The organism is Aureispira sp. CCB-E (assembly GCF_031326345.1).
Taxonomy (GTDB): domain Bacteria; phylum Bacteroidota; class Bacteroidia; order Chitinophagales; family Saprospiraceae; genus Aureispira.
This window is the reverse complement of sequence record NZ_CP133671.1, coordinates 403,700-461,370: the sequence shown is the minus strand read 5'-3', so window position 1 is coordinate 461,370 and position 57,671 is coordinate 403,700. Positions and strand designations below refer to the sequence as shown.

37 protein-coding genes (1 of these 37 cut by a window edge) are annotated in these 57,671 nt (G+C 36.0%); 20 read left to right on the top strand and 17 right to left on the bottom strand.

Annotated features, from left to right (window positions below; translation table 11 throughout):
• The 3 genes from QP953_RS01775 to QP953_RS01765 form a co-directional block, all read left to right on the top strand.
• Positions 1–974: the 3' portion of an AI-2E family transporter gene (locus QP953_RS01775; protein WP_309553771.1), read on the top strand. 424 nt of this gene lie to the left of the window's left edge; only the last 974 of its 1,398 coding nucleotides appear in the window; the start codon falls outside the window, past its left edge; it ends in the stop codon at positions 972–974.
• A 187-nt stretch (positions 975–1,161) separates the two neighbouring features.
• Positions 1,162–1,803, top strand: a complete 642-nt coding sequence (locus QP953_RS01770; protein ID WP_063833137.1) for a rhomboid family intramembrane serine protease — start codon at positions 1,162–1,164, stop codon at positions 1,801–1,803.
• A gap of 204 nt (positions 1,804–2,007) precedes the next feature.
• The gene (locus tag QP953_RS01765; protein WP_309553770.1) at positions 2,008–2,616 is read left to right on the top strand and encodes a class I SAM-dependent methyltransferase; all 609 of its coding nucleotides are present in this window, start codon (positions 2,008–2,010) and stop codon (positions 2,614–2,616) included.
• 54 nt (positions 2,617–2,670) lie between these two features.
• Here the strand turns inward: QP953_RS01765 and QP953_RS01760 are convergent, their stop codons facing one another.
• A complete protein-coding gene (locus QP953_RS01760) occupies positions 2,671–4,782 on the bottom strand; it encodes an OmpA family protein (protein WP_309553769.1) in 2,112 nt (703 codons plus the stop codon).
• Between the two features lie 294 nt (positions 4,783–5,076).
• On the opposite strand from QP953_RS01760, the gene mnmG reads away from it, so the two are divergent.
• Positions 5,077–6,936: a tRNA uridine-5-carboxymethylaminomethyl(34) synthesis enzyme MnmG gene (gene mnmG / locus QP953_RS01755; RefSeq protein ID WP_052598166.1), complete on the top strand. Its 1,860-nt coding sequence runs from the start codon at positions 5,077–5,079 to the stop codon at positions 6,934–6,936.
• A gap of 709 nt (positions 6,937–7,645) precedes the next feature.
• Positions 7,646–8,311, top strand: coding sequence for an ankyrin repeat domain-containing protein (locus QP953_RS01750; protein ID WP_052598071.1), 666 nt, complete (start codon positions 7,646–7,648; stop codon positions 8,309–8,311).
• 161 nt (positions 8,312–8,472) lie between these two features.
• On the opposite strand, the gene QP953_RS01745 is transcribed toward QP953_RS01750, so the two are convergent.
• From QP953_RS01745 to QP953_RS01725, 5 genes are all read right to left on the bottom strand, one after another.
• Positions 8,473–9,288 (bottom strand): hypothetical protein, encoded by an 816-nt coding sequence (locus tag QP953_RS01745; RefSeq protein ID WP_309553768.1) that lies wholly within the window; start codon positions 9,286–9,288, stop codon positions 8,473–8,475.
• A 3-nt stretch (positions 9,289–9,291) separates the two neighbouring features.
• Positions 9,292–9,918 carry a hypothetical protein gene (locus tag QP953_RS01740; protein WP_309553767.1) on the bottom strand — a complete coding sequence of 209 codons (627 nt, stop codon included), beginning with the start codon at positions 9,916–9,918 and terminating at the stop codon, positions 9,292–9,294.
• Positions 9,918–11,291, bottom strand: a complete 1,374-nt coding sequence (locus QP953_RS01735) for a nucleotidyltransferase family protein (protein ID WP_309553766.1) — start codon at positions 11,289–11,291, stop codon at positions 9,918–9,920. The genes QP953_RS01740 and QP953_RS01735 overlap by 1 nt, the downstream gene beginning before the upstream one ends.
• 11 nt (positions 11,292–11,302) lie before the next feature.
• The gene (locus tag QP953_RS01730) at positions 11,303–14,023 is read right to left on the bottom strand and encodes a phosphotransferase (protein WP_309553765.1); all 2,721 of its coding nucleotides are present in this window, start codon (positions 14,021–14,023) and stop codon (positions 11,303–11,305) included.
• Between the two features lie 192 nt (positions 14,024–14,215).
• On the bottom strand, positions 14,216–15,412 hold the full coding sequence (locus QP953_RS01725; protein ID WP_309553764.1) for an MFS transporter: 1,197 nt from the start codon (positions 15,410–15,412) through the stop codon (positions 14,216–14,218).
• Positions 15,413–15,670: 258 nt separating this feature from the next.
• Here QP953_RS01725 and QP953_RS01720 point away from each other — a divergent pair, with 258 nt between their 5' ends.
• Both QP953_RS01720 and QP953_RS01715 read left to right on the top strand, forming a co-directional pair.
• Positions 15,671–17,257, top strand: a complete 1,587-nt coding sequence (locus QP953_RS01720) for an FGGY-family carbohydrate kinase (RefSeq protein WP_309553763.1) — start codon at positions 15,671–15,673, stop codon at positions 17,255–17,257.
• A gap of 413 nt (positions 17,258–17,670) precedes the next feature.
• Positions 17,671–19,650, top strand: a complete 1,980-nt coding sequence (locus QP953_RS01715; RefSeq protein WP_309553762.1) for a dehydrogenase E1 component subunit alpha/beta — start codon at positions 17,671–17,673, stop codon at positions 19,648–19,650.
• 165 nt (positions 19,651–19,815) lie between these two features.
• Here the strand turns inward: QP953_RS01715 and QP953_RS01710 are convergent, their stop codons facing one another.
• From QP953_RS01710 to QP953_RS01690, 5 genes are all read right to left on the bottom strand, one after another.
• The gene (locus QP953_RS01710; RefSeq protein WP_309553761.1) at positions 19,816–21,663 is read right to left on the bottom strand and encodes a 4Fe-4S dicluster domain-containing protein; all 1,848 of its coding nucleotides are present in this window, start codon (positions 21,661–21,663) and stop codon (positions 19,816–19,818) included.
• Between the two features lie 29 nt (positions 21,664–21,692).
• The gene (locus QP953_RS01705) at positions 21,693–23,072 is read right to left on the bottom strand and encodes an FAD/NAD(P)-binding oxidoreductase (RefSeq protein WP_309553760.1); all 1,380 of its coding nucleotides are present in this window, start codon (positions 23,070–23,072) and stop codon (positions 21,693–21,695) included.
• Positions 23,073–23,227: 155 nt separating this feature from the next.
• Positions 23,228–24,748 carry a DUF547 domain-containing protein gene (locus QP953_RS01700; protein WP_309553759.1) on the bottom strand — a complete coding sequence of 507 codons (1,521 nt, stop codon included), beginning with the start codon at positions 24,746–24,748 and terminating at the stop codon, positions 23,228–23,230.
• A gap of 407 nt (positions 24,749–25,155) precedes the next feature.
• Positions 25,156–26,712 carry a DUF547 domain-containing protein gene (locus tag QP953_RS01695; protein ID WP_309553758.1) on the bottom strand — a complete coding sequence of 519 codons (1,557 nt, stop codon included), beginning with the start codon at positions 26,710–26,712 and terminating at the stop codon, positions 25,156–25,158.
• Positions 26,713–27,338: 626 nt separating this feature from the next.
• Positions 27,339–28,493 carry a THUMP domain-containing protein gene (locus QP953_RS01690; RefSeq protein WP_309553757.1) on the bottom strand — a complete coding sequence of 385 codons (1,155 nt, stop codon included), beginning with the start codon at positions 28,491–28,493 and terminating at the stop codon, positions 27,339–27,341.
• A 359-nt stretch (positions 28,494–28,852) separates the two neighbouring features.
• On the opposite strand from QP953_RS01690, the gene mqnC reads away from it, so the two are divergent.
• Positions 28,853–29,995 (top strand): cyclic dehypoxanthinyl futalosine synthase, encoded by a 1,143-nt coding sequence (gene mqnC, locus QP953_RS01685; protein WP_309553756.1) that lies wholly within the window; start codon positions 28,853–28,855, stop codon positions 29,993–29,995.
• Between the two features lie 64 nt (positions 29,996–30,059).
• Here mqnC and QP953_RS01680 read toward each other — a convergent pair whose 3' ends face one another.
• The gene (locus QP953_RS01680) at positions 30,060–33,092 is read right to left on the bottom strand and encodes an aminotransferase class III-fold pyridoxal phosphate-dependent enzyme (RefSeq protein WP_309553755.1); all 3,033 of its coding nucleotides are present in this window, start codon (positions 33,090–33,092) and stop codon (positions 30,060–30,062) included.
• Entirely contained in the window at positions 33,089–34,012 is a 924-nt protein-coding gene (locus tag QP953_RS01675) for an aldose 1-epimerase (RefSeq protein WP_052598055.1), read from the bottom strand. The genes QP953_RS01680 and QP953_RS01675 overlap by 4 nt, the downstream gene beginning before the upstream one ends.
• A 149-nt stretch (positions 34,013–34,161) precedes the next feature.
• Here QP953_RS01675 and QP953_RS01670 point away from each other — a divergent pair, with 149 nt between their 5' ends.
• From QP953_RS01670 to QP953_RS01660, 3 genes are all read left to right on the top strand, one after another.
• Entirely contained in the window at positions 34,162–35,016 is an 855-nt protein-coding gene (locus QP953_RS01670) for an SDR family oxidoreductase (protein ID WP_052598165.1), read from the top strand.
• 77 nt (positions 35,017–35,093) lie between these two features.
• Entirely contained in the window at positions 35,094–36,029 is a 936-nt protein-coding gene (locus QP953_RS01665; RefSeq protein ID WP_309553754.1) for a diacylglycerol kinase family lipid kinase, read from the top strand.
• A 590-nt stretch (positions 36,030–36,619) separates the two neighbouring features.
• A complete protein-coding gene (locus tag QP953_RS01660; RefSeq protein WP_309553753.1) occupies positions 36,620–37,348 on the top strand; it encodes a JAB-like toxin 1 domain-containing protein in 729 nt (242 codons plus the stop codon).
• Between the two features lie 128 nt (positions 37,349–37,476).
• On the opposite strand, the gene meaB is transcribed toward QP953_RS01660, so the two are convergent.
• Positions 37,477–38,553, bottom strand: a complete 1,077-nt coding sequence (gene meaB, locus QP953_RS01655) for a methylmalonyl Co-A mutase-associated GTPase MeaB (RefSeq protein ID WP_309553752.1) — start codon at positions 38,551–38,553, stop codon at positions 37,477–37,479.
• Positions 38,554–38,783: 230 nt separating this feature from the next.
• Here meaB and QP953_RS01650 point away from each other — a divergent pair, with 230 nt between their 5' ends.
• Complete coding sequence (locus QP953_RS01650; RefSeq protein ID WP_309553751.1) at positions 38,784–39,272, top strand: hypothetical protein; 489 nt, start codon at positions 38,784–38,786, stop codon at positions 39,270–39,272.
• Between the two features lie 221 nt (positions 39,273–39,493).
• On the opposite strand, the gene QP953_RS01645 is transcribed toward QP953_RS01650, so the two are convergent.
• A complete protein-coding gene (locus QP953_RS01645) occupies positions 39,494–43,018 on the bottom strand; it encodes a T9SS type A sorting domain-containing protein (RefSeq protein WP_309553750.1) in 3,525 nt (1,174 codons plus the stop codon).
• Between the two features lie 147 nt (positions 43,019–43,165).
• Here QP953_RS01645 and QP953_RS01640 point away from each other — a divergent pair, with 147 nt between their 5' ends.
• The 5 genes from QP953_RS01640 to QP953_RS01620 all read left to right on the top strand — a co-directional run bounded on the left by QP953_RS01640 (position 43,166) and on the right by QP953_RS01620 (position 46,733).
• Entirely contained in the window at positions 43,166–44,575 is a 1,410-nt protein-coding gene (locus tag QP953_RS01640; RefSeq protein ID WP_309553749.1) for a hypothetical protein, read from the top strand.
• Positions 44,576–44,634: 59 nt separating this feature from the next.
• Positions 44,635–45,111: a TrmH family RNA methyltransferase gene (locus QP953_RS01635; RefSeq protein ID WP_072011004.1), complete on the top strand. Its 477-nt coding sequence runs from the start codon at positions 44,635–44,637 to the stop codon at positions 45,109–45,111.
• Positions 45,112–45,175: 64 nt separating this feature from the next.
• Complete coding sequence (locus QP953_RS01630) at positions 45,176–45,502, top strand: 2Fe-2S iron-sulfur cluster-binding protein (RefSeq protein ID WP_052598048.1); 327 nt, start codon at positions 45,176–45,178, stop codon at positions 45,500–45,502.
• 320 nt (positions 45,503–45,822) lie between these two features.
• Entirely contained in the window at positions 45,823–46,302 is a 480-nt protein-coding gene (gene bcp / locus QP953_RS01625) for a thioredoxin-dependent thiol peroxidase (RefSeq protein WP_052598047.1), read from the top strand.
• Positions 46,302–46,733 carry a PaaI family thioesterase gene (locus tag QP953_RS01620; RefSeq protein ID WP_052598046.1) on the top strand — a complete coding sequence of 144 codons (432 nt, stop codon included), beginning with the start codon at positions 46,302–46,304 and terminating at the stop codon, positions 46,731–46,733. The genes bcp and QP953_RS01620 overlap by 1 nt, the downstream gene beginning before the upstream one ends.
• Positions 46,734–46,887: 154 nt before the next feature.
• On the opposite strand, the gene QP953_RS01615 is transcribed toward QP953_RS01620, so the two are convergent.
• Entirely contained in the window at positions 46,888–47,664 is a 777-nt protein-coding gene (locus QP953_RS01615) for a hypothetical protein (RefSeq protein WP_309553748.1), read from the bottom strand.
• A gap of 351 nt (positions 47,665–48,015) precedes the next feature.
• Here QP953_RS01615 and secA point away from each other — a divergent pair, with 351 nt between their 5' ends.
• A complete protein-coding gene (gene secA, locus QP953_RS01610; protein WP_309553747.1) occupies positions 48,016–51,357 on the top strand; it encodes a preprotein translocase subunit SecA in 3,342 nt (1,113 codons plus the stop codon).
• A 373-nt stretch (positions 51,358–51,730) separates the two neighbouring features.
• Here the strand turns inward: secA and QP953_RS01605 are convergent, their stop codons facing one another.
• Positions 51,731–54,733 carry a T9SS type A sorting domain-containing protein gene (locus QP953_RS01605; protein WP_309553746.1) on the bottom strand — a complete coding sequence of 1,001 codons (3,003 nt, stop codon included), beginning with the start codon at positions 54,731–54,733 and terminating at the stop codon, positions 51,731–51,733.
• Between the two features lie 400 nt (positions 54,734–55,133).
• On the opposite strand from QP953_RS01605, the gene QP953_RS01600 reads away from it, so the two are divergent.
• On the top strand, positions 55,134–56,603 hold the full coding sequence (locus QP953_RS01600; RefSeq protein WP_052598042.1) for a hypothetical protein: 1,470 nt from the start codon (positions 55,134–55,136) through the stop codon (positions 56,601–56,603).
• Between the two features lie 167 nt (positions 56,604–56,770).
• Positions 56,771–57,583, top strand: coding sequence for a hypothetical protein (locus QP953_RS01595; RefSeq protein ID WP_156039810.1), 813 nt, complete (start codon positions 56,771–56,773; stop codon positions 57,581–57,583).
• Positions 57,584–57,671 lie beyond the last annotated feature (88 nt).

The window sequence follows — 57,671 nt, the reverse complement described above, 5'->3', positions numbered from 1 at the left end:
TCCCCGTGGACTCTGTTCCAACCACAACAGCGCCTGCCTCCCCTTCCAATATAAAAACTTATACCAACGTACACATTGACTCTCTAATTCTAGCCAATGGTGATACAATCCCCCAAACACACGTTCACTTAAAGATAGCTCTAAATGTTGAGCCAATGGTTCCTGTAGACACAACAGTGGTTATTACACCTTCTGACACCCCTTCTGAACAGTTAAGAAAAAAAATGTTTGAGTATGTTAGCCCCTCTCAAATTATTACTAGAACCTTGCTATACATGTTCTCTTTCTTTGGCAATTTTATGGTATTGATGACCTCTGTCACATTCATTGCCTTTTTCTTCTTGAAGGACGAACAATTATTTGGACGTGTCTTAAAAGCCATTGTTCCCAATCAGCAAAAAGATGAAGCAGATACAGCACTTTCGCAAATAAAGCGCTTGTTGACACGCTATTTTAGTGGCATTTTGTTACAAATAACACTTATTACACTTTACGTTACTGTATTGCTCTCTTTCTTCAACATTCCCAATGCGTTCTTAATTGCCTTTTTTGCCGCTATTGTTAATGTTATTCCCTACTTAGGTCCTATCATAGGAACTTTATTTGGAATGCTCGTAATCATTAGTTCCAACCTAGATATGTCCTTCTATATGGTTACTTTGCCTATGATTTTAAAAGTAATGGGGGTATTTGCTTCGATGCAAATTTTAGATGGTTTTGTATTGCAACCCTATATTTTTTCTAATAGCGTGTCCGCTCATCCTTTGGAGATTTTTATTGTGGTGGTCGTTGGAGCTAAATTAGGAGGTATAACAGGTATGGTTGTTGCCATTCCAGCTTATACTATCATTAGAGTGATTGCATCTGTTTTCTTAAAAGAATTTCAATTGGTACAAAAATTAACTCAAAGCTTATCCGCCTCAAAAGAAAATATAGATGTTGGGGAAAATGTAGATATCGAAGTAGAGGATTAAGCATAAATCAACACTACTTAGCTAATTCGTTAAAATATGCTAAACTATCTTTTATTGTGAATTGTTTTAACCATAATTGGGTTAAAGATGATACCATATCATAAAAAACAAAAATAGTTCTTAGTGCAAGAACTTGTAAACAATCACTCCAAAACCGAACTGTAAGAACTTATAATACAATCAAAATATGGCTTTAAAAATAAGATATAACTCTCCTGTCGTACTCACCTTCTCTCTCATCTGCATCGGTGTTTATCTAATTGATTTAATTGCATCGGTGGGTACAGGTCCTAATGAAGTAGGGCGAATCACTTCTGCCTTTTTTATGTTACCTGGAAATTTTGATTGGGCAAATCCACTCAACTATGTCCGACTGCTAACCTATACAATGGGACATGCTAATCAAGCCCACATCATGGGAAATATGTCGATTTTCTTATTAATTGCCCCAATTATGGAGGAAAAATATGGTAGTCGAAAAATTCTCTTAATGATGATTTTAACGGCTCTAGTAACTGGTTTTTTGCAAATCTTGTTGTTTAGTACAGGTTTGTTAGGGGCAAGTGGAATTGTATTTATGTTTATTGTATTAGTATCCTTTGCAGACGTAAGAAAAGGGAGTATTCCACTAACATTTATACTAGTCGCTTTATTTTTTATTGGGCAAGAGGTCATTCATAGTATGCAAGAAAACATGGTTTCTGAATATGCTCATATTATGGGGGGTATCATGGGTGGTATTTTTGGAATGTTTTTTACAGAAACACAAAAAGATCCTACCCCTCCTTCAACAACAACAAATTTACCCAACAAGGACGTAGACATATAGATAAAAAAACCAAATAACACCTTAACAAATGATAACCAATAATTCTACTGATAGAATTATTGGTTATTTTTATGTTTGCCTCAAAATTTATTGACTTTAGATAAGAAATCTTGCTCTGCAAGTACTTTCTACTGCATTAGAGTCAACTTTACATTTGTAAATAGGTATTTTTCCATTCTTATTTATTTACCTAAAAATGTTAAAATGTATTCATCTGAAAATTTCTGGAATAGAGTCTCTAGCCATTCTAGTGACAAAATAGGAAAAATAGGCTTGCAAATAATTCATCGTACCACTTCATACCTCAATAAATCAGACACAGTTCTAGATTTTGGGTGCGGTTCTGGTCTGATAAGTATTGAATTGGCAAAAGCCGCACAAGATATAGTAGCGATTGACACTTCAGAGAAGATGATAAAAATAGCTCAAGATAAATCTAATAATATCCCCCAAAAGATAAGTTTCTTATATACAGATCTTTTCGACCAAAGATTTAAAAACAATTCTTTTGATATAATATTAGCATTTAATGTATTACATTATGTTACAGATACAAAAAAAACACTAAAAAAAATATATACCTTATTAAAAACCAATGGCATATTCATATCCTCCACAGCCTGTTTAGGCGAAAAAAGAAGTCTTCCTCGAATCTTTATGACAGTACTCCTAAAATTAGGAATCATGCCAACTACGAACTTTTATACTAAAATAGAATTACAACAATCCATCCAACAATCAGGCTTTTTTATCAAAGAACAAAGAGAATTATCTAATTTGCCCGAATTATTCCTTGTTGCGCAAAAACACTAACAACTCAACATAAAACGATGCTTTTGTTCCTAACAGAGCAGATTGGACAGTACCTCAACGATTGGACATTTCAGAAAACTCTTTGATAACTCTAAACTCCACTCGACGATTGGAGGCACGACCATTATTGGTAGCATTGGATTCAACAGGTTGTGTTTCTCCAAACCCTTTAAAAGCAAAACGATCAGAAGCAATTCCTTTTTTCTCTAAATACTTCATGACAGTTGACGCACGGCGTATTGCCAAAGTCCAGTTGTAACGATTGGAACCATTGCTATCTGTATGCCCCAATACTTCTACCGCTATAGTTGGATAAAATTGGAGTGTATCTGCCATTTTATCTAACTCAGCTTTGGCTATATTGGTCAAGATAGACTTGTCATGATCAAAATAAACACTTTTAAACGTAGGAATATGCTGTGCCCTAATGGGCACTTTTACAGGTTCTCCAGGCTTTTTCTTAGGTCGAAAGCAAATAGGATCTAGTTCTCTTTCCTCGTATTTTTCTAAGTTAGTTAAATCAATTTGTATGGTATCTTGATTGCTCTCTTCTAGCTCAGCATTATATGTAGCCACTATTTTATAATTAAAACCGCCAACTAAAGCCAATTTAAATTCGCCATTAATGGGGTTGGTTCGAGCATAAGCATCTTCTACCAAAACACCTTCTTTAAAAACTTTTATGCTAGTAGGAATACCCTTTTGATCAAAGCAGTTGATCACATATCCCGTTATTAGTGCCGTTGGCTCAGGTCGTAAAGCTTCTGGCATTTTTAAACTATAAATATCATACCCTCCATAAGATTTTTTGTCTGAAACAAAATAGGCATACTCTCCCGAAGCAGGAATAACAAGCCCTTCATCCGCTCCTTTAGTATTGATGGTTAGACCTAAATTTTGAGGCACCTCCCAATTAGTCCATGAATCGTCCAGTCGCTTGGCCATAAAAATATCGCGCCCTCCATAACCAGGATGTCCATCGGTATCAAAATACAAGGTTTTACCATCCGCTGCTAAAAAAGGACAGTGTTCATTTCCAGGAGTGTTCAGTGTTGGTCCTAAATTTTTGGGTGTAGAAAAGTTACCATCAGGTAGCAAAAACGAAACATACAAATCCCTTCCTCCATAGGTATCTGGTCGTTTCATCGAAAAGACAATGGTTTTGCCATCCGCTGCCAAATCAAAAGAAACCCATCTACCAACATGCTGTAGTCTCTGAATGGCTTTTCGCTTAGGAATTGACCAACCGTCTTTTGTTCTATATGTAAACGCCAACACTTCATCCATACTTGTTCGTCCATAACTATTGATGGTCATTAAGGTGTTGTTATCTGGCATTACAGCATTGACAAAATTATTGCCCTGATTGTTCAATGGACGACCAATGTTCACTGCTTTTGACCATACTCCATCTTCTGAACGAGTGCTAAAGTAAATATCTTGCGCTCCAAAACCATCTTTAGCATCTTCTCGAACAAAATACAAAGTTTTACCATCTGGGCTTATCGTTGGCGATTTATCAACATACTCACTATTCACCTCTCGCCCCAAGTTCTGTGGTTGAGTTCCCTCTACAGCATCCCCTCCTTTTACCAAATTGATCTCGCCCATATCTTGGTAAATAGCCAAACGCTTAAAAATAATTTCTCTTGACGTACTTTTTAAGGCAACCCCCGTTTGCTCAAAAGGTCGATAAGGCATCTTATACACAACTTTATTATTGATAAAAAAGAGCAAATTTCCCCCTTGCTTTCGAACTTCAAGGGTATTATAATCAGTTGCAATAAGCTTACTTTTTCGAACCCAAGGCTCTATAACATTGAATTTTCCGTGTAGCTGATACCCTATTCTAAATTCTTTTCGATTGTTGATTTCAAAGTGATAATATTTATAGGCATCTTTTCGCCCCCAAGACAGCCCCCATTTGGAATCCATCATTCGATTTTTAGAATCGAACTCTGCAACGAGACGAAAATCTTTTTGGGCATTTACATACAAAGCATTATAGTAGGTTTTTTCACCATATTCTTGAACTTTATACCAACGATTGACATTCTTCTCAAAATCCAATTCTTCAAACCACAACGGTAGGTTTTCTTGTGCTTGGCTATTGGATACAAAACAAATCAGTAAGAGTAAGGTAAACTTTATTTGGGATAGTTGCATCTTTATTTTTTTTAATAATAATAACGATTGATAACAGCAAAAGTTACGAGAAGTACATCCTCTACCTCAAATAACATTCCTATTCCCAATCGAAAATAATAGCTTTCAAACCACTCTAAAATCATTGGATTGTCATTTTCTCTGATTCAGATATAATTGATGCTCTATAAGATATAGCCATACACTCCTATAATTAAAAAAATTGCATAGAGTAGTAGAATGTTGTATCTTTGCGTCACTATTAATCTGTTTGGGGGCTTTCCAAAACCTCAAACCAACAATTTTAAAAATACTATGTTTCCAGAATATGATGTAATTGTTGTAGGTGGAGGACATGCAGGCTGCGAAGCAGCAACAGCAGCTGCCAATATGGGTTCCAAGGTGTTGTTAGCAACCATGAATATGGAAACCATTGCCAAAATGTCTTGCAATCCTGCTATGGGTGGTGTTGCCAAAGGGCAAATTGTACGTGAAATTGATGCTTTAGGTGGCTATTCGGGAATTGTAACCGATCATACCATGATCCAATTTCGCATGCTAAACTTATCCAAAGGTCCTGCCATGTGGAGTCCTCGTGCTCAAAGTGACCGAATGCGTTTTGCCGAAAAATGGCGTATGATGCTAGAATCCAATCCCAATATTTCTTTTTGGCAAGAAATGGTCGTTGGTCTTGTTGTCAAAAATGGTGTTGTAAAAGGAGTGCGCACTTCTTTAGGTTTAGAAATTCCTGCCAAAACGGTTATTCTAACCAATGGAACATTTCTAAATGGTATTATCCATATTGGCGAGCGAAAAATAAGTGCTGGACGTGCTGGCGAACGAGCTTCAACAGGTATTACTGCTCAATTGATAGAGTTAGGTTTTGAGGCAGATCGCATGAAAACAGGTACTCCTGCACGTGTCGATGGACGTACCATCAACTGGGATGTGATGGAGGTACAGCATGGAGACGAACCTGTTGGCAAGTTTTCATTTACCGATACACCCAAATTAGAAAAACAACGTCCTTGCCACATTACTTACACCAACAAGCAAGTGCACGAAATCCTAAAAACAGGATTCGATAAATCTCCTATGTTTACGGGACGGATACAAGGTATTGGTCCTCGTTACTGCCCTTCTATTGAGGATAAAATTGAACGTTTTGCGGACAAAGAACGCCATCAATTATTTGTAGAGCCTGAAGGTTGGGATACTTGCGAAGTTTATGTAAATGGCTTTTCTAGCTCTTTGCCTGAAGATGTGCAATACAAAGCTTTGCAATTGATTCCTGGCTTTGAAAATGCCAAAATGTTCCGCCCTGGCTATGCTATTGAATACGACTTTTTCCAGCCCACACAACTCAAAGTTTCTTTGGAAACTCGCCTAGTGAAAAACTTATTCTTTGCAGGGCAAATTAATGGAACAACAGGTTACGAAGAAGCGGCTGCTCAAGGTCTAATGGCGGGAATCAATGCACATCTAAAAATACACGACCAAGAACCTTTTGTTTTAAAACGTTCAGAGGCTTATATTGGTGTTTTGATTGATGATTTAATCAACAAGGGAACAAAAGAACCTTACCGTATGTTCACGTCTCGTGCCGAACATCGCATTCTCTTGCGCCAAGACAATGCAGATACTCGATTGACACCGTTGGCAGATCAACTAGGTATTGATGTGAAAGATCGCCTAAAACGTGTGAGAGAAAAAGAGGCTGCTTATGAGAAAATTGCTGAATTTATTCATAATACGAGTATAGATCCATCTGATATTGATCAAGTATTGGCAGAAAAAGGCTCTGCTCCTCTGCGTCAAAAAATGAAAATGCATAAAATTCTTTTGCGCCCAAATCTCAGCATCAAAGACTTTATGAAAGCTATTCCTAAAGTAGAAAAATTCATGCAGCAATTTGAGCAAGAATTTGTAGACTGTGCTGAAATTAATTTGAAGTACGAGGGATACATTCGCAAAGAAAAAGATCAAGTTGAAAAAATTAACCGCTTAGAAAATGTGCGCTTATATGACATTGACTACTCAACCATCAAAGGGCTTTCTTCCGAAGCCGTGGAGAAGTTGAATCAGTTGCAGCCTGCAACTATTGGTCAAGCAAGTCGTATTAGTGGTGTTTCTCCTGCTGATGTATCTATTTTATTGGTCTATGTAGGACGCTAAAAAAACGATCATTTATTCAATTTATAGTGAGTTGTATGCAATCATTATGTGATGCATACAACTCTTTTTTTTGTACGGCACATTACGCTCGCTACTGCTACGCTATCTAAAGATCTGTTTTACAAACAACTACCAACCAATAAAAATTAAGTGGTGTCTACGAATCGTTGAACTGCTTCCATTTTTTTCCTAAAACTAGGATTCATCGAGTCTTGCCGCTTTTTTTGTGATAAAACTTGCTATTCTATAATTAGGCATATTTAATTTTTTAGTTTAAATTACACACAATTCACTAACAATAAGTTGTTTATGTAGATTTTTTTTTGTAACTTTTGGTAATCTTTTAGCTTAAAGGTAAATTAAGTTAAGTATCAAGTTATAATTGGTTTAAATCAGATTATACTTATACCCTTAAACCTCACACAAACGTATTGGTTATCATTCAGCCACTATCTGTTGGAAATGTCTTTCACTACTCAAAGAATAGACCTAAAGCCTTAACATGAATTACTACTTTCTTTTTTTGAATAGAAAGAGCATCCAAGAATCTAGACGAATACAAGCAATATATTCCCTTACCAACAACACATTGATCATTAATCGAATGCAAGTCTCGCAACATAATTTTATTTGTAAAAAAGTCTTTGACTAACTGCTAGAGAAAGTACTTTTTTACAGCTTATTTGTCCTCACCTCAAAAATAAAGCATATGATTCAAGTACTTAAATCACACAGCAAAAACAAGGATACTGACAAAGTCATTTCATTGATTCACTCTAATCCTGAAATTTTAAACTTTAGAGATTATTATGGTAGCTCAGGGCTGATGATTATTGCGTATAATCAGTTAGACAAAGCTCTAGAGCAAGCACTTGCCTTGAAAAAAACCTTATCGTTTCACGAAGCGATTGTTTGTGGTAAAATTGATGCGGTAAAAGAGCATCTACGACAGTATAAATCTAAAGGAATTAATGCTCTTTCTCAAGATGGTTATCCTCCTTTATGCTTAGCCGCTCTATTCCATCAAACAGAAATTGCAAAACTACTGATTGAATATGGTGCCGATGTCAATCTTGCTGCCAAGAACGTTTCTAGAGTCACACCTTTACAATCGGCTGTTGCCAAAGAAAACTACGAACTCTGTACGATTTTACTTAAAGCTGGTGCAAATCCTAACATTGCTCAAATGCAAAATGCCACAGCGCTGCATTCTGCGGTTTACAGAGGAAATTTAGCCTTGACAAAACTACTCGTTGAAAATGGTGCTTTTATTACAACAAAAATGTACACAGGAGAAACAGCCATGAGCATTGCAGAAAATAAAGGTTATCAAGAAATAAAAGACTACTTACTAGCAGCACAAGCCGATGCATAGGTACTTTTTTATCACCAAGTAATAATTTGCTTATTTCCTAGCTTTCAGCAATATTCATACAGCACTAATAATCACACATAAAAACTCTGAACTCTTAAATTATAGAAGGTCAAAATTTAGATTTTGACCTTACTTTTAATTGCCATCTATTAACAAAACAATTATGGATAAATTGCTCTCCATACATCGTTCATCAGGTCATTGGGATCTTTCCCTTGTACCACTAAATAAGTTACTGCTACACCTTGTTTTTCCATATATTTTAATGCCTTTAAATAAGCTTGATGAAGATATATCAAATGCTGTTCACTTTCATGTATTTCTTTGGGTTTGTGTTGCCCTACTCTTGTAGCAGCAATATTTTCTTCAATTTGGAAATGAATGATCTTTTGCGGTAAGGTTGTTCTAAAAAGAGTTGTTAAAGAAGGAATTAGTTCTGAAAGTTGCTGTTGCTGAATTTTTACTAAGTATGCTGGCAATTCCCAAAAATCTATCCTTCTTCCAAGCCGTTTATTTTCTAATTTAAACCAATGTAAAATACTTGCCCAAGGAATTTGTTGTTCTTCTAACAATGATTCATTCCAAGTAGAATTTTCTTGTAGATTCAATTTGGAGTTCATTTGTAGGTATAAATTACCATAAACCAAACTCCCTACTAGTGGATGGCGTTCTGTAATTAACACATTGGGTTGATAATAATCAGCAAAAAATTGCTCTATTGCCCCAAACAAGGTCATTTTTAAATATAAAGCAACATACTTAATCGTTGGATCTTTTCGAATATCAGCATATTGGGATAAGGCATCCATGCCTTGAGACAACTCAGAAAAAGGAGCATTGGGCGTATCGTGAAAATTAGTACATGCCAATACTTGATAGGCTTCTGGAACTTCTTTTTGTTTTTTGATCAATTGATGAATAACAGTGCTTTTTCCACAACCATCAATTCCTGTTATTGTAATAGTATACGGTTTCATTATTTAAAATTTTAGTTGCGCTAGAATCTGCTTTTTTAATTCTAACAAAGGTAGTTCTCCATCCAAAGCAATATGCTCTACTGTAGTCATAATCTGCTGATAAGCTGCTTGTACTTTATGTTGAAAATTCATAAATTGCTTTGTATTGACCTGTTCAGGAAATCCACTTTCAAAGGTTGAATAGTGTTTCTTTCGTTGTCCTGCTGTTTTGACAGAAACATTTAAAGAAAAAACAAGATCTGGCTTCGGAAAAGAAGTTGTCAAGCTAAGCCGATGGGCTAAGTTTCCATCATAAGCAACTTCTGTTGCTAGATACTTGTACCAATAGGCATTAATCAAAGCAATCTCTACTGCTTCTCTTCTGGCAATTTCTAATGCTTGTGCCATGCAGTGTAATAAAAAGAACGTACGACTTTGAGGAGAAAGACTTTTTAAATACCAATCAACAGCTTGCTTAGAAGAAATAGAAAGATGTTGCTCTTCCTTGGGTAAATAAAACAAATCCCAAATTGTGACTTCTTTGACTTTTTTGCCGTTAAACAAAATGGTGTCTTGCAATAAAATATCTATTAAACTAGATTTACCAGCACCATCGGTTCCTGTAATACAAATCCATTGTGGTTCTTTCATTATTGAATTCTTTTTTTGATGCGTTCTAATGCTTCTTCTGATATACCTAAGGTGTTCATTTTTTCTTTGGTAGAAATTTTTGAGGACTTAAAAAACAAATTGGTCCAACCACATTGAAGTAAATCGTACCATGTTTTAAACATCAATGCAAACAGCAACAGCCAACTAATTTCACTCGCAATGTACTCTAACATTCGATAAGATCGAGTCCACCAAATCCAAACACCTTGTCTAGCATTAGGGTATAAATTAGCAGCCATCTTCTTAGCCTCTTCCATTGGAGGAAAAAGCAAATATTTCCAAGTTAACCAAAAATAATAAGATTTTTCCTTGAACTGATTGGTGGCATTAAACTCTGAAATTGCCTTTTCTACTTCTGTTGGATAGGAGGTTCCAATTCTCAATTGAGTATGCAAATTTTTTGTTTTCTCTGCAACACCTTTTTTGTAATAAGCAGAAGTTTGGGGTTCCATTTTTTTTATCAACTCACTCACAGTTGGGTTAGAATATAATGGATTGGTCAACGAAAGCGCAAAATACATCAAACGTTCTGTTCCTGCCTTTTTCACTTCGGTTTCTAATAATTGCCAATCAAAATTAGCTTCATATTTTCGTAACAAGTTATAAATATCAAAGACATCTCTAAGCCCATTTTTATAATAGCCCAAATGCACACAAATATGATGAAAATTATCTTCTGGGCACATCTGCAAGGCATTTAAGCCTAAAAAAGAAAAAGGGCGCACTCTTGACCATATTGCCTCATAATCTAATCGATAAGGGGTTAAAGGAGATTTTAACCCCCACTGTATCCCAAACATACATTGTAACTCTCGATCAATGAATGGGGGCAAATGATGAGATGTTTTGAGTTGTTTCTCTGGGTTTCCTCCAATGCGCTCTCCAATACACAACAAGCCTTCTTCTTCAAATATTTGCAAAATGTTGGGAATCGATTTTTTTCGAACCAAAATATCAATGTCATTCATTCTTTTATAAAAACTATTTTGATAAATAGTCTCTGCAAATAAAACGCCTTTTAAAATCACAAACTCAATTCCTGCTTCTTGAAAGCGTTTTAAGATTGGCTTTGCCTTCTGTAATCTTGCTGCATTAATCTGTTGAATTTCAGTAGCTCTTTCACTAATTTTATCTTGAACATGGTCTGGTATCTGTTGCCACCAGTTCTCTTGCTTCAGAATGCGGTAGATATGAGGTATGATCCTATTAAATCGAGCCAAGTTATAAAAGGACTCCCAAGACGAGATCAAAGGAATAAGTTGTTCTATTTTCGTTTTTTCGCTTGGTGTTAAGTTATTATAACTCAACAAAACCAACAACTGGTCTTCTATGGTTGTATTTGGTATTTTCATAAGGGATATAATTAGGCTTCTATTCCAAATCGGATTACATTCCCATACAATTGATCAATGTATTCCAACTTCATGATATTATGAACCAATAAATATAAATTTAATCGAATCAAAGCACATTCATAAGCATTGATTTCTAGCACTTTTAAAAATAACTCTCGATCAAAAGTTGTTTGTGTTTCTCGGCTCAATGCCTGCAAATAATAATCTACCCAAGTGATAAATTCTGCCTTGCTAGCACTAGCAGGCAATACCGAAGCAAGAAGTTCGATTAAATCTCTTTGAGGATTATGATATGCCGCCAATTCCCAATCAAATAAAATTAAACGGGCTTTTTCTCCTTCTTCCCTTACGCCAATATTTCTAGCATTGCAATCGTTGTGAATTAGAGTTTTATGATAACCATTCATTGTATCAAGGTGTCTATCAAAATTGTCTAAGAAATATGCTAGCTTTTGGTGCAACTCTACAGAAATTAAATGTGGGTGATTTTGAGCATTGAACTTCAATGCTTCTTTTAATAAAATTGTCGCAGAGGAATCAAACCGTTCTAAAAATGGTTTGACTTTCATTGTTTGTGGGATGGCTTCATAATTATTCCAATAGACACTGTGCACTTTTGCCAAATCGCTCACTACTGTCTGTATTCTAAAACTATTCCATATAGAGGCATCATTAGAAGATTTGGGGTGCAAGTATGTTGTTACATCTTCTAATAACAAAGCAAAAACCTGCCTTTGAGACTCCTGTCTTGCCCCCAACAACTGAGGACAAAACTGTTTGATAGACAAAGGGGCTTGGGTATAAAACGCCATTTCTCGCTCATCACAATTATCAAAACCAAATACAGCATGATACGTTTCAAAATAACCAGGCAATACATCCTCTCCTGATAATTTAATCACCATGCTAGCTGCTCGGATGGCTTCTTTGTGAGAAGCTTTTAATTTTAAGACAGCTTTAATTTTTTCTTCAGATGGATCTAAAGTTGATGGCGTTTGGGTTTTGGTTGTTAACTCATATTTAAAAAGTCCTGTTATTCCTTCATTTGACTTGCTGGTTAAATGCGATACCAAGCCTTCATTTTCCGAAAAATCCAATGCCTCAAAAGAGACTACCTCTCTACTCGTAAATAGGCTATCGAAAAAAGCAATATTGAGCTCTGACTTGGTTAGTTGATTGTGATTTCTATTGCGTCCTAAGCGTTCGTGTGCACTGACAAATTCTTGAGCGGTAACAGCTGCTCCTGTCGACAAGTCTAAAGCTAAACAACTACTGGCAATAATTTCTGCAAATCTAAACAGCTGTCGTTGTCCGTAACAACCCATTATTTTTAGGCTTTCTTTTTGAGTTGGTAATCCCGTTCCTCCTCCAATAGTACCAATGGTAAGCGAGGGCAAATAGACTGTAAAAAGAATACCATCTTCTTGTTTTCTAGCTTTTAGAATACCACAAGAAGATTCGTGTACACTGGCAATGTCTTGTCCTGTTGCTGTGAAAATACCTGCAATAACATTGGCAAAATTAATATTGTGTCCAACCATCCCCGACTTTAATCCTGCCACTTCTCCCGCCTGAAAATTTTTGATATAATCGTCTGCCGTAATTCGCAGCACATCACGTAATATTTGTCCAGAGACAAAGCAAGTTCCCGTTACAGTTACTCCTCGCCCCATCAAAAAGTTTTGAGCCGTTACTTTTTTATCTCCTGCCAAGTTGCCATCAATAATATAATTTTGATATTTGATGTAAGGATCTTCTTGGATTTTTGATACGATCCATTCACAAGCTGCCCAAGTACAAGCCGTTGTCATATTTTGCCCAGAAGCATCTCCTGTTCTAAAATGAAATTTTAAATGCAAGGTATCTCCAAATAAGAAAGGAATGATTTGAATTAATTTGGCAACAGAGGACATTTTTTCTGCTTCCTTAGTAATCTCCATTTGGTGTTCATAAATCCATTTTTCTAAGTTGACAGCGCCATGAATATCTTCACAAAAAAAAGCAGGAGCCCGAACCATTTGCTGTTTGACAACTTGCACATCAATTCCTCCTGCCATATTTGTTGCCATCGCCCCTCTTGTTATCGAACTCACTAAGGCACCTTCTGTAGTTGCAATTGGAACAGGAATATAACCATTGGCATACATTCCATTAATTTTTATAGGTCCTGCTATTCCTACAGGAATCTGAACAGCTCCAATGTAGTTTTCTATATTCCCTGATAAGCTCGGTGGGAAAAAAACGGATTCGTTCAAAGCATCGATGTGTATTCCTGTTGTTTTTTCTAGCCACTCTTGTCTTTTCTCTATCGCTCTTTCAGAATAATGAGCACTTCCGGGAAACCAAGGAAATGTCTTTAATTCAAACACCCCTTTGGTATTTTGCTGCGTCAACAAAGTCATTTTTTTTAGAATATTTTGAAAACGTTCTATTTGATCGGTGTTGGGTAATAATAAAGAAACCGATAGTTGTTCTGTTAATTCGTTCTTTCGAATTCTTTGTACACGCAACCTTTCTAAGCAATAATTTTCATCGGTTTGTTTAAAATAAAGAGCATCGACAATCTGTCCTATGTATAAATTACTCTCCAAAGAACAGTAAATTCTAAGTTCATCATCCGAAAAGTCGGTCATGCATCCTGTCAATAGATCACTTCCTATCGCCAGTAAAATTTCAGGCAATTGAGTTTCGTGAAAATACCTTCTCGTTTTTGTGTTTTGATTTTCCATGATGTTATAAGTTTTTAATAGTCCGCTAATTCTCTCTATTTCATTCAACACTTGTGACATTCTCAAAATTTGACTTCAGAACACTACCTTTCCTTATCACACACAAGATGCTCAACTAGTAGTATTGATCTAGCAATTTGAATGTGATTTTAGCCGACTGTTTGTTGTAGATAAACTACCAAATGGAATCTATTACATTTTTATTCTTAGTACCAAAACTATTGATATTGTTATACTCAATAGTGCAATAATACCCAGTTGATCAAAGTATAGTAATTGGTGATTGGGCAATGTGTGTATGACCAAACTGCCTATTAAAGCAGCTGAGCCTATGGCCATTTTTTTTATAGAAGAACAAAGATTCAGATAAGCCGTTCGGTTTTCTTCTCCCGTTAGTTCTGATAAAATAGTGTTGATTGGAATCATTCTTCCTGCATCCAATCCAAAGTAAAAGATGGATAAGATTAAAATGTGTTGGAAAAAAGAAAAGGACCAGTGGCTCACCAAATAGATCGGTCCTGTTAAGAACGTTGATAATAAAATGAAAACTCGTTGTTTGCCATATCGATCGGAAAGAAAGCCTATTATTGGGGCAAAAACCATTACAGAAATTCCTCCTACTAAATAAATCAAAGAAAGTTCTTCTTCTGTAATACCTAGATTATGAACAAAATAGGGTGCTAAATATATAAAAATAGTGTATTGGCTCAATGAAACGCTAATGGTTACCAATAAACCTGATAAAGGTTTCCATTCTGTAAGAAAGGAGGTTAAACTAATTTTTTTCTTTCGGTCTATTTCCTGCTTTTTATTAGAGTCGATAAAGTATAGCATTGCTCCGACCAATGTGCTCATTATACTTAACAAAATAAATGGCAATCGCCAAGTGTCTAATTGCGCTAAATACAAGCTTATGGGTACCCCTATAATAGAAGCTAATGCCAAGGCTATCGTGGTTATTGAGATGGGCTTAGAACGTTTGGAGTATTCAAATTGCAAACTAATTTCTGCTAAAATGAGAGGTCCCAATAAACCTCCAAAAATCCCAGTAAATACTCTTGAAAATAAGAGAACCTCATAGTTAGGAGCAAAACTTGTCAACCACAAACCTACTGTAAAACAAGCAAATATTAAAAATAAGGCTTTTAGTCGATCATAACGTTCTATAAAAAAAACGGCCATAAAGGAGGAGCAACCGCCTGCGATTGCAAAAGAAGAAATTAGTAAACCAAACTGATTCGTAGTTATGTTCCATGAAGTGATTAGAAAAGAACCTAATGGCATCATAATCATCAAATCAAGGGTATAAATAAACTGTATACTGGCCAACAAAAAAAGTATGATGTTACGGTTCCTAAAAAAAGAAGATGTCGTTGTTGTCAAATTCATATCTTTGATTTAAATAAATAGCTTTTATATAATTTTAATTCAAATTAAATCCAACCTGATTAGAGCTATTTTAATACACCAATTCATCCATCAACATCATAAAACTATATTTTTTTTGCTAAAAAAAGCACAATTCACAAAAATTAATTGAACATTTAGTTAAAAATAAATAAATTTTAACTTTTTTTACATTACTTAAGCTCTAATAAGTCTCATTATGAGTGTACTTATAACTCCATTTGGTACTTTATAAAACAAATGATGATGCTACAAGAAAAATATGTTTTAGCCATAGACCTAGGCACCTCTAGTGTCAAAGTAATTTTATTATCTTCTAATGGGAATCTAGTTGATGCTACTTCTGAAAAAGTTTCTTTGCAATTACTGGAAGGTGGTGGCGCTGAACAAAATCCAGAGGATTGGTGGCAAGCTTCTCTTAAGGCAACCAAACGACTGCTTCAAAAAGTAACAATAAACAAGCAAGCTATTGTAGCCATCGCTTGCACAGGTCAATGGGCAGGAACCGTTCCTTTAGATAAAAATGGTCAGCACTTAATGAATGGTATGATTTGGCTTGACTCTAGAGGTGGGGCTTGTGCCAGAAAAGCAATAAATGGTTTCCCAAGAATTCAAGCATATGGGGCGTGGAAGCTTTGGAAATGGATTCAATTGACAGGAGGAGCTCCTTCCTCTTCAGGAAAAGATTCTTTTGCTCACATTTTATACATCAAAGAAAATCGGCATGATATTTATCAAAAAACCTATAAATTTTTAGAACCCAAAGACTATTTGAATTACAAGTGGACAAATAAAATGGTCTCTACCTTTGATACCATGACACTCCATTGGGTAACCGATTGTCGAGATATTGGCAACATTCAATACCACCCTAAATTATTGAAAATGGCAGGGATTGCCCCCGAAAAATTGCCTGATATGATTGCAGCAACAGATGTAATTGGTTGCATTACACCAAATTTAGCAATAGAATTAGGACTCTCGCCCAATGTACAAGTCGTTGGCAGTTCTCCAGATTTGCAATCTATACTTATTGGTGCAGGGGCTGTAGAAGACTATCAACCCAATCTTTGCATTGGTACCTCTACCTTTTTGAGCATGCACGTTCCTTACAAAAAAGTAGATATTCTACATAACATTGCCACTTTTCCTGCTAGTATCCCTAATAAGTATTTTATTGCTTGTGAACAACAGACTTCTGCCATTTGCCTGTCTTTTTTAAAAGATTTATTTCAGCTTGATAAAGAATACGTTGGTTTATCTATAGAAGAACAAGATCGAAAGATCTATGCTTATTTTGATGAGATGGTTGTTCAAACTAGCCCTGGTAGCAATCACTTAATATTTACCCCTTGGTTGTATGGGGAGCGTTGCCCTGTTGAGGATCCTTATATTAGAGGAGGCTTTCACAACTTGTCTCTAACCACAACCAGAGCTGAAATGATTCGAGCGGTTTATGAAGGTATTGCTCTAAATGCTCGTTGGCTTTGGCAATATGTCGCTAAATTTTCTCGCCAAAAAAAGGAAGCTATTACAATGACAGGCGGGGGAGCTAACTCTGCGGTTTGGTGTCAGATTTTCGCAGATGTTTTGGGCTATCCAATTTTACAAGCACAAGACCCTAGTTTAGCTAATGCCAAAGGGGCTGCTATGATTGCTTTAGATGGCTTAGGGTTGGCTACTTTTCAAGATTTAGCAACAACAATGCGTTATCAGAACACCTTTTATCCTATCCCTCAAAACCAACTAATTTATAATCGATTATTTAAAACCTTTGTTCGGCTTTATAAAAAAAACAAATCGATTTATTATCAATTAAATCTGTAGCCGTTGCCATAAATAGTCATTCATCTACCATCTATCAGGTAATAATACCCCATTATCAAACTTAGGTATTATTACCTGTAAAAAAACAATGATTCTACTCTAAATTTGAATGCATTGTATAAGTCAATTTACCCCAAATTGAAAGGTAGGTATATCAGTCCTAGATAGATACCCTAATTGAACCGCTTATTTATTTAAGTCCTCCTTTTAAATATTGGATATTGTACATTTTAAGCAGTCTAAGAATTTTTAGGCTGCTTTTCTTTTTGAAAATTTTTGGGATTTTATTTTTCTACGAATATAGGTTTCCTACCTTTGCTATGTATTTATTATAGTTTTGAATATATCGATAATTGTAGTCGTATATTCTTCATTAATTTTATAGAACCTAAGGTTCCAAAATTACAAATAAAATGATCAGCTACAACAAAAAACGATTGAGCCAAAAAAAATTATTAGAGCTTTATCGTGCCTTGCTCAAACCTCGTATGATAGAGGAAAAAATGTTGGTTTTATTACGTCAAGGTCGCATTAGCAAATGGTTTGCAGGAATTGGTCAAGAAGCAATTGCTGTAGGAGTTACAGCCGCTTTGCAACCAGAAGAATATGTATTTACGATGCATCGTAACTTAGGGGTATTTACAACCAGAGAAGTTCCTTTAGAGCGTTTGTTTTGTCAATGGCAAGGAAAATTACCTGGATTTACAAAAGGTAGAGATCGCTCCTTTCACTTTGGTGCTCCAGAGTTTAATATCGTAGGTATGATTTCTCACCTTGGTCCTCAACTTTCTTTTGCAGGAGGGGTTGGTTTAGCAAGTAACTTAGCCAACGAAGGTCAAGTAGCTGTTGCTTTTACAGGAGAAGGAGGAACAAGCGAAGGTGATTTTCACGAAGCGTTGAATGTGGCGGCAGTTTGGAACCTGCCTGTTATCTTTGTGATTGAAAACAATGGATACGGTCTGTCGACACCTACTTCAGAACAATATGCTTGTGAAGATTTGGTGGATAGAGCCAAAGGATATGGCATGGAAGGGCATAAAATTGATGGGAATAACATTTTGGAAGTTTACAACACAGTTGATAAACTATCTAAATCTATGCGCAAGAACCCTCGTCCTGTTTTGTTGGAATGTAAAACATTCCGTATGAGAGGACATGAGGAAGCTTCTGGAACAAAATACGTACCCCAAGATTTAATGGATCACTGGGCGCAAAAAGATCCTATTCGCAACTATGAACAGTATCTGATAAAAGAAGGTATTCTAACAGAAGAGGCTATTCAAGATTTGCGAAAAGCTTACAAAAAAGAAATTGAAGCAGGTTTAGAAATTGCTTATGCCACACCTGATATAGAAGCTAGCTTTGAAACAGAAATGGAGGACTTATTTGCTCCTCATACTTCTGTATCTACCGCTCCGGCTTCTAACAATGTTAGTACGCGTCGTTTTGTGGATTCGATATCAGATGGTCTTCGTCAAGCAATGGAGAAATATGATAACTTGGTTTTGATGGGGCAAGATATTGCAGATTATGGAGGTGTATTCAAAATTACGGATGGTTTTACGGAACAGTTTGGCAAAGACAGAGTACGCAATACGCCATTGTGTGAAAGTGCGATTGTTGGGGTAGCTTTGGGACTAAGTCTCAAAGGCTATAAAGCCATGGTCGAAATGCAATTTGCAGATTTTGTAACTTGTGGTTTCAACCAAATTGTGAACAATGCTGCTAAATTGCACTATCGCTGGGGACAAAACGTAGATTTAGTATTGCGTATGCCAACAGGTGGAGGCGTTGGAGCGGGACCTTTTCACTCTCAAAGTAACGAAGCTTGGTTTTTCCATGTTCCTGGTCTAAAGATTGTTTATCCATCCAATCCTGAGGATGCCAAAGGATTGCTTTTGGCTGCTTTCGAAGATCCTAATCCCGTGCTGTACTTTGAACACAAGGCTTTATATCGTTCTATGTCTGCTGAGATTCCAGACGATTATTATACAGTAGAAATAGGAAAAGCTGCCATTGCAAGGGAAGGTTCCGAAGCAACTATTATCACTTATGGTAATGCCGTTCATTGGGCAAAGGCTGCTGTGGATAGTTTAGGTGCAGATGTAGAAGTAATTGATTTACGCACCTTGTTGCCTTTGGATTACGAAACAATTGCTGCCTCTGTCGAAAAAACCAATCGAGTACTTTTACTACACGAAGACACGATGATTGGGGGCATTGGAGGAGAATTATCAGCCTATATTGCTGAAAACTTATTTGAACATTTGGATGCTCCTATCAAACGGGTGGCTAGTATGGATACGCCATTTCCTTTTGCCAAAGACCTAGAGCGTCAGTTCTTGCCACAAGAACGCTTGTTAACAGCTCTTGAAGAATTATTAGCTTATTAAAGCTTTCTTCTAGTGTTCTTCTCTTATGCTGGTGTTCTAAATTGGTTAGAGGATTTTAATTTTTAAAATATTACTAGAAAAGATCATCTTTTATAGATAAAAAAGGAGGCTGCCTAGGATTTTCACCTAGACAGCCTTTTATCTTTACTCGTTGATTGTATGCAATTACAAATAAGTTACATCTTCCATTTTTACATGCACATTTCGTACGTCCAAGGCACGATCCCCTGTATCCTCGCTACTATTTTCTAAACGCAACACACCACGAGGGCAAACAGCAGAACATACACCACAACCTACACAAGAAGCACGGACTATATCTTGTCCTCGTTGTGCATAATGGCGTACATCAATTCCCATTTCACAGTAAGTAGAACAATTTCCACAAGAAATACATTGCCCTCCATTTGTTGTGATTCTAAATCGAGATTTAAATCGCTGTACAATTCCCATGATACCTGCCAAAGGACAACCATAACGGCACCACATTCGATTTCCCATCAATGGGTAAAAACCTGTTCCAACAACGCCCGCAAAGATAGACCCGATCAAGAAACCATACCATGTTCTAATCTGGTAAGCATCAAATTCAACCAACCAAAGATCTAACTTGTTATTACCACTGATATAATGGTACAACACAACGATTGTTAACACAAAGACAAAGACCATAACAGTATGTATCACATAACGCTCTATTCTCCACGCTCGAAGTGTTTTGTCTGACTGTTGTCTAAATGGATCTCCTAGTGTTTCTGCCAAACCGCCACAACCACAGACCCAAGAGCAGTACCAACGTTTTCCATAGTAATAGGTAAAGAAAGGGACAATAACCAAAGTCAATAGTATTCCCCACACAAACATTGCCGTACCAACGTGCATTCCTAAGAAATAATTATCATTTTGAACCAACATAGCATCTAGTCGGTAATCATAATAAAAACTATAATCTAAAGGCCATGCATTTTTTAAATCAACGGCAGGGTTGTTAAACCTTCCTAATAATTCAGGAATAAGAAAAGCAAATGCTAGTTGAAAAAATAAAACCGAGCCTGTACGAAATAGTTGATAACGGTTGTGTCTATATTTTATAATCATACGGACACCCATGACAATCATTACCAAACAATACAAAAAGCCATACAAGAACCAACGATCTGCGGGTTTTCCTCCCGAAAGGGCTCGTTTGATTGGATCTACTAACAACACCCAATTGGTTATGTAATGAGGATAGAAATAAAGGACTATATAAAATAGAATTAAAAAGGTTCCCATTATAATTCCAATCCAACCATTTCCTATAGAAGAGGAACCAGGTGCCCAAGGCTGTTTGCGTTCTCTGCTCTCCTTAAAATAAATCAGTGCTAAAACGGCTGCTGTAAATAATAACGTGCATTTTAAATAAAACAAAGCCCCTTCGCTATACATAATATAACAGGTCACGGCAATCGTAATAGTTACTAAAACCATTTGTAGAATAGGAATAATACCTTTTGTGACGGCACTATGAAAAATTCCATCATGTTTAATACCTGGTATTTTGCTTACATCTGGTACGATATACATAAATGCTCCAATACTTCCTAGTATAAAAATTAGAAAAAAGAAAAGTCCTGCATTATTGGGCAATAGCCCTGTTGCACTATCTTTGCTAATACTAGCCAGATACCCTTTAACATCACCATCACTCATCCGATAATCCCACTCTGACACACCTTCAGGTAAGTTTGTCGCATTCCAAACATTATTAGCAGGGTCAATACCAGCTTTTTTTTCTAAGGCTTCTTGTGTTTTTTTCAGTAAAGGTTTGAGCTCTTGAATAAACGTAAAATTATTAGAATACTCTTTTCCAAATTGCGCTCCCGCTTGCTCCTTCAACGTCTCTTTGTGATGCTTTTTTAGAGAGGCAATAGCAGCATCATTCAGGACATGTTGGCTCAAGGTTATTGACACCACAAATAAACCAAAAGAGAATAAGAAGATGGCTAATCCAAGTATTTTTAAACTTTTCATAGAGATATTTTATAGTGTTTTTAATTGGATTATTCTTGTCTAGCAAATTTATTTTTTAAAAATCGAAGCGCACCTGTTAAGCCTCGTTTCTGCTTCAATTTCAAATTTTTATTAAATTTCCTATTGTATTGTTCGATCACGGCAGCTTCATACTCATCATAAAACTCAGGATCAAAGTTGGCTAAGCCCAAATTTTGCAAAACCTCCTCTATGGAAGTATCTTCCTCAATCCATTTTTCACAGACTTCATGACGATAACGCACTCCCATCAAATTAAAACCTAATATAGCATTGGTTTCTTTATCAAACACCAACCGAATGCTTTTACGTCCTTCTTCATGTTCCCAATAGAGTTGTGCATGGTTGCTTGGTGGATTGGCTCTTACATCACCATATACTTGATATTCTATGTCCAAAAACTTTGCAGAATTGAACCACAAGCTAGGGACATAAGCCGTTCGTTTACCACAAATCGTATGTGCCACTGTTTCTCCCATCATTCGTCCTGTATACCAAATTGCTTCAATCGGACGACGACCTTCCATTGGATTCATTAGTTGTGCACAATCGCCTAGTGCGTACACATCAGGCGCTGTTGTTTCCAGATAATCATTGACAAGTATTCCCTTTTGTGTATCAATATCGCAAGCTTCAGATGTTTTGATAAACTGAATATTAGGACTAACGCCTGCTGTTAAGCCAACAAACTGGCATTCAATTTTTTCTCCAGTATTGGTGATAACGGCTCTTGCTCGTCCATGATCATCCGATAAAATCTCCTTCAACTCTGTTTCCAAACGCAAATCAATATGATGCTCTACTATATGGCGACCAATCATTAAAGATTCTTCTTTGGGCATCACCGCATCCCAATAGCTTTTCTCTCGAACCAAAAAAGTGACAGGAATATTTCTAGACTGAAACATTTCCGCCATTTCCAAACCAATTAAGCCACCACCAACAATAACTGCTCGCTCCAAGTCTTTGCTATATTTTTCCATTCCCTCTAAATCTTGATAGGAATACAAGCCCTGTACAGCATCTAGGTCTTGACCTGGCCAACCAAACTTATTGGGAGTAGAACCACAAGCTATAATTAACTTATCGTAATTAATGGTCTCTCCTTGACGCATTTTTAGCGTTTTTGCTTGTGTATTTACTTCATCTACATAATCAAACACTAAGTCAATTCGATTTTTTTCCCAAAACCAAGGCTCATAAGGCTGCGTATTTTCAAACTTCATGTGCCCCATATAAATATACATTAGAGCTGTTCTGGAGAAAAAATATTTAGTTTCTCCTGATATAATAGTAATTTTTTTATCACTTAACTTACGGATAAAACGGGCGGCAGTAACACCACTAATCCCATTACCTATAATCACAACATGTTCATTATCTGTAGCCATAATAACAGAAAGCTTTTTGGTTATTAAAAGTAGCCTTTCGTGGATTTTTTGTTTTGCTATCGAAAAATTAAAAACATCTTTATATCAACTGTAAAGTACTCACAAAGTATTGTACAAGAGTACTCTTATAAATTATAAGAGATGTTTCTTTAGGACTAAAACCTATATCTCAACCCTAGATTATAAGTCATAATAGTATTCGCACCAGGAGACACAATATCATATATTCCTGGTATTGGTATGTAATAACTATACATCCCTTGTATTTCTAGTTTCGGAGTCAACATATATTTTACTCCTACTCCCCATTCTAGCAAGTACATTGTCGTCACAAAGGCAGAAAATCTTGGCGTTACAAAGTAGTTGAAAAAACCTCTTAACAAAGGTAATTGAAATTTAAACTCGTTTCCTATGCTAATTGGTTGCCAAAAGGTCAATGCCAAAAACAACTGTGTTTGCGAAGTAAAAGAATGGCTGTAGTAAACTTGTGTCACACTATACAACTTATTATCAACCGTGTTTTCTTTCGGCAGATTTTGTATTGGAAACATAAATCCTTGTTCGAAAGACATATTAAAATTCTTAAAAGGAGCAAAACGGACGTTTAAACCAACGTGCGACAATCCCCAATCGGTGTATGGCCCTGATGCTCTAGAATTCACGCTGATTGTACTGCGCTCAAATGCAAATGTTTTGAAAGGCGAAGCATTAAAACGATCATTTTCGATAGAAGAGCGCAACAAAAAAGTCGCACCTATATCTAATTTTCCTGTCACGCCATAAAATGCACTAAAGTAGCCATTATAATAAGAGTTTCTCGTACCATAATTCTCATCTCCATATGTAACGGTGTATAAGCTATTAAAAAACATCAGCTCTAAACTTCCCTTAGGCAGGGTAATTACTTGTAAAGAGGGCGAATAACCTACTTTTTTTTCTTTTTTCTTTAAGGTTGTATTGGTATCCTCATAAAATCCATTCAATCTCCAATCATAGTTAGCGTAAATTACCTGCACCTCTCTAGGAAGTTTTCTTACCCGATATTGGTTGATAAAATCAATGGTAGATGCTCCAAAATCCAAACGATTCATCTTAAACATTAAAGGAAGTTTTACTTCGTTCAAATCCTCATTATATTGAATGTATTTGGGATCATTTAATAATACAATAGCTCGTTGTTCTAATTGGTTATCTATCTCAGTTGGCACATAAGCATAGTCTACAATTGGCGCACTACTAATCGCACCATCTACCAATACTAAATGTAACAACGGATCTCTAAAGGTTTCCAATATATGCTTTTTTAACACCTCTAGCGTATAATTTTTCTCTGCAACAGTATGTTCTATTTCATCCCAAAACGTTACTACTTCATTAGGGGAAGCAATTGGATAATGTTTGACAATGGAACTTATGACTAATAAATTATAGGCATTGATAAAAAAGGCCTTTTGCGTTGATTTTTTAGCCTTACTCAAGTCCATTTTAGCAATATGGTTGACTAAAATATGTAATGTTTTAGGATCTTGTTGTAGTTTTTTGTACTGCACATGATTATGATGAGCATAATTTAAGAAAAAAGTATGCGATTGCTCAAAAAACTGTTCCAAGTTTTGTGCTTTTACACTAGGTAAACTGAATAATAAAAGTGTCAAAAAAAGAAGAATCTGTTTCATATTATATTACGATTAGGGCTCTCTAAATAATAAGCTCCCACTAGTTCTGTCCTATTGTTTTGCAATAAGGAGCAAATCATTACTATGATAAGCATAGAAATGATATTCATTAGAACCGTTAACAATTGTTAGGAATACTTATTGGAGTACAAACAAGTTAAATTTAAGCTTATTTCATCTTAATTATTAGAAGAACGTTCAAAACTTAAGAGATGTTCATCTTTATCATTGCAAGTTACAGCAAGATCAACAAACGTTCAATTAATTGAATAAAATACAAGCCCTTTTAACGTTTTTGCACGATCAACTAGTATAAGATAAGTCTTTTACAACAAAAAAAAGCGCAAAAGACTTAAATTATTTTATAAAACGTACAGTTCTACTTTTTGGCAACTATAATCTTTTATTTATTTCACACGAACAGATGTTCTGTAGCGAATTCCTAAATTAAATGTCATGACATTTTTCGCGCCACTCCCTGTATAAATATCTGCCAAACCTGGAATCGGCACATAATACGTGTACAATGCCTGTACTTCAAATTGTGGCGTAATCAAAAACTTTGCTCCAAGTCCCCATTCTGTAAATGTTGTTGTTGTCGCATACAATGTAAATCGCTTGGTAGTGTACCAACTAAAAAATGCTTTTAGATAAGGTACTTGAAACTTAAATTGTTGTCCAGGATGGATAGGCTGCCAAAAGGTTAATGCGATAAATAATCCAAACTTAGAATTAAACTGCTTGTCGTAATAAAACTGTGTCACCCAATACAAAGCAGGATCAACAGTATTGTTAGCAGGTATTCCTGTAATCGGAAAATAAAACGCCTGTTCAAAAGACAAGCCTATTTTTTTGAACGGAGAAAAACGCACTCTTGGTCCCAAATGTGTCAAACCAAAATCATAAATTGCTTGCATTTTGGTTCCTCCTGGAGTGACCACACTGTCAACCCCTCTTCTAAATTCTAATGCACGGAATGGGGAACTATTAAACAAATCATTGGCACGGTATGACTTGAATATAAAGTCCCATCCGATATCAAAACGTCCAGAAATACCATAAGAGAACAAAAATAAACTCGAAAAATAAGACCCTCTATTCCCAAACTCTTTATCCCCATAATTAGACGTATAAAGGGTATGAAACGTATTTAATTCAAATGTATTCTTGGGCATTGTTGCCGCGGCAATAATTGGCTCAAAATCTGTTTTTTTCTCGACTGCATTAGCACCTGTACCACCTGTTGTTGCTCCTCCCGCATCGTTTAAACTCCAATCATAAGCATAGTAAGTAGGTTTTACATCGCTTGGCAAAGGGGTTGTTTTATATTTCTTGATAAATGCAGTAGCATTGGGTTTAAAATCTGAGGCATACCAATCAAAAATCTGAGAAATCTCTACTTTTCCTGCAAAATCATCGACTTTAATAAATACCCCATCATTGATCGCTGACTTGGTACGTGCTTCCAATTGATCTTCTAACTGATTGGGCATATAAGCAAAATCTGCAATAGGTGGGCAACTTACAGCCGCACAGACTAGGACAAAGTGTAACCGAGGATCTTTATATCTTTGTAATAATTCTTTTTGTTCGAAATTATTCAAAGTCATCTTTTTTCCAGCTACTTTTTGTTTAATTCCATCAAAAAAACCTGGGACGTCTAAGGGTTGAGCAATTGGATAATGATCAACAACCGTCTTAATGACCAATAAATTATAACTATTAATATAAAAAGCTTCTAGTTCCTTATCAGAATATGCTGAAACATCTGCCGAAGCAATGAAGTTAGTCAAAGCAGTTAATTCATCTGGATTCTGCTTAATTGCACCATACTTTATTTTATTTTGGCTAACATTTTTGGCAAAAAAAGCATCTGCATCTTTAAAAAAACCATTTAAATCTTGCCCATATGCACCATTCATTGCACAACAAGCAACTATGATTAATGCTAATAATTGTTTCATCTTCAACATATTTTAATATTACTAATAGACATTGTGTAAGCTACCTATCTTCTTCTATATTTCAATCCGTTCGATATGCATTGCTTACGTCATTAAACATAGCCTAAAAGTCAACCTCAATAAAAATAGGACATAAAAAAGTAGAGATGTATTGTTTTCTATGAAGAAAACCTACTTAAGTAATAACTAGCAGCTAGCTGGAATAACTTTTAAACTATTAGACATTTTTTCAAAAAAAAGGCCTTTCGAGTCAGACCCCCGTCAACCCGAAAGGCAAGGACACACATTGAAAACAACAACAAATGTTGCCACTTCCAAATAAAATAAGACCTAAACCCTTGTCTTAATCTTTGATATCTTGAATTACATATATTGTAATCTTTTGCTCTTTTGTTATAACAAATATAGGCGATCCAAATAAAGAGAGGTGTCGTCTAGCAGACACTTGATGCATTTTATCAAAATGTGCTTTACTAAAAGACACCCAAAACAACAACACAAACAACTAATAATCAACCCATTAAAAAACAAAACAGGATTATATGAAAAAAGTGTACTTTTTTCATATAATCCTGTTTTCAGCAGTTTAAGCTCTTAAAAATCGTTATCTTTATAAGAGCGATAACCTATTTTTGCTTATCGGTACGTCTAGATCCTTGGTACATTTCAAATTTCATATATTGACATTCTAGCCCCCCATTAAATAACTGTATTTTCTTAGAAGGTCTTAAGCCAATAAAGCGATTAAAATTTTTGACCGAACTAATTAACCAAGCATTATATCCTGCACAATCTGTCTTTAGTTTATCTCCAATTGCTTGGTATAATGCTTCCACATCTGCAAAAGTTAGTCGTTCTCCATAAGGAGGGTTGGCAATAATTGTTCCCGGACCTTTAGGAATGCGTCGTTCTGTAAAATCTTTAGAGGACAATCGAATGCAGTCATCTACTCCTGCTGCAACTACGTGTTCTCTAGCATGTTGAATAATTTTAGGCGAAATATCCGATCCAATAATCGTTCCTTCAAAATCTCGTTTGGCTACTTTGGCTTCTAACCAAACCTGTTCCCACAATTTAGCATCGAAATTTTTCCAAGCAGAAAAGCCAAATTTTTCCCGTTTGATATTGGGAGCTATATTATAAGCATAGGTAGCTGCTTCGGTCAAAATTGTTCCAGAACCACAAAAAGGATCGATTAAAGGTGTATTAATATCCCAGCCTGATAATAAAACCATTCCTGCTGCTAGTACTTCATTTAAAGGAGCACGATGACCGCTTTCTCGATAACCTCGACGATGTAATGACTCCCCTGAGCTATCAATGGAAATTGTACATTTATCGTTAAAAACAATCACATCAATCAGAATATCTGGGGTATTCTTATCAATAGAAGGACGTGCCCCTCCCAAACGTCTAAATTGATCCACAATAGCATCTTTCACTTTTAAAGCAACAAAAGTAGAATTATTAAACGCTGGTGCTTTAATCGTTTTTGCTCTAACGGCAAAGGTCTGTTTTGGGGTAAACCACCGCAACCAATTGATACTATGAGCAAAGTTATACAACTGATTTTGATTTTTCACAGTCTCTGTATCTAATGGATGTAGAATTCTCAAAGCAGTTCTCAAGTGCAAGTTAGCTTTATATAATAGTGCTGTATCGGCATCAAAAGCAACGGCTCTAGATAGTTTTTTAGTACGTTTAGCCCCCAAATCTTGCAATTCTTTTTCCAAAACACCTTCCAAACCCAAAAAGGTTTTGGCTATATATTCATTTGTCATACGATTCTAATTTTGCTACAAAAGTATTCTTTTTTTGCCATTAATTGCCTTAAAAGCCTCTGAATAGCTTTCTTCTTGCTTTTTTAGGTGGAAAAACGGAAAATCTATCGAGTATTGTTTAGAAAAACAATATCTTTATTCAAAAGATTCAGAAAAAAATGAAAGTTTAAGCAAACTTACACATTCTTTCTAATGTTATAGACTCACTGATCATTGTCTACTGCTTTTCATTCTGTTGGAAAGCAAACGACAATACTCAATGTAAAGAACTTTATTTTAGAATAAGAGTATGTTATATTTTATTAATCATTCGTTACTTTTTTAACAAAAAGCCATACTCTAACAGTCAAAAGACAATTATGCAGGTAGATAATTTGCTTCAACGTGCCTTAAAATTAGAATACTTAACAGCTGAAGAAGGAGTATTTTTATTTGAAAATGCCACAACAGCAGAATTAATGTATGTTGGCAACAAAATAAAACAACACCATGTCCCGCACAATAAAGTGACTTGGATTATTGATCGCAATTCTAATACAACCAATGTTTGTATTGCCAATTGTAAATTTTGCAACTTTTATCGTAGACCCAAGCACGGCGAGGCTTATGTGACTACTATTCCTGAGTACAAACAGAAAATAGATGAGTTGTTTAAATATGGTGGTGAACAACTTTTACTGCAAGGAGGGCATCACCCTGATTTGGGGCTCGATTTTTATACCAATTTATTTAAAGAACTAAAAACACTCTACCCCAACCTAAAGTTACACGCCTTAGGACCTCCAGAAATTGCGCATATTGCAAAATTAGAACAAGCAAGCCATACAGAAGTACTTCAAGCTTTAAAAGAAGCTGGTTTAGACTCTTTGCCTGGCGCTGGAGCAGAAATACTAAACGACCGAGTACGCCGAAGAATATCTCGCGGTAAATGCTCTGGTCGAGAATGGTTAGAGGTGATGGAAGCAGCTCATCAATTGGATATTACCACTAGCGCTACTATGATGTTTGGGCATATTGAAACCAATTATGAGCGAATGGAACACATGGTTTGGACTAGAGAGGTTCAAGATAAAAAACCTGCACATGCAAAAGGTTTCTTGGCGTTTATTTCTTGGCCATTTATGGACGAAGATACCATCTTGAAACGCTTGGTCAATAAGCGTGGTACCTATACTGGAGACGAATACATCCGCATGGTTGCGATGAGTCGAATTATGATGCCTAACATTGTCAATATACAAGCTTCTTGGCTAACAGTTGGCAAACAAGTAGCTCAAGCCTGTTTGCATGCAGGTGCCAATGACTTTGGTTCCATTATGATAGAAGAAAACGTTGTGTCAGCTGCTGGTGCGGCATTCCGCTTTACTGCTGATGGCATTCAAAAAGCGATCAAAGAGGCTGGTTTTGAGCCTCAGCTGCGCAATCAACAGTATGAGTATCGTGAACTGCCTAAAAACATTATTCAACAACAACTCGATACCACTACAATGATTGTAGATTAGGTTAATGCTTATTTTTATAAAGATTATAAAGAGGATTTGTTGATGATGAACAAATCCTCTTCTTTTATGCTACCATAAAATCTTCTTGAAATATTTTTTCTAGCCGTTTGATTAATTCCTTCGCATGTTCTATACCAAAGACCATTGGGGGTTTGATTTTTAGAACATTGTTTTGAGGACCGTCTACACTCATTAAGATTTTATGCTCTTTCATTCTATTTGCGAGGTAATCTGCTTTTTGAGACAAGGGGGTCAGTTCTTGATCGACCAATTCAAACCCTAAAAATAATCCTTCTCCTCGAACATCTCCTATAATGGGATATTGAAGCGCTAACTTTCGCAAAGCATCTTTCAAGTATTGCCCAACAGTAAAGGCATTTTCTTGCAAAGCTTCTCGTTTTACCGTCCGCAACACCTCCAAACCAATCGCGCAAGAAACAGGGTTCCCTCCAAAAGTATTAAAATACTCCATCCCGTTGGCAAATTTATCAGCTAATTGGCGCGTACAAACGACTGCTGCCAGAGGGTGACCATTGCCTAAGGGCTTGCCTATTGTTACAATATCTGGTACTACATCATGCAATTGAAATCCCCAGAATGCTTTTCCAACCCTTCCACATCCTACCTGAACTTCATCAGATATGCAATAGCCTCCTGCTTTTCGAACAGCAGCATAAGCAGCCTTAAGAAATCCCGTTGGTAAAACTACTTGCCCACCACAACTAATAATTGGTTCGATAATTAGCCCTGCAATATTTCTATTTTTAGCCTGCACTTTGGCAATTTGCTTTTCTACCTCTTGAGCATAATGTACACCAGCATCATTACCTCTGTATTTTCCTCGAAAAGCGTCTGGAAGCGGAAATATGTGCGTATGCTCAGGGACTCCACTCCCTCCTTTGCCATCAAATTTATAAGAACTAATATCAATACAGGCATTGGTATTTCCGTGATAACCAACCTCCGAGGCAATAATGTCTTTTTCCCCCGTAGCCGTTTTAAGTATTCGTAGAGCCAATTCATTGGCTTCACTTCCTGAATTGACAAAGTGTACAACCGAAAGTTCTTTAGGAAGGGTCTTTAACAACTCCGCGGCAAAAGCATTGATTCGCTCATTTAAGTAGCGAGAATTGGTGTTCAAAATCGCCATTTGGTTTTGTCCTGCCTTAACAACCATAGGATGTTCGTGTCCAACATGTGCTACATTATTTACAGTATCCAAGTACTTTTGACCATACTGATCCAAGAGATATGCACCATCTCCCCGCACCATTTTGATAGGAATTTTATATTGCAGACTGAGCCCTTTTCCTAAATGTGCCTTTCGATATTGAATTAGTTCTTCATTTGTTTTTACTAAAATAGGTTCTAATTCTGGCACATCAAAAAAGCAATTGGCATTAGGGCAGATGGACTTCCATACATCAATTTGGGATGGACGAGCAACACCAGGAAAGTCAAACTTGTTTCCTAACAAGTCTAGCATTACTTGGAAATGCAAATGAGGTGTCCAGCCACCATTCTCTTTTTCTGTTCCTAGCCAACCGATTAATGTACCTTGCGCCAGTTGTTGTCCAACTTTGACTTGTGTCAAACTTTTCTTTGACAAATGTCCATACAATGTATAAAAGCATTTCTGTCCTCCATAAAAATGCTTGATGATAATGGTTGGTCCATAATCTTTTTCATTTCCATTATTATAAACAGAAACTACCTCCCCTGACGCAATACAATGCACAGGAGTATTTGCTGGCAACCAAAAATCTGTTCCCAAATGAATACTTCTGTATTCATATCCATTGTTTCCTTCCTCTCTATAAGCATTGGTCGTATACAAGAATCTCGATTCTAAATAACCTCCTGCCAAGATTGTACTTGATTGCTCTTGAGCAAGTTCTGACAAGCGATAATTCATCCAAGCTACATTGTCAAAATCATCTTTTTGTCCTATTAAAGTACTTTCCAAGCCCAAGTCTACTCGTCCTACTTTTGCCGTTGACACACTAGGAAAAAGTGTCGTTAGTTTCCAAGTACTCTTTTTTGCCCAAGCAAGAAAATCAAACTCGTTCGGATGTGCTGTTAATCCGCAAACCGATCTAAAACTATAAGTTGCAAAAGACTCATTAAGTTGATACCATTGCTCCAACACCTTCCATCCTGCTTTTACACTAATCTGGTGGTACGGATTGTCTGGCTCTTTTTGTTGATTTATCTTCGCTTTGGTCAAGCTGATAACCAAACGCATTGCAACTGAGCTGTACAACAACGCTAATTCCTTGGCTTGCAAAGGATAGGCTTCATGATAACCTTTTACAAAAGGTAAAATCGCAGCTAAAGCATCTGGTTGCCCCGTTGGAAGGTACATTCCTGCTACCCCCAAATCATTGATAATAGGTGTATAAATAGCATCTCCATAATCAATTAGAGCAACTACACTAGGATTTTTCACCTCATTCGTAACAACAATGTTATTATCATTAATATCATTATGAATAACCCCTTTGCGCAATGTTTGTAATGCGGGTAGTCGAACTTTTATAAGTTGATGAAAATGCTCCATTAATGCACGCTGGTGACCTTCAAATAAATCTAAATAGTCGTAAACCCAATCCACTTGAGCATTATCCCATTCCAATATTCGATGAGCCTGAGGATGCTCAAAACCTTCCAAGGCTTTTGTCAGTGCTCCAGCCTTTTGTCCCAATTGATAGCGCAATGCATCGGTTTGAGGATTGACACTAGACCACAGTCGTCCTTCTGTCCACGTCAATAGTCGAGCCATACGTAATTGCCCTTGTTCATCCGACAACACACTTATTCCGTCTCCATCTACATTCAATACAAGTCGAGGAGCAGCAACTTCTTTATTATTTGCAACGTACTTGAGCAATTCTTGTTGAAAATGCAACTGATTGACATCAGGATTAGGACGACTTATTTTTAGGATATATTTTTCCTTGTTCGCTGTTGTAATTTTAAAATTAAAATCTAGTTCACCTTCCAGACGCGTCAAGTTTCCCTCTATACCATAAAATTCTAACGCGACCTGCCTCGCGTCCTCTATCGGAACTTCTAACAGAGTGTATTTCCCTTTCATAATGCTGTTGTATTTGCTTCAATTTGCCAAGTAGCTCTATACGTTTCTTGAGGCAACAACTCTCTGGTTCCCCAGTTATTATTATAACAATCTGTTGCTGCTGTCATCGGTTCTATAGCTATGCTTTGACGATGTGCAGGTGTGTATAACTGTACATAAGGTTGTGTCATATCTTGCTCTATATAAATTCTAATTTGATAATCGGGCGTTTTATAGTGTATTTCTGGTGCTTCTAATATAAATCCTGTATCAAATTGTTCTTGCTCCAACAAAAGAGGGTTGGGAAAGCTAGCTGTATTTATTCCTATAGGGATCATGGTCTCATCTGTCTGAATTTGTTGTTGACTATTCATGTGTATGGTACTTCTATCCAGATCTCGACTATAAAAGTAAGGATGCCATCCCAAACTAAAGGGAAAACTTCTTGTTCCTGTATTCTCTACATCTACTTCTAGCCTCAAACTATCTCCTGTCAGCCGATAGGTCAATACAGTTTTGAAGGGAAAGGGAAATCCAACAGCACGATGGTCTTGATGGTATACAAAACTAATATTGGCGCCTTCTTCATTTACTTCTGCATCTAAAAAATCAAAACACTGCTGATAAATTAGCCCATGCATGGCATGCCCTCTCGCCGTTTCATTGCACTCTAATTGGTACTGTTCTCCTTGGTATTCGTATTGCCCTCTATTGATTCGATTCGCAAATGGAAATAAGACAGCAGAACAGGAGCTGTTCAATAATTGAGGTTCGTTTGTGGTTCCTATAATATTGTTAATGACAGGTTTAGTATTCACATATAACTGCTGCAAAGAAGCACCTAGTTCTGGGTAAATAACTGCCTTTGTTCCAGTATTATTAGAAATGACATAGTGATTAAAACGAGTATTAGGATGTTCTATAAACGATAAGTTAAACATATAGCTTTTTTTTATGAGCAAGTTGATAGATTATGATCGAGCATAAGACTATACGAGGATAAGACTATCAAAGCAGAAAAGCAATGAATCTCAAATCTTTTTTGCTAAAAAAGTATTATATTTATAGTATCACAAAATCAATCAATATTATGACACAAATAAAAAATCGTTGCGTGCTGATTACTGGCGGCGCATCAGGAATAGGCAAACTAATTGCCAGACGCTGTTTGGAGCAGCGAGCTTACAAAGTAATTCTTTGGGATATCAATGAAGTGAATCTACTCAAAACCCAATCTCAATTTGCTAACTTGGGTTACGATGTGGATATAGAAGTTGTTGATGTTTCTAATCTTGAGGATATTGAGCGAGCGGCAAAAGTGGCTAAAGACAATTACACCACAATTGATATTTTATTTAACAATGCTGGAATCGTTGTCGGCAAACCGTTTGCAGAGCATAGTCACCGAGATATTGCTAAAACAATTAGTATTAATACTGCTGCATTGATGCATATTGCCAAAGAATTCTTGCCTGATATGATCGACCAATGTGAAGGCCATATTATCAATATTGCTTCTGCATCAGGACTGATTGCTAATCCCAACATGTCGGTATATGCCGCTAGTAAATGGGCCGTCATTGGCTGGTCTGAATCAGTTCGTTTAGAAATGGAGCGTGGAGAAACTGGAGTTAACATTACAACCGTTATGCCTAGCTATATTAGCACAGGAATGTTTGATGGGGCAAAATCTCCATTTATGACACCAATCTTAACGCCTGAATACATTGTTGACAAAATAATGGAAGCAGTCAAAAATAATGAGATCATCCTTCAAGAACCTTTTATGGTGAAATCCGTTCCAATCCTAAAAGGGATTCTACCACAACGTGTTTTTGACTTTGTTGCGGGTAAAATCTTTGGAGTACACAATACAATGGACAATTTCAAAGGTCGTCCACAAGATCAAGCGGTTCCTGAAAAAGATAAATTGTCTGCCAAATAATCTGTTTATATACTCTCTAAAAGTAGTTTTTTTTAAAAGAACCATTTTTAGGGAGTTGCTTTATACAACTGTAAGAGATGCATATTGCTCAATGGTACTTTATTATAAATCCTATTGCAGGGAATGGACGAGGAACAAAGTCTTGGAGGAAAATTCAACAATTATTGAATCAAGCTAATATTGCCTTTGACTTTGGCATCAGTACTTACCCTCAACACTCTACTCATTTAGCAAGTTATGCGGTTCTTAAAGGTTATCGCCATATTGCTGCTGTTGGTGGTGATGGAACCGTCAATGAAGTTATCAACGGTATATTTTCACAGCAACAAGTTTCCCCCGCGTCTATTACTTTTGCCGTTATTCCTATTGGAACAGGCAATGATTGGGTTAAAACACATCGCATTCCTACCAATTTAAAAAAAGCAGTTCAACTAATCTTGGAACCTAAGACCATTGAACACGATATAGGGAAAGTTACCTATCACCATATTGACACGCTACAAAAAGAGCAACGCTTTTTTATCAATGTTGCAGGCTTAGCTTACGATGCTTTTGTCACCAAAGCTAGTGAGACTCGCCCCAAATATGGCAATAGCCAGTTTTATTATCTATACCTAATCGCTCGTTGTATTACTCAATACAAAGCAACACCTGCTACCATTACATTTGATGGTCAAACACTTTCTTATCCTTTTTTTAATATTACCATTGGGCAATGTAAGTATAATGGCGGTGGAACCAATCTCGTTCCTCATGCCGATCCTACAGATGGTCTATTTGCTCTGAGCTTGTACAAAAACATAAAATCTTGGGAAGTTATTCTTAGAGCACCTCAATTTTATAATGGATCTATTACTAATCACAAAGAAGCTGTAACTGCACAGGTCAAACATATCAAAATTGAGGCTCCTTCCGACACTCCAGCTTATGTAGAAGTCGATGGAGAATGGCTTGGGCAAAGTCCTATTGAATTTACCATGCTGCCTGCTGCCATTCATGTCGTTGTTCCTTAAATCTACTTCTACTAAATAGCTCAAAGGTTCTTACCAAAGCTTGTTCTTATTCGACACTCTTTTTTCTTCAAGAAGAATTTTAGTCGATAAAAACCAAGCATCCATCCGAATCTAGAACTTTAGAGAACTTCATCCCGTATTTTTGAGTTGAGTTTATTACCTAGCATAATAGATCAATTGCTTGATAATAAAGTTTATTGGTTTCTGTTTTTTTTAGATTATCCAATAATGGATGCTTTTTTTGCTCTGCAAAACATCTTATAAAAAACTATAAATCAAATAAATAAACTAAAATATGTGCCATTAATCTGCCAATGCTTAATTTTTTCTTAAATAATACTTTTAGGCTGTTAAAAAAAAGCAAATACAATAAATCTGTAACATAGTTACAAGTATATCGTCTATCTTGTAGCCATTCATTTATTCCCTATTCTAGTTGCTATTTTTGAGTTAATAAAATCAATTGTTACACACAAATTGAGAGGGGCACTCCTATCTCCAATCTTCTGTAAATCAACAATTTCATTTTACTTAACAGGCAGTTCTATGTCCTTATAAGAACATTTTTTTATTTACCTAAGTACCATAAAATGATTTACGGAACACTACTCTTTTTTTGTTTTTTGTGCAGTTCTCTAGACAATACCAATGCACTTAAAAATTACGAAAAAGCACAGCATGCTTTACATGACTATAAGGTCAATGCGAACGGTCGTATTACCTTGGCAAAAATGACCAAAGATACCTTTGACCGATTGATTTTAGTGGAGGGAAAAAAAGGGAAAATCAATTATAATAAAGCGAATAATAAACTCCGAAATGAACACATTCTTGTTAAAAAAGGAGTGTTACAAAAGCTTTTACCCTTAAAAGGACGTGCGAATAAACGACACTATAAAGGTATGCAAATCAGTTTTCAAGCAAACTTTAACTTAGCTAAAAATGTTTTTGAATTTTTGGCAGATCATACTTCTGTTGAGTGGTCTCTATTATCATTTGGAATAGGAGAACAAACACGTAATTTTGTCTACACCTCTTATCGACCGGATTTAGAATTTTTTGGTTCCGTTAAGGTACATCATTTACTCAATTATCCTAGAGAGATTAGCAGCCTGAGGCATTATCATAATCATCCTAGAACTCCCGTTGAAGCATTAGATAAGTATGCTTTTCCTTCTAATTCTGATTTGGACTTTAGAAATAAAATTTTAGAAAAGGGCATTGATTTGGTAGAATTTATGATTAGAACCGAAGGAAAATATATCGATTATACAGATCCTAAAAAATGGAACAAAAGAAATGGAGAAGATTGGCTATAAGTCTTCTTGTTCCCTCGTATAAGCTCTAATATAATACAAAATATTTTATGAATTGATACGACATTGCTTGAATAAGACAATAGATATTGGTAAATATATCTCAAGAATAGGAAAATGCTGGTAGTTCGTTAGTTTACAAAAGATTGCATTAATAATTCTGCTGCTTTAAATGGTGATATTTGTCCTTCTACTACCTGTTTTTCTATTCTTATAAAGATTTCCTTGATACTGGGGTGCTGATAAAACAAGTGCTTTAGTTGTTGTTGAATGCTTTCCTCAAACCAATATTTAGCCTGTTCTTGTCGATGTTTTGAGAAGTAACCGTTGATGGTCGTTTGATTTTGATAACTTAAAATATGTTGCCAAATAGTATTTAAGCCTGTTTGCTCTAAGGCGGAGCAAAGCTCGGCAGTAGCTACCCAACCACTTTGTTTGGGAGGAAATAAATGCAAGCCATTTCGGCATTGTTTTTTTGCCAGTTTTGCGGCAGGTAATGCTTGCCCATCGGCTTTGTTAATGGCAATTAAATCTGCCATTTCCATAACCCCTCGCTTGATTCCTTGCAATTCATCTCCTGAGTTTGGCAACAATAACAATAAGAAAAAATCAACCATCGAATGCACGGCTGTTTCAGATTGTCCAACACCAACGGTCTCTACAAAAATGGTATCAAATCCCGCTGCTTCACATAAAATAATGCTCTCACGAGTCTTTCGAGCCACTCCTCCTAACGATGCGCCCGCAGCAGAAGGACGAATAAAGACATTGGGATGAACAGAGAGCGTTTCCATTCGCGTTTTATCTCCCAAAATACTGCCTTTTGTTAATTGACTACTAGGGTCTATCGCTAAGACAGCCAACTGCCTATCTTCTGCTAATACAATCTGCCCAAAACTATCAATAAACGTGCTTTTTCCCACACCTGGCGTTCCTGTCAAACCTATTCTAAGAGACTGCCCACTGTATGGCAAACAAGCCTCTATGATTTGTTGTGCTAGTTCTTGATGTTTGCTTTGGGTGCTTTCTATTAAGGTAATTGCTTGGCTTAAGATAATTCTATTTCCATCTAATATCCCTTTTAAAAATTCGTCTAAGCTACGCTGAGGGCGCTTTTTTCGCTTGAAATTTTTATTAATATTAGATTCCATAGATTTGCCCTTGGAAATATGCAAAGCACTATTTTTATTGTCCGCGCTGTCTTTCATATTAGCCGTTGTTCTTTAATTTTAACGTGTTGTTCTGCCCAATATTGACCAATTTTGAGTATAACCATATATTATTTCCCCATAAACCTACTCAACTCAAACACCCATAAAACCTACTTTTTAGACGATTGCCATTTTATTATTTGTTAAAAATAATACCTTAACATTTTTCAGTATGCTTTTTGTTTTATAATAAACATACTTACTTCATTCTAATAAACAAATTAACTATGGTAAAGATAACAAATCTACTCTCAAAAATACTATTACTGGGTTTTTCAATGCTACTCTTTAGTTGCCACCTTCATATCGATGACGACCATCACCAACACATTGATGAGCGCTATCCTTTTTTGGGAACCTATCATGCAGAAGAAACATTTTATAACCCACAAACCAATGTTCATGAGTCGTATCAATATGATATAGAAATCCGAGAAGCCAATGGCAGCGATTTAGAAATTGCTGTTACGGGTTATGGAAACAACGGTATTTATGGTACCAACTGTACTTTAATTGGATCTGTTTATGGTGCAGGACATATTGATATCCCGCTGAATATTTGCCATTATGATAATGTTACTGATTTTGAAATAGTAGGGCATGGTGATTTATCGGCAGATGGACAATATTTGACCTTTGATTTAGATATTATACGCTGTGATGCTGGTGTGTGCAACAATCAACCGCCTGTTGCTATTGAAGCACATCGAATTTAGAGTGCCTCAAATTGTCTAAGAAAACTTAACATTCTTTCTCATACAAAAACAACCAATCTCTGTAGAGATTGGTTGCTATAAACTGAGTTGCTGTAGTAGCCTAGCGATAAACGACTACTATCTATAACTCTGTTATTTATTAATGATTATCACGAACCATCGTTCCTATCATAATAAAATGGTATGGTTCGCTATTCTGGTAAAATATTTTTTGATAATCATTACTGTACAACAACTTTTCCTATGTTGATCAATTGACCATCGCCTTTCAACTGATAAAAATAAACTCCTCGTATCATCGCATCTCTAGATAATTCAATGCGATTTTGTTGTGTAGAAGTAACCTGTTTTATCATGCGCCCTGTCACGTCAAAAACACCTAATTCTAACTCCTTATAATCTTTTCCTTTTACTTCTAAAGTCGTCATTTGCTTAAAAGGATTCGGGTAAATAGTTACCTCTATTGCATCATCCAACACCTTTGTTTGGTCTAGTAACACAACATTCACAAAATCATCTCCCACAGTATGCCAAGTCGTATTGGTAATAACAGGTGGATTGAAATCAAAGTAAATAGCTGCTGAATTATGAATTACGGTTCCGATTGGGTTATTTGTTTTTTGCTCAATGCGGTATCTAAAGAATCCATTGGAAAGCGGTTCGTTGACATTACTATCAGGTAGCATGATATTCGCGAATTTAACATTCAATACATTTCCATTTTGAATACTCCAAGTATAGTTATGGCTGCTCGCTCCCATTTCTAAAGTCGATAAATCTAAGTGCGGAGAAATCGTATCCAATATAACAATATTAAATGCTGTATCTGTTCCTGTATTTTGAAAACGAATTTTGTAATCTAATGCTGTATAATCATAAATATAGTGGTTAACAACATCATATCCTGCTGGTTGTGCTTGCTTATCATTCGGGTCATAAGAAGCTACATTCTGCTGACAGTCAATTGCAATAAAAGGAGAGCTATTTCCATTAGAGAACTGAGTAATAAATCCAGTATTAAAAGAACCATCTGGATATGGTCGACAACCTTCGACTGCTGCCGTTATGATAGAGTCCCCTAATATTGGAGGATATCCTGATTCTTGCTTGGTAATAATTCGATAGGTTTTTCCCATATCGGCAGGTTGTAGTACCTGTTGCACTCCTCCTACTCCTATTTGAAAGTTGTTTTGACGCATCATAATATTATCTTCAAATACATAATAAGTAGTTGGCTGCGTCATTGCGGCACCATGATTATTAATGGTAAATAATACGGTATCATTTTGGCATACAGCATCAACCGCTAATCTTGAATTGACCCAAATATTAGGCATACAAATAGAATCAGGATAAATACGAGCTTCTGTACAATGAGTCTGCCCTATCAAAACACCCGTATCCAATGCTACATTAATAAAAAACTCACCACAACTATCGACAGGTACATTTCCTATATTAAAAGTATATACATTCCCATTCTGACCAACAATCGGAACACTCGAATTAGACACACTCAAAGAAGGGTCCAAATCTACTTCTACATAAGCATTATTAGCCATTACCGTCCCTTCATTACAATAATCAATAACGTAGTAACTTCCTCCTCCTGCTAATCTCAAGAAAGGTGATGAAATATCTACTCGAAGTTGAGGACAAGATACAACTGCTTCCAAAGCCCAATCTAGTTCATGTACGCCACTACTGGTATCAATGACGACCATTTGTGTGCTAGGGCAAGACTGCCAATACATACTTCCTGTTACAACTGATACGACATAGGTTCCCGTATCCAAGTGCGCAATATAATTTCCATTGGTGTTGTATGTTGTTGCATAATATACATCCGCTCCTCTTTGAAATCGAACCATTTTATGAATCAATCCTTTTTCAAGACTATCTGCCATACAATTTGTCATACTATCGATTACAATGCGCCCCCTTACTGCCATTCGATAACAGTTTTCAGATAAGTAAACAGCATGCACATCCTTTACCCAAGCAATTTGACCAAAATTTGGTTTTGACAACGCTGCAGTAGTATCTGGAACGCAAATTTGGAGTCCGTAAAGATTTTGTTGGCAATACATTCTACTAAGATTGGTTGTTCGCAACTGTAATCTCAATAATTGGTTGGCGTAACAATACATAATATCCAAATCTGGATTTCGTGTCAAATCCAACATGCCACTAATGTTATTAAATGAACAATCTAATCTTTTTAATTTAAGAAGATTAGAAACATCTAAAGCACTTAACATATTTCTTCCTACAAATAAATCTTCTAAATCAGGGTTGTTAGAAACATCTAAAGTGGTTAATTGGTTACTAGTGATTATTAGTTTTTTCAAAGCAGGAACACTAGACAAATCAATACTTGTAAACAAATTTTCACCTACTGAAAAACTAGTCAAATTAGGATGGTTCAATAAATTGAAGCTAGAGAGTTGATTCTCGCCAGCCGATACCACTGATAAATTAGGACTGTTCGGTATGTTCAAATTAGTTAACTGGTTACGGTAACATCCAATACTAGTTAAATTAGGACTATTTAATATATCTAAACTTGCTAATTGGTTATCGCTACAACTGATGTATCTCAAATTAGTATTGTTGGGTACTAGCAAACTAGTTATTTGATTATCACTACAGTATATTGTTGAAACATTCGTATTATTTGTCATATCTAAAGTAGCAATAGCATTATTGCTACAATTCAATACCCAAAGGTTCGTATTGCCAGTAAGATTCAAACTCGTCAATGAATTATTTTTAACATTTAGTTCTCTCAAATCTACTAAAGGAAGTAAATTCAAAGAAGTTAGCATATTATCATGAAGCGTAAGTGTACGCATACTCGTACAATGAGCAATGTTTAATGCGGTTAACTGATTTTCTGAACAGTCTAAATCTTCTAATAAAGTACTAGTTGGTACTGTCAACTGAGTTAACTGGTTTTCCGAACAATTTAGGTAAAATAAAGCAGGAGCATTGGGTATGTTCAAAGTGGTTAATTGGTTGTCGACGCAATTAATCGACTCTAATGCAGGAGTATTAGTTATCGTAAGAGTTGTCAATTGATTGTATAAACAAGACAACTGTTTCAGTGCTGGTTTGTTGGATACATCTAAGGTTGTTAATTGATTTTTGGCGCAACTAAGGTGTTTTAGCCCTGCGTTATTACTGACATCTAAAGTTGTTAACTGATTATCACTACCCCTAAAATATTCTAAGTTGGTTAAATTTGTCAAATCTATTGTTGTCAACTGATTGTAAGAAGCTTTAACGGTTTTTAGACTCGTTGTATTGGGTAAGTTTAAAGCTGTCAGAAGGTTATTCGAAACATCTAATTCAATTAGGGCAGCATTGTTCACTATATTGATGCTAGTCAATTGATTTTGATCTACTTCTAATTTCCACAAAAGAGGATTGGAGGAAACATCCACATTTGTCAACTGATTATCATTAGCGGTCAAAATTTCTAAATCTGCAAATGCTGCGATTCCTGTCAAGTCTACGATATTACTGGCACTCAAATCTAGTGCTTGAACGCCAACAGCATCACTATTCAAAATCTGCCCATTAACTAAGCCATCTGAATCGATTCCCAAATTGATTAATTTTTGCTCAAAATTAGCATCGGGGATAGTTGTCGTTTGAGCCTGTGCCAAGCTGCAATAAAGCAGCAAGCAAACTATCGTTCCATAAAGTTGAAACTTGTTTTTTGATTGTATTATTTTCATCATTTTATAATTTGCAAGAGGTTTGATATAATATATACGTGCTTTAGTGTTCATGAATTCACTATTGATAATACCAAAGATAACGTAATGAATAGCTCTTGTCGAACACAAAAAATGAATTTTGTCTACTTTTTATTGTATCTTTACTAAATGATAAAATCCAAATTAATACGCATATATACCTGCCTAGACAGCATAGAATTAGAGGCATTTCACAAGTGGTTGAAATCGCCTTTGCACAATCATGACCCTAAACTAACAGCACTATTTAGTTTCATAAACTCTAGGAGAATACTTTCTAAGGTATCTATTAACAAAAAACGGGTTTTTAAACACCTTTTCCCAAATGAAAAATACAACGATTTAAAGCTTAGAAGATTGATGTCTAAAGGCATCAAAAACTTAGAAGATTTTGTCCATTTTTGGATGTCAAAAAAAAACACGATTGAGCGACAAAAAAATATTACTTCTTTTTTGAGTACACGCAACAGACCTCATTTGGCACAACAACAATGGTTCAAAGGACAAAAAGAGCTTCATCAGTCGCCGCATAAAACGCATGAATATTACTATCATGCCTATCAGATTGAACAAGAACACTTCAAACAAACAGCACTTCAATCAAGAATGCGTGCTACCAACCTTCAAGCTATCTTAGATAATTTTTCTATTGCTTTTATGACCGAAAACTTGCGCTACGCCTGTGTTGCTATTAGTCACAAAAACTTATATAAGACTACTTATAACATCCCTTTTTTGGAAGCGATTTTACATCTTGTCGATCAAATGCCTTATGCTACTATTCCTGCCATTCAATTGTACCATCAAGCTTATATGGCTTTAACCATTCCTGATAACTCCGATTACTTTGAGTGTCTAAAAAATAATTTATTAAAATATGAATCGTTGTTACCTCTAAAGGAAAAGCGAGATATTTATACTTTGGCGATTAATTATTGTATTCGCCGAATCAATTCCGATGAATCTCAGAAATTTATCCGAGAAGTTTTTGAATTATACAAACACGGATTACAAAACAAAACACTACTAGATAACAATGTGCTGAGTCGATTTACTTATAAAAATATTGCATCAGCAGGCTTGCGCCTTCAAGAATACGATTGGATTGCAAGTTATATTCCTCAATACGCCAAGTATGTAGAGGTAGATTATAGAGAAAGTTACAAACACTATAATACCTCTAAGCTATATTTTGCAAAAGGAGATTATGAAAAAGCCATGCAACGGTTGATTCAGGTGGAGTATGACGATTTGTTTCTTAATTTGGATGCAAAGACAATGCTTATGAAGATTTATTACGAAACTCAAAGTCACGATGCCTTAGATTCCTTTTTTCATAGTTTCACGATTTATCTTCAACGAAAAGAAATTATGGGTTATCATCGTGAAAACTACCTCAATATTATTCGCTTGACGAAGAAATTATTGGAACTTCCGCCTAGAGATTCTAAAGCGCGCCAACAGTTGCAAAATAGTATCGATACCTTGCAGCCTCTAACAGAGCGTGCTTGGCTTTTAGAGCAACTCCGTCGTATTTAGGCTAGACTTTAGCGTTTTATTGATATTTTTTTGTTTACTTTTGCCCCAAATAATACACTATGAATGTCTTACTCTTTGCGCCAGAATACCGCCCAAACCTTTCCTCTATGATTCGAAGCGCCGAATTTTATGGGCTTGATAAGGTTTATATTTACGATAAAAACAACTTGCTTTTGCCCCCAACACATAGCAAAAAAGCAAGGGCAGATATGGCCCATATGGCAAAGGTATGGACAGCTGGTGCAATTGATCATATTGAAATTATCAAGATAGAAACGATTGACTCGTTTTTATTAGATTATGAGGGCAGAAAAATTGCAACGCTTGTTGACGAAAAAGCACAGCACTTAAACAACGTTCAGTTCGAATCAAACGATTTGCTTATTTTCGGAAGCGAGAAAGAAGGTTTGCCAACAGATGTATTGCCTTTGATTGACCAAAGTATTTACATTCCAGCACTAGGTCATACTCCTTGTTTGAATGTTGCGGTTACCTTTGGTATTGTTTTGCATCAAGCCCTAAGAACAATTCAATGATTTTTTTGTTACTTAAGCAATTGTTAGAACACCTATCTAACTATTGTGCATAAAATTCGCAACCATGGACAACATGATTAAAGTGACGGTAATTGACCGTGAAAACAACAAACACGAATTGGAAGCTCCTACAGATATGAATATGAATATGATGGAGTTTTGTAAAGCTGCTGAATTGCCTGTTGAGGGTACATGTGGAGGAATGGCGCTTTGTGCAAGTTGCCACATGTATGTTGAAAGTGACCACGACTTATCTGACCCATCAGAAGATGAAGAAGATATGCTAGATCAAGCTTTTTTTGTAGAAGATAACAGCCGTTTGGGTTGTCAAATTCATTTACACGATGATTTAGATGGTTTAATTGTTCGTTTGGCTCCTGTTAGCGAATAAAACAAATTTATTAATCTTCAATAGTTCGTTGAAAAACTTTATTAGTTTGAGAATCAACAAGTTGCAAATCTGTTGCATTTTGTCTTAAGGTTTTGATTATCAAACTAATATAAATGTGCTTTTTTATCTTTTTGGTAAAAAAGTAAAAAATCAACGAACTACTAAATCTTAATAGCTTGCTATTTTATTCTTTGTGCTTCTGACTCTGTAGCACTAAAAGATTATTGATGCAAAACAGAATATCATCCAAGTATCTAATATAGCATTGCCCATAACTAGTAAAATAGCAAGCTATTGTCAACTATTATAATAAAAAAACAATGGCAGTAACACTCAAAGAAGGCGATAAAGCGCCTGATTTCAAAGGACTAGACCAAGATGGCAACACCATCCAATTAAGTGATTTTAAAGGCAAAAACCTCATTCTTTATTTTTATCCAAAAGATAATACGCCTGGTTGCACCAAAGAAGCATGTAATCTTAGAGATAATTATACCTATTGGCTCGAAAAAGGATATGCAGTAGTAGGCGTAAGTCCTGATACAGCTGCATCGCACCAAAAATTTATAGAAAAATTTGAGTTACCTTTTCCGCTAATTGCCGATACGGACAAATCTGTTATGGAAGCCTATGGCACATGGGGCGAAAAAAACATGTATGGAAATATCAAAATGGGAGTTCTAAGAACTACTTTTATTATTGATGAAGAGGGGAACATTACTAAAATTTTTAAACGCCCTAAAAATGATGCTCATACAGAACAAATTACACAGGGATTAGAAAAATTAGGTAAACTATAATGAAAGCTGATTACATCCAACAATTGAAAGAGAATCTTGGTCAAAAAATGGGCGAATACCTTCCTGGCTTAGGGGCTTGGTTAAATGGTGCCGTAACAGCAATCACAGAAGAAGGAGATGTAGAAATTGCATTCGAAGTTCGTGAAGATATGCTCAACCCTATGGGGGCAATCCACGGTGGTGCCGTCGCTGCAATCATTGATGAAATACTAGGTTTCCAATTGTTTCTAAAAAGTGATAAAGATGCTGCCTATGTCTCGATGACCATGAATATAGATTTTCTGAAAGGAGCTAAAGTGGGTGAAGTCATTACTGGCATTCCTAAGGTTATTAGAATAGGAAAACGCACCGCTAATGTTCGTTGTATTCTTAAAAATGAAAAAGGGCAACTAATTGCTCAAGGTGTTTCTAACTTTATGCGAGTCGTCTAATTTACACTTACAGATTACTATAGAGTGAGGCTGTTGAAAAATAATTTTACAATCAATCAGAGTAGTCGTTTTCAGTTTACGTGCTACACTGCTTTATTCAATTGTGTTGTAACTTGCTCAACAGCCTCGTTTCAATGAATTCTGTTTTTTATTATCACTTATAGTCATTTTTCAATGCTTCAAACTCTTGGACAGAATAAATATTAGCCAATCGTACAATTTCTGTCTCCTCTGCCCCTGCTGTTTTTGTTTCCTTGTAGACCAAACCAATCCCTTTGGCATAAACTTCGATACTTGCTTTCTTTTGATTCCAAAAACCACCTCCTTCTGTATTTTCTATATCATACAAATCTGTTGCAGTAAAAGCAATCGCATCAAGAGTTTCGCCCTTGTATTCGTAAGATAATTTTTTATTAAATTTTCGATCACGAATCAGTTTAACAGTTAGAAAATCAGGAGGAAGTTTCATTTCGCAAACAAAACGATATGCCATGGCAGAATCTAATGCTGCGTAAAAGGGAAACACAACATTTTGACTAACATTGTTGGGATATTCTTTAAGCGTTTGGCTAATACTATCCATCACCCAAAAGGTATATTCTTGTGTAATAACACCGTCTTTTATAATCCATTCTTTTATGGATTGGTTTTGCTGAAAATTAGGCGCATAATACTTAGAAATTAAGTAACTCGTTCCACTTTCGGCGGGTTCTGCTTTTAGGGACAGATAATGAGATAAATAAGCTTCCCCTTCATTCTCTAAAACATATTCATATACCTTTTCTTCTGATAAGGTTTCTATAGGGTAATAATATGCTTTAGTATAGAAAGTCGTGTCATTTGGAGTTGATTCTTCTGTCTGTTGGGTTGTGTCATTGGATTCGCAACTAAAAAGAATAAGAAGCAATAAGCAACTGATAAAATAAGGCATGAAATTTACTGTTTTGAACAACTGAGTGAATATAAAAAGCTATTACATTGCTTTTCAACACCAATGTGCTTTTGCAAAATAAGCTAGCATTATGGCGAAAATTACGATTTAAGTGCCAAAAAGTCGATAAAAAATTACAATTTTTGCCAATATGGCATACATAATACAGATGGAATAAAATGTGATAGCAAAATTAAATGTTATATTTGCTACAATGTTGAGTCAATAGCAAGTACTCTTATTCAGAACAAACTGTTAACTCTGAATTTCCCTCAACATCCTAATAAGAAAATTATTCATTTTAAGTAATTGATAATACCCTTGACAATTGCTTCATAAACTAAAGAAAACATGTTTGGTTTTTTAAAGAAACTATTTGGTGATAAATACGATCGTGATATTAAAACGATTCTACCCATTGTAGAAAAAATTAAGGATGAATATGCAAAATTAACATCCGTTTCCAACGATGTATTGCGCAACAAAACCCTTGAATTTAAAGATCGTATTGCCGAGCATCTAAAAACCATTGACAGTGAAATTGCAGCGATTCAATCGGATATTGATGCAACAGAAGATGTTCTGAAAAAACAAAATTTATTTGCTGAGATTGATACTCTAAAAAAAGAAAGAGACGAGGAAATAGAAGTTGTTTTGAATGAAATTCTACCAGAAGCATTTGCTGTGGTAAAAGAAACTGCTCGCCGTTTTGCCGAAAGTGAATCTTTAGAAGTCTCTGCCACCGATATGGACAGAGAATTGGCTGCTCAACAAATGGGTAGTCCCAAACCTTTTGTATCAATTGATGGAGACAAAGCAATTTGGAAAAACTCTTGGATGGCTGCTGGCAATGAAGTGACTTGGAATATGGTTCATTACGACGTTCAGTTGATTGGAGGGATCGTTTTGCACCAAGGAAAAATTGCAGAGATGGCTACAGGAGAGGGAAAAACATTGGTTTCGACTTTGCCTGCGTACTTGAATGGTTTGGCTGGCGAAGGGGTACATTTGATTACTGTAAATGATTACTTAGCCAAACGGGATGCAGAATGGATGGCTCCTATTCACAACTTCTTGCAACTGACAGTAGATTGTATCGATAAATACAGACCTCATTCTCCTGAACGTAAAGCGGCTTATCGTGCTGATATTACTTATGGTACTAACAATGAGTTTGGTTTTGACTACTTGCGTGATAATATGGCGCACAAACCCGATGAAATTGTACAGCGTAAGTTTCACTTTACAATGATTGATGAGGTTGACTCTGTTTTGATTGACGATGCTCGTACGCCTTTAATTATATCGGGTCCTACGGCTCAAGATAATCGTGAAGAGTTGTTTACTGCTCTAAAACCTGCTGTGCAACAACTAGAAGCAGTGCAACGCAAACTAGTTGGAGAATTATTGCGAGAAGCAAAACGATTGATCGCAGAAGGAAATACCAGCCCCGAAGAAGGTGGTGGCGGTTTGGCATTATTCCGTGCATACCGTGGATTGCCCAAACACCGTGCATTAATCAAATATTTGAGTGAGCCTGGGGTCATGCTAATCATGCAAAAAACAGAGAACTTCTACATGGCTGAGCAGTCTAAGCATATGCCAAAGGCGGATGCACCTCTGTATTTTGTTATTGAAGAAAAAAATAGATCGGTTGAGCTAACGGATAATGGTCGTATGCTCTTAGGTAAAGGTGCTGGCGATGATAGTCTTTTTGTGATGGATGACATTGGAACAATCCTTTCGGATATTGACAAAATCGAAGGATTAAGTCAAGAGGAGATTGTTGCTAAAAAAGATGAAGCTCTATTGGCTTTTCAAGCCAAAAATGAGCGTTTGCATGCCTTGCGTCAATTGCTAAAAGCCTATACCTTGTTTCATAGAGAGGATGAGTATGTTGTGATGAATAATGAGGTAAAAATTGTAGATGAGCAAACAGGACGTATCATGGATGGACGTCGTTTTTCTGATGGTTTGCACCAAGCACTAGAAGCAAAAGAGAGTGTTAAGATCGAAAAAACTACTCAAACTTATGCTACCATTACGCTTCAAAACTTCTTCCGTATGTACCATAAATTAGCAGGTATGACTGGTACAGCAGAAACCGAAGCACAAGAACTGTGGAATATCTATAAATTGGATGTAGTTGTTATTCCTACCAATCGTCCAATTGTTCGTGATGATAGAAATGATTTGGTCTACAAAACAGAACGAGAAAAAATTAATGCAATTATTAATGACGTTGTTGAATTGACCAAAAAAGGACAACCTGTGTTAGTGGGTACTACTTCTGTCCAACAATCGGAGATGTTAAGCCGTTTGCTCCAACTTCGCAAAATTGAGCACAATGTTTTGAATGCAAAACAACACGCTCGTGAGGCAGATGTTGTTGCTGAAGCAGGTAAAGCAGGGCAAGTAACTATTGCTACCAATATGGCTGGTCGTGGTACGGATATCAAGATTTCGGATGAAGTTAAAAAAGCAGGTGGTTTGGCAATCATTGGTACAGAACGCCATGATTCGAGACGTGTCGATAGACAGTTGCGTGGTCGTGCTGGTCGTCAAGGAGATGTCGGGATGTCTCAATTCTATGTTTCTTTAGAAGACAAACTAATGCGTTTATTTGGGTCTGAGCGTATCTCAAAATTGATGGACACAATGGGGCATCAAGAAGGAGAAGCATTGCAACACAAAATGATTACGAATGCCATTGAACGTGCTCAAAAACGTATTGAAGAAAATAACTTTGGAGTTCGTAAACGCTTGTTGGAATACGATGATGTTATGAACATTCAACGGGAATCTATTTACAAAAAGCGTAATAATGCCTTGTATGGAGAACGTTTGGCGATCGATCTAAACGATATGTTTGACCAAGTAGCTGTGTCTTTGGTAACTACTCACAAAGTCAACAACGATTATAATGCCTTTGCTCAAGATGTGATTCGTTATTATGGCTTTGAGACTAATATTACCGAAAATGAGTTTAGAAGCGAAACAGTACTAGACAAGTTAATGGATAAATTGTACAATCAAGCTGCAAGAACGTACAAAGCTAAATTTAGCGACATTGCTCAACGTCTAATGCCTATTATTAACCGCGTTTACAATGACCCCAATACCAACTACCAAAAAATTGGTATTCCTTTTACTGATGGTACCAAAGGAATGGAAATAGGGGCAGACTTAAAAGCAGCTATTAGCACAAATGGCAAATCCTTGGTTAATGATATCGAAAAATCAATTACTTTAGGCTTGATTGACAATGCATGGAAAGAGCATTTGCGTGATTTGGACGAATTAAAAGATCAAACTCAATCGGCTTCTTTTGAGCAAAAAGATCCTTTGGTTGTTTATAAAATTCAAGCTTCTAAACTTTATGAGTTGTTCTTGGATAGAATTAGCAAAGAAATCACTAGCTTCTTATTCAAAGGAGGTATTCCTATTCAAGAATCGGAAGATGTACACGAGGCTCAAGAGGTAGAAGTTGATAACGAAAATCTACAAACAAATATTGAGGCTCAAAAAGAAGCAGAGGAAATGCAACGTCGTGCTGCGCAAAATGCTAATAATGCAACACAAACAATTGAAAAAGTAAAAACATTCAAACGTGACACAGAAAAGATAAAACGTAATGATCCTTGTCCTTGTGGAAGTGGCAAGAAATACAAACAATGTCACGGCAAAAAATAAAACAACAAACTAACATTATGATTATCAGCAAGCTAAAATTCAAATACGTGTAAAATCTAGTTACTGACAATCTGGTTTTTATAGTTTTATATGGGTGGTTAAAATAGAGAGAATCCGTTCTACTATTTTGACCACCCTTTTTAGTAACTAGTAGTTCGTTACGGGGTTTTAACAAACTATTGTATAATCTAAGGAACACCAACAAAGAAGGATTATTATCTCACTTGATGAGAGATTATGCAGAACAGGTAATAATGCAGACTGTTTGTTCTAAAACATAAAAGAGGAGAAGGCTTGCGCCTTCTCCCATAGCAATACAGCAATTGCTATCATGAAACACTCAGGGGGAAATTTCTTATCTATACAGACGAATTCATTCTTGTTTTACAAATATCTTATTGTGGTTTTCCCCATCTTCAAAGCTCATTTGTATCATATACGTTCCTTGTGGCAATTGTACAGTCTCCTCCAAGGTCGTCACTCTATGAGCGATTAGCTTCTTTTGCTGATTGAATACAAGTTTACCTTCCATAGTATAAATATGAATACTTACGTTCCTATCTTCTAAAGCATCGGAGTAAATAAAAATATGATCTGTTGTTGGATTGGGATAAATCATCCATTTTTTATCATTAGTAACCCCACGAACTGTTTTAATTGGACTGTAACTGACTTGCCCATCGCAATCTACTTGCTTAAGTCTGTAGTAAGTATTTCCTTCATAGGTATTTTCATCTAATAACTCATAAGAATGTAAAGCGTTGGAAGTACCATTTCCTTCGACCCAAGCAATCTTAGTAAAATCATTTTCATTATCAAACAAGCGCTCTACATCAAATCCTTTGTTGTTAACCTCCCCCAGAGTTTGCCATTTGAGTTGAACCATTGTCGCTGTTTCTCTTTCTGCCACCAATTCAAGCCAATCTAGTGGCAAATTCAAACTTGAGGTATTGACCATTTCAAACTGAGTATTATTTTGATGGTCTTTATAAAAACGAAGCATTTTAGTTGCATTAGGCAGGACTATTTCTAAGCTATCGTGTGTAGGATTCCAATTAGTTATGGGTAATGTATCTCCAAGAGTATAGGGAAATAACAATACTTTAAAATTGGGACTGACACTATTGCTCTCTACAATTAACCTATGGCGAATCCAGTTGGGGTTAGAATTATACGTAGCTCCTGTAAAAAAATTTATGTAAGGTATTGTATCTATTATTCCAGGAGGTTGACTTGCGGTATAATTTTCATTCTGCAACACCCTTACCAATAACCTTCTATTGCCTATTCCTACTGGCTCTTTTAAAATTATATCGCATTGATAATTGCTATCTAATAAATTAACAGAATAATGGTCTAAAGTGAGATCACGAGCAATTTGAGCCATCCACTTGTACTGATGTACCAATGAATCTTTCTTGATATCATCTACAATAAGTAGCATAGGCTGCGCCCCTTTTATCAACCCTACATTTCGAACTACTTTTTCCATAGGATTATAAGGTCGTTTCACCATTCGTTCTAAACGACCTGCGCGACTCCAATGTGGGTAATCATAAAACGGAATATTATAATGTGGATCTGAATGAGGCGTTACCAAGAAATCATTCCATGTTTCCGTTACTCGCTGCCAACCGTTATTTCCCAACCAAGGATGATTGGAGCCTAAGGGGCGAGCCGACCAATGCCACTCCCAAGTATAAGCATAAGTAGCATCCCCAGCTACTGAGGATAAATCTGAATTGATTCGATGCCCTAATACAGTAGCTGGCTGTCGACACTTATCTCCATCTGGGTCGCCAACGCCGATTCCCAATCCATCCACTAAAACCATGGAATGAAAGTCCGAAGGTTGAAATGGACTTCCTCCAAAGGTTTTTCGAACCCAAATACGCCCCAACGCACTCATTGTAAAGTCCAAGCGATCGCCATGTGTATGACCTCCCATATCTTGTCTTGCATGAAACTGCATAGCCATTGCCTCTTTATCTGTTCCTGATCGAAATGTAGCCAACCCTCTATCCATCGCAATATATTCTGTTGAAATGGTTTGATCAGCTTGACTTTGCCAGCTACTTGTTGAGTAATCACGAGCAAATACAGCTGCGGGTATCAAATAGGTGTTGTAACTACCTCCTGGTTCTATTTGAGCATAAACATAACCTTCTGAATCATTACGATAAAAAGTAGAAATATAATTTCTCCAAACAAAATCTACTTTATTACTATTCGGAAAAATCCATTTTAAACCAACAGCATCAGAAGAATTAAATTTATACTGCCCCCATACGGGATGGTGTCCTGAACCTCCCCAAACATCATAGCTAGTAAATCCCTTTCCAAAAGGTTGTGTAATCGCAGGTAAAAACTGCTCTCCATAAGCTCGTACATGTGGGTGTGAAAGTAAACTATATCCTCGTTTTGCCATTGCAATTAGAGTCGTTACAAACATATAGTTTTTACCCAAACCCTCGTACCCTGCCCCAGATGGATACCAACCATAAGTGATAAAGTTATGTGCCACGCGCATCCATTCACGAGTCAATTGGGTTTGATATCCTAGTTCCCCCTCTATAGCTAAATTGGTAATAATCTCAAACCCATTTAAGGTTGCCCAATTGCTTGTATTGGCATAACATGCCAAATTGTGACCATGTCGAGGAACAATTGGTAGAGTTCGACTTAATGCCATCCGAATCGTATCTCTTTGATTAAGACTTAGATTGTTGTAATTCAAATCATAACACATTGCCATATGTGTCCCTCCTACCAAGTTATAGGTTGTAGGACCTAGGTTAGGATCAGCCAATGCTAAGGTTGCCCAATAATGCATTGCATTGGCTAAATCTTGTGCTCTTGTTTGGTAACTGATTCCCACATCAGGGTCTGTTTGACCAGCATACAATAGACACATAAAAGCTTCTAATGACATCAAAGTAGCCGTTCGTTGGCGATGTTTTAGACTTACTCCATTCCATACGCTAGGATCACGATTTTTTAATTTATCGTAATAAGCTCCCATACTCCATGCGCCACTATTTTCGATATATCGATTTCCATCTGGATCTAACGCATAGGGTTGATTTTGGCTATAAGCTCCTCGTAAATGCAACAAGGTAGTATAAGCGTGAATAGTAGCTTTAATGGCTTGACCACTTAGAGTACTATCCAAGCGCTGTTTAATGGCTGGAATTTCTGAAGGTCCAAAATAAACTCGAGGGTGCACTCCTATTGCTGGTGCATGAACAATGTCAACTAAATCTGTAGAATCCCAGTGTACTAGTCGGTTTCCTAAACCTGTATAATCGTCTGAACTATAGCTACTCCATTCATACACAAATCCTCCTCGCTGAGTTGCTTGACTATACCCATTCATACAACAGAATATCACTACAATTATCAACAAAAATCGTATCATATTTCTTCCATTCTAAGTTGTTCAATAAAATAACTATTAATAGATATTCCTTGCCTAAAAAAAGTTAAGTTCAACTACCAATTGCTTTTATTTACACAATAAGAATAAATGAAAGTTTCAAAAAAGAATAATCTATTTTGGATAATTTAATTTATCTTAAACCAAAGATAAAACCACCACAATACTCTAATTGTCAACAACTAACCTTAAATAAATTTGTCGTTTTAAAATTAAAGTTGTAATTTATTAGATCTCTCCAAAAACTATGTTCCCTCTTAGAGTTTAGTAATTTTACTTCAAATTTAAAGGCTCTAAGCCACATTTTTTCTATTCAATATTTAGATCAAATCAATGCAACATGATACTTCAAGAAATATTTGACATCATCTCCAATATGAACAAAAAAGAAAAATCTTTTTTCGTTCGATATGCAAAAATGTATAGCAATGATTCTGACAAAAGACATTACATTTTATTGTATGACAAGATTTATCAACAAACACAGGAAGGACGACTAAATGAAAAAAAATTATTGAAGCAGATTGGAAGTAAAATTGATTTAAAGAATTATAGTAATTACAAAAGGTATTTACATCAACAACTCTTACAAAGTTTGGTCATTCATCACAAAAATGCCAACTCTTCTATGGCTATCAATAATGCCATTCAAACGATACGAGTGCTTTATAGCAAAGGCTTGACCTCAATAGGCAGTCGTTTGTTGAAAAAGACAAAGGTCAAAGCAAAAAGGTTAGAAGATTTTGGTAACCTAATTTATATTATCAATTTACAATCTAATGTTACTGCTAGCAAAAACAATTCGTATCATTTGCTAAAAACAGAACGTGATTTGGCCATTCAACAATACGATCAAATCAATGAATTGCACCTATTCAATGAACGCTGTTTTGACTTCAATGTAAAAGAATGTTTTTTTACATTGAACGACCCTCGCTTCAAGGAGTTGTACAACAATCCGCTCTTGGCAGATGAGACAAAGCTTTTATCCAACAAAGCAAAAGCTTATTTTTGCATGACCAAATCTCTATTATTATTTATGGCTTGCCAGTTTGAAAAAGCTAGGTCATTTCAATATAAAATACTGGAAATAATAGAAAAACAGAAAATAATAGAATCTACCTTAATAACGGTTTATCAAAATATTATATACCAATCCTTATTCATGGATGATTTTGAGACGTATCATTTTTTTGCAGACAAAATGCAAAAAAAAGTACTCGAAACGCCTTCTCCTTTTAATATGATTTCTCATCAGCGAACCTTGCTATTTTATTATCGAATTACTCAAAAGCATCAAGAAGGAATGGATTTGTTAGATATCATTGGTCCTGAATATTTAGAACAGACTAATCGACCTTTAAATCTATTAGAGTCTTTCTTGGTTACGGAAGTTATCCCTTACTTGTGCACTGTAAAAGAGTATGCTATTGCTTTGAACTGGATTAATTATTGGCACAACTTGCCTGCTTCGAACTTTATTGTTCGATATAAACTTGTCATAAAAGTACTAGAAATTATTGTCCACTTAGAATTAAATAACTTCTTGCTAATTCCACATTTATTAAATTCATTAAAAAGAGAGCTAAAAAAACAAATCTCAATTGGTGACTTTGAAAGAGCTTTAATCGATTTTTTTAATAAGAGTTCTAGCCAATTTAGTGACACTCAAAACTATCAAAACTTAATACAGAGCACTCTAATCAAAATTGAAAATATTGGTCGTTTTCCTAAAAATACTTTCTGGTTTCAATTTTTTGACTTCAAAAAATACCTACAACAAAAACTCCAGCAACCTCTTTCCTCATGAGGTATTCAGATACTTTTACATTCTATCTTTCAAACATTAAAACGTTCTTAAAAAACAAATTTGGCATCCTTTTGGAATTATACAAAGCAAATGAAACGATAAAGAACAATTTTTCAATAGTCTTTTCTTTTACACAAAAGATTATTCCATATAAAAACATGCTAGATATGAAAAAGGATAAATTTGTATCGGAAAAAGAAGAAGAAAACAAGAAAAGAGGATTAATCATTACTTTTTTTGTGCATGCTGTTATATTGTGTTTGGCGATTCTTCCACTAATGGGAGCCATTCAAAATGTTGAATTAGCAGATAATACGGTTGAGTTTGCCGATTTAGATGATATTTTAATTGAAGAGCCAGATGTTCAATTTGTAGATAATGTTGATGACAAAGCACGCAAAAATGAATCTAATGAACCTAGTGAAACAAAGGAAGAAGAACCTACTCCTGAACCTACTCCCGCTCCAGAACCTGAGCCTGAACCAGCACCTGTTGAAACGGTAGAAGATAACGAAGCGCCTGTGGTTACACCTGCTGAAGTTCCTAATGATAACGATGTTAAGTTTGACGAAACACCTCCCAAAGTGGATCCTAAACCAGATCCTAAACCAACGCCTTCTAAACCATCGGGTAGTGCATCAGATAAAAATAAACCTGGCGGTAAAGCTACAAACAATTCGGATGCTAGTGGCGATGGAGGAAATGATGATAATTTGCAAGAAGGTGTTTTTGGTCGAAAAGTAATGCAACGTCCTAATATTAAAGGGTTGACTAAAACGAAAGGTAAAATAGCAATCAAGGTTTGTGTGAGTCAAGAGGGTACTGTCATTGCAACCAAGTACTTACAAAAATTTTCGACCATCAATGAAGCTAAATTAATTGCCTCTGCGATGCGTGCTGCTAGACGTTATAAATTTGATGTAGATTATACTGCTCCAAAAAAACAATGGGGCAAATTAACCTTTATCTTTGATATTTAACATTTTGAGCTTAGATAGACTACTATCTATTCCAACTACTAAAATATGAACGGTCATTGCTCAAGGGCGATGATCGTTTTTTTATGAA

Bases quoted from the DNA above. Each gene is read 5' to 3' on its own strand.
- mqnC (WP_309553756.1), top strand. From the start codon at position 28,853: ATGCAGGTAGATAATTTGCTTCAACGTGCCTTAAAATTAGAATACTTA.
- QP953_RS01645 (WP_309553750.1), bottom strand. From the start codon at position 43,018: ATGATGAAAATAATACAATCAAAAAACAAGTTTCAACTTTATGGAACG.
- QP953_RS01650 (WP_309553751.1), top strand. From the start codon at position 38,784: ATGGTAAAGATAACAAATCTACTCTCAAAAATACTATTACTGGGTTTT.
- QP953_RS01760 (WP_309553769.1), bottom strand. From the start codon at position 4,782: ATGCAACTATCCCAAATAAAGTTTACCTTACTCTTACTGATTTGTTTT.
- QP953_RS01720 (WP_309553763.1), top strand. From the start codon at position 15,671: ATGATGATGCTACAAGAAAAATATGTTTTAGCCATAGACCTAGGCACC.
- QP953_RS01715 (WP_309553762.1), top strand. From the start codon at position 17,671: ATGATCAGCTACAACAAAAAACGATTGAGCCAAAAAAAATTATTAGAG.
- QP953_RS01700 (WP_309553759.1), bottom strand. From the start codon at position 24,748: ATGAAACAGATTCTTCTTTTTTTGACACTTTTATTATTCAGTTTACCT.
- QP953_RS01735 (WP_309553766.1), bottom strand. From the start codon at position 11,291: ATGAAAATACCAAATACAACCATAGAAGACCAGTTGTTGGTTTTGTTG.
- secA (WP_309553747.1), top strand. From the start codon at position 48,016: ATGTTTGGTTTTTTAAAGAAACTATTTGGTGATAAATACGATCGTGAT.
- QP953_RS01665 (WP_309553754.1), top strand. From the start codon at position 35,094: ATGCATATTGCTCAATGGTACTTTATTATAAATCCTATTGCAGGGAAT.
- QP953_RS01770 (WP_063833137.1), top strand. From the start codon at position 1,162: ATGGCTTTAAAAATAAGATATAACTCTCCTGTCGTACTCACCTTCTCT.
- QP953_RS01705 (WP_309553760.1), bottom strand. From the start codon at position 23,072: ATGGCTACAGATAATGAACATGTTGTGATTATAGGTAATGGGATTAGT.
- QP953_RS01605 (WP_309553746.1), bottom strand. From the start codon at position 54,733: ATGAATGGGTATAGTCAAGCAACTCAGCGAGGAGGATTTGTGTATGAA.
- bcp (WP_052598047.1), top strand. From the start codon at position 45,823: ATGGCAGTAACACTCAAAGAAGGCGATAAAGCGCCTGATTTCAAAGGA.
- QP953_RS01660 (WP_309553753.1), top strand. From the start codon at position 36,620: ATGATTTACGGAACACTACTCTTTTTTTGTTTTTTGTGCAGTTCTCTA.
- QP953_RS01725 (WP_309553764.1), bottom strand. From the start codon at position 15,412: ATGAATTTGACAACAACGACATCTTCTTTTTTTAGGAACCGTAACATC.
- QP953_RS01750 (WP_052598071.1), top strand. From the start codon at position 7,646: ATGATTCAAGTACTTAAATCACACAGCAAAAACAAGGATACTGACAAA.
- QP953_RS01695 (WP_309553758.1), bottom strand. From the start codon at position 26,712: ATGAAACAATTATTAGCATTAATCATAGTTGCTTGTTGTGCAATGAAT.
- QP953_RS01640 (WP_309553749.1), top strand. From the start codon at position 43,166: ATGATAAAATCCAAATTAATACGCATATATACCTGCCTAGACAGCATA.
- QP953_RS01635 (WP_072011004.1), top strand. From the start codon at position 44,635: ATGAATGTCTTACTCTTTGCGCCAGAATACCGCCCAAACCTTTCCTCT.
- QP953_RS01620 (WP_052598046.1), top strand. From the start codon at position 46,302: ATGAAAGCTGATTACATCCAACAATTGAAAGAGAATCTTGGTCAAAAA.
- QP953_RS01595 (WP_156039810.1), top strand. From the start codon at position 56,771: ATGAAAAAGGATAAATTTGTATCGGAAAAAGAAGAAGAAAACAAGAAA.
- mnmG (WP_052598166.1), top strand. From the start codon at position 5,077: ATGTTTCCAGAATATGATGTAATTGTTGTAGGTGGAGGACATGCAGGC.
- meaB (WP_309553752.1), bottom strand. From the start codon at position 38,553: ATGAAAGACAGCGCGGACAATAAAAATAGTGCTTTGCATATTTCCAAG.
- QP953_RS01740 (WP_309553767.1), bottom strand. From the start codon at position 9,918: ATGAAAGAACCACAATGGATTTGTATTACAGGAACCGATGGTGCTGGT.
- QP953_RS01675 (WP_052598055.1), bottom strand. From the start codon at position 34,012: ATGTTTAACTTATCGTTTATAGAACATCCTAATACTCGTTTTAATCAC.
- QP953_RS01670 (WP_052598165.1), top strand. From the start codon at position 34,162: ATGACACAAATAAAAAATCGTTGCGTGCTGATTACTGGCGGCGCATCA.
- QP953_RS01630 (WP_052598048.1), top strand. From the start codon at position 45,176: ATGGACAACATGATTAAAGTGACGGTAATTGACCGTGAAAACAACAAA.
- QP953_RS01690 (WP_309553757.1), bottom strand. From the start codon at position 28,493: ATGACAAATGAATATATAGCCAAAACCTTTTTGGGTTTGGAAGGTGTT.
- QP953_RS01710 (WP_309553761.1), bottom strand. From the start codon at position 21,663: ATGAAAAGTTTAAAAATACTTGGATTAGCCATCTTCTTATTCTCTTTT.
- QP953_RS01680 (WP_309553755.1), bottom strand. From the start codon at position 33,092: ATGAAAGGGAAATACACTCTGTTAGAAGTTCCGATAGAGGACGCGAGG.
- QP953_RS01765 (WP_309553770.1), top strand. From the start codon at position 2,008: ATGTATTCATCTGAAAATTTCTGGAATAGAGTCTCTAGCCATTCTAGT.
- QP953_RS01730 (WP_309553765.1), bottom strand. From the start codon at position 14,023: ATGGAAAATCAAAACACAAAAACGAGAAGGTATTTTCACGAAACTCAA.
- QP953_RS01745 (WP_309553768.1), bottom strand. From the start codon at position 9,288: ATGAAACCGTATACTATTACAATAACAGGAATTGATGGTTGTGGAAAA.
- QP953_RS01600 (WP_052598042.1), top strand. From the start codon at position 55,134: ATGATACTTCAAGAAATATTTGACATCATCTCCAATATGAACAAAAAA.
- QP953_RS01615 (WP_309553748.1), bottom strand. From the start codon at position 47,664: ATGCCTTATTTTATCAGTTGCTTATTGCTTCTTATTCTTTTTAGTTGC.